Annotated in this window: 51 protein-coding genes and 1 tRNA gene; 43 read left to right on the top strand and 9 right to left on the bottom strand. The window is 35.4% G+C overall.

Going from position 1 to position 51,407, the window contains the following annotated elements; all coding sequences use genetic code 11:
• Positions 1-261: 261 nt before the first annotated feature.
• Complete coding sequence (locus ACTQZM_RS05320; protein WP_441653112.1) at positions 262-1,182, bottom strand: MurR/RpiR family transcriptional regulator; 921 nt, start codon at positions 1,180-1,182, stop codon at positions 262-264.
• Positions 1,183-1,354: 172 nt separating this feature from the next.
• Between ACTQZM_RS05320 and ACTQZM_RS05325 the strand changes: the two genes are divergently transcribed.
• The gene (locus ACTQZM_RS05325; protein WP_171301443.1) at positions 1,355-2,782 is read left to right on the top strand and encodes a 6-phospho-beta-glucosidase; all 1,428 of its coding nucleotides are present in this window, start codon (positions 1,355-1,357) and stop codon (positions 2,780-2,782) included.
• Between the two features lie 86 nt (positions 2,783-2,868).
• Here the strand turns inward: ACTQZM_RS05325 and ACTQZM_RS05330 are convergent, their stop codons facing one another.
• Positions 2,869-4,221, bottom strand: a complete 1,353-nt coding sequence (locus ACTQZM_RS05330; RefSeq protein ID WP_441653113.1) for an MATE family efflux transporter — start codon at positions 4,219-4,221, stop codon at positions 2,869-2,871.
• A gap of 90 nt (positions 4,222-4,311) precedes the next feature.
• Between ACTQZM_RS05330 and trxB the strand changes: the two genes are divergently transcribed.
• The 6 genes from trxB to ACTQZM_RS05360 all read left to right on the top strand — a co-directional run bounded on the left by trxB (position 4,312) and on the right by ACTQZM_RS05360 (position 11,497).
• On the top strand, positions 4,312-5,229 hold the full coding sequence (gene trxB / locus ACTQZM_RS05335) for a thioredoxin-disulfide reductase (protein ID WP_441653114.1): 918 nt from the start codon (positions 4,312-4,314) through the stop codon (positions 5,227-5,229).
• A 189-nt stretch (positions 5,230-5,418) separates the two neighbouring features.
• Positions 5,419-7,143, top strand: coding sequence for a phospho-sugar mutase (locus ACTQZM_RS05340; RefSeq protein ID WP_113784295.1), 1,725 nt, complete (start codon positions 5,419-5,421; stop codon positions 7,141-7,143).
• A gap of 165 nt (positions 7,144-7,308) precedes the next feature.
• On the top strand, positions 7,309-8,562 hold the full coding sequence (locus ACTQZM_RS05345) for a homoserine dehydrogenase (RefSeq protein ID WP_441653115.1): 1,254 nt from the start codon (positions 7,309-7,311) through the stop codon (positions 8,560-8,562).
• 21 nt (positions 8,563-8,583) lie between these two features.
• Positions 8,584-9,648 carry a threonine synthase gene (gene thrC / locus ACTQZM_RS05350; protein WP_087401634.1) on the top strand — a complete coding sequence of 355 codons (1,065 nt, stop codon included), beginning with the start codon at positions 8,584-8,586 and terminating at the stop codon, positions 9,646-9,648.
• Positions 9,645-10,514, top strand: coding sequence for a homoserine kinase (gene thrB, locus ACTQZM_RS05355; protein WP_113836943.1), 870 nt, complete (start codon positions 9,645-9,647; stop codon positions 10,512-10,514). Before thrC ends, thrB begins: the two co-directional genes overlap by 4 nt.
• A gap of 50 nt (positions 10,515-10,564) precedes the next feature.
• Positions 10,565-11,497 carry a homoserine O-succinyltransferase gene (locus tag ACTQZM_RS05360; protein WP_113826928.1) on the top strand — a complete coding sequence of 311 codons (933 nt, stop codon included), beginning with the start codon at positions 10,565-10,567 and terminating at the stop codon, positions 11,495-11,497.
• 46 nt (positions 11,498-11,543) lie between these two features.
• On the opposite strand, the gene ACTQZM_RS05365 is transcribed toward ACTQZM_RS05360, so the two are convergent.
• On the bottom strand, positions 11,544-12,410 hold the full coding sequence (locus ACTQZM_RS05365) for a pyruvate, water dikinase regulatory protein (RefSeq protein WP_441653116.1): 867 nt from the start codon (positions 12,408-12,410) through the stop codon (positions 11,544-11,546).
• 152 nt (positions 12,411-12,562) lie between these two features.
• On the opposite strand from ACTQZM_RS05365, the gene ACTQZM_RS05370 reads away from it, so the two are divergent.
• The 19 genes from ACTQZM_RS05370 (at position 12,563) to glyS (ending at position 30,776) form a co-directional block, all read left to right on the top strand.
• Positions 12,563-13,021, top strand: a complete 459-nt coding sequence (locus ACTQZM_RS05370) for a Fur family transcriptional regulator (RefSeq protein WP_441653117.1) — start codon at positions 12,563-12,565, stop codon at positions 13,019-13,021.
• Positions 13,022-13,165: 144 nt separating this feature from the next.
• Entirely contained in the window at positions 13,166-13,342 is a 177-nt protein-coding gene (gene rpsU / locus ACTQZM_RS05375) for a 30S ribosomal protein S21 (RefSeq protein WP_016251878.1), read from the top strand.
• Between the two features lie 29 nt (positions 13,343-13,371).
• On the top strand, positions 13,372-13,818 hold the full coding sequence (locus ACTQZM_RS05380; protein ID WP_113784302.1) for a GatB/YqeY domain-containing protein: 447 nt from the start codon (positions 13,372-13,374) through the stop codon (positions 13,816-13,818).
• 150 nt (positions 13,819-13,968) lie between these two features.
• Positions 13,969-14,925 (top strand): PhoH family protein, encoded by a 957-nt coding sequence (locus ACTQZM_RS05385; RefSeq protein ID WP_441653118.1) that lies wholly within the window; start codon positions 13,969-13,971, stop codon positions 14,923-14,925.
• Between the two features lie 33 nt (positions 14,926-14,958).
• Positions 14,959-17,160, top strand: a complete 2,202-nt coding sequence (locus tag ACTQZM_RS05390; RefSeq protein WP_441653119.1) for an HD family phosphohydrolase — start codon at positions 14,959-14,961, stop codon at positions 17,158-17,160.
• A complete protein-coding gene (ybeY, locus tag ACTQZM_RS05395; RefSeq protein WP_349277064.1) occupies positions 17,160-17,639 on the top strand; it encodes an rRNA maturation RNase YbeY in 480 nt (159 codons plus the stop codon). Before ACTQZM_RS05390 ends, ybeY begins: the two co-directional genes overlap by 1 nt.
• Positions 17,623-18,033, top strand: a complete 411-nt coding sequence (locus ACTQZM_RS05400) for a diacylglycerol kinase family protein (RefSeq protein ID WP_441653120.1) — start codon at positions 17,623-17,625, stop codon at positions 18,031-18,033. The genes ybeY and ACTQZM_RS05400 overlap by 17 nt, the downstream gene beginning before the upstream one ends.
• 18 nt (positions 18,034-18,051) lie before the next feature.
• Positions 18,052-18,951: a GTPase Era gene (gene era, locus ACTQZM_RS05405; protein WP_248624785.1), complete on the top strand. Its 900-nt coding sequence runs from the start codon at positions 18,052-18,054 to the stop codon at positions 18,949-18,951.
• Positions 18,952-18,963: 12 nt separating this feature from the next.
• Positions 18,964-19,761 (top strand): DNA repair protein RecO, encoded by a 798-nt coding sequence (gene recO, locus ACTQZM_RS05410; protein WP_441653121.1) that lies wholly within the window; start codon positions 18,964-18,966, stop codon positions 19,759-19,761.
• A gap of 125 nt (positions 19,762-19,886) precedes the next feature.
• Entirely contained in the window at positions 19,887-21,425 is a 1,539-nt protein-coding gene (hisG, locus tag ACTQZM_RS05415) for an ATP phosphoribosyltransferase (RefSeq protein ID WP_441653122.1), read from the top strand.
• Complete coding sequence (hisD, locus tag ACTQZM_RS05420) at positions 21,425-22,693, top strand: histidinol dehydrogenase (RefSeq protein WP_441653140.1); 1,269 nt, start codon at positions 21,425-21,427, stop codon at positions 22,691-22,693. The genes hisG and hisD overlap by 1 nt, the downstream gene beginning before the upstream one ends.
• Before the next feature lies 1 nt (position 22,694).
• A complete protein-coding gene (gene hisC, locus ACTQZM_RS05425; protein ID WP_441653123.1) occupies positions 22,695-23,750 on the top strand; it encodes a histidinol-phosphate transaminase in 1,056 nt (351 codons plus the stop codon).
• Positions 23,751-24,344: an imidazoleglycerol-phosphate dehydratase HisB gene (gene hisB / locus ACTQZM_RS05430; RefSeq protein WP_441653124.1), complete on the top strand. Its 594-nt coding sequence runs from the start codon at positions 23,751-23,753 to the stop codon at positions 24,342-24,344.
• 15 nt (positions 24,345-24,359) lie between these two features.
• Complete coding sequence (gene hisH / locus ACTQZM_RS05435; RefSeq protein WP_441653125.1) at positions 24,360-24,983, top strand: imidazole glycerol phosphate synthase subunit HisH; 624 nt, start codon at positions 24,360-24,362, stop codon at positions 24,981-24,983.
• Positions 24,980-25,696: a 1-(5-phosphoribosyl)-5-[(5-phosphoribosylamino)methylideneamino]imidazole-4-carboxamide isomerase gene (hisA, locus tag ACTQZM_RS05440; RefSeq protein WP_441653126.1), complete on the top strand. Its 717-nt coding sequence runs from the start codon at positions 24,980-24,982 to the stop codon at positions 25,694-25,696. The genes hisH and hisA overlap by 4 nt, the downstream gene beginning before the upstream one ends.
• Positions 25,693-26,451, top strand: a complete 759-nt coding sequence (hisF, locus tag ACTQZM_RS05445) for an imidazole glycerol phosphate synthase subunit HisF (RefSeq protein WP_441653127.1) — start codon at positions 25,693-25,695, stop codon at positions 26,449-26,451. The genes hisA and hisF overlap by 4 nt, the downstream gene beginning before the upstream one ends.
• Before the next feature lie 12 nt (positions 26,452-26,463).
• On the top strand, positions 26,464-27,102 hold the full coding sequence (gene hisIE, locus ACTQZM_RS05450) for a bifunctional phosphoribosyl-AMP cyclohydrolase/phosphoribosyl-ATP diphosphatase HisIE (protein WP_441590067.1): 639 nt from the start codon (positions 26,464-26,466) through the stop codon (positions 27,100-27,102).
• Positions 27,103-27,796: 694 nt separating this feature from the next.
• Positions 27,797-28,705 carry a glycine--tRNA ligase subunit alpha gene (gene glyQ, locus ACTQZM_RS05455; RefSeq protein WP_016251894.1) on the top strand — a complete coding sequence of 303 codons (909 nt, stop codon included), beginning with the start codon at positions 27,797-27,799 and terminating at the stop codon, positions 28,703-28,705.
• 4 nt (positions 28,706-28,709) lie between these two features.
• Entirely contained in the window at positions 28,710-30,776 is a 2,067-nt protein-coding gene (gene glyS / locus ACTQZM_RS05460) for a glycine--tRNA ligase subunit beta (RefSeq protein ID WP_441653128.1), read from the top strand.
• 45 nt (positions 30,777-30,821) lie between these two features.
• Here the strand turns inward: glyS and ACTQZM_RS05465 are convergent, their stop codons facing one another.
• From ACTQZM_RS05465 to ACTQZM_RS05480, 4 genes are all read right to left on the bottom strand, one after another.
• Positions 30,822-31,502, bottom strand: a complete 681-nt coding sequence (locus tag ACTQZM_RS05465; RefSeq protein ID WP_441653129.1) for a metal-dependent hydrolase — start codon at positions 31,500-31,502, stop codon at positions 30,822-30,824.
• Positions 31,503-31,567: 65 nt separating this feature from the next.
• The gene (locus tag ACTQZM_RS05470) at positions 31,568-32,515 is read right to left on the bottom strand and encodes an AEC family transporter (RefSeq protein WP_441653130.1); all 948 of its coding nucleotides are present in this window, start codon (positions 32,513-32,515) and stop codon (positions 31,568-31,570) included.
• A gap of 100 nt (positions 32,516-32,615) precedes the next feature.
• Complete coding sequence (gene yidC / locus ACTQZM_RS05475) at positions 32,616-33,578, bottom strand: membrane protein insertase YidC (protein WP_441653131.1); 963 nt, start codon at positions 33,576-33,578, stop codon at positions 32,616-32,618.
• 85 nt (positions 33,579-33,663) lie between these two features.
• The gene (locus tag ACTQZM_RS05480; RefSeq protein ID WP_243180332.1) at positions 33,664-33,951 is read right to left on the bottom strand and encodes an acylphosphatase; all 288 of its coding nucleotides are present in this window, start codon (positions 33,949-33,951) and stop codon (positions 33,664-33,666) included.
• A 99-nt stretch (positions 33,952-34,050) separates the two neighbouring features.
• Here ACTQZM_RS05480 and ACTQZM_RS05485 point away from each other — a divergent pair, with 99 nt between their 5' ends.
• The 3 genes from ACTQZM_RS05485 to ACTQZM_RS05495 all read left to right on the top strand — a co-directional run bounded on the left by ACTQZM_RS05485 (position 34,051) and on the right by ACTQZM_RS05495 (position 36,223).
• On the top strand, positions 34,051-34,818 hold the full coding sequence (locus ACTQZM_RS05485) for a TrmH family RNA methyltransferase (RefSeq protein ID WP_441653132.1): 768 nt from the start codon (positions 34,051-34,053) through the stop codon (positions 34,816-34,818).
• A gap of 89 nt (positions 34,819-34,907) precedes the next feature.
• Complete coding sequence (locus ACTQZM_RS05490) at positions 34,908-35,402, top strand: hydrolase (RefSeq protein WP_113784320.1); 495 nt, start codon at positions 34,908-34,910, stop codon at positions 35,400-35,402.
• 128 nt (positions 35,403-35,530) lie between these two features.
• On the top strand, positions 35,531-36,223 hold the full coding sequence (locus ACTQZM_RS05495; protein ID WP_441653133.1) for a DUF5105 domain-containing protein: 693 nt from the start codon (positions 35,531-35,533) through the stop codon (positions 36,221-36,223).
• 65 nt (positions 36,224-36,288) lie between these two features.
• Here the strand turns inward: ACTQZM_RS05495 and ACTQZM_RS05500 are convergent, their stop codons facing one another.
• Positions 36,289-37,620 (bottom strand): serine hydrolase, encoded by a 1,332-nt coding sequence (locus ACTQZM_RS05500; protein WP_441653134.1) that lies wholly within the window; start codon positions 37,618-37,620, stop codon positions 36,289-36,291.
• Positions 37,621-37,750: 130 nt separating this feature from the next.
• Here ACTQZM_RS05500 and ACTQZM_RS05505 point away from each other — a divergent pair, with 130 nt between their 5' ends.
• The gene (locus ACTQZM_RS05505; protein ID WP_441653136.1) at positions 37,751-38,875 is read left to right on the top strand and encodes a DEAD/DEAH box helicase; all 1,125 of its coding nucleotides are present in this window, start codon (positions 37,751-37,753) and stop codon (positions 38,873-38,875) included.
• A 41-nt stretch (positions 38,876-38,916) separates the two neighbouring features.
• On the opposite strand, the gene ACTQZM_RS05510 is transcribed toward ACTQZM_RS05505, so the two are convergent.
• Positions 38,917-38,990 (bottom strand) — tRNA-Arg (locus ACTQZM_RS05510).
• A gap of 377 nt (positions 38,991-39,367) precedes the next feature.
• Between ACTQZM_RS05510 and ACTQZM_RS05515 the strand changes: the two genes are divergently transcribed.
• The 13 genes from ACTQZM_RS05515 (at position 39,368) to ACTQZM_RS05575 (ending at position 51,225) form a co-directional block, all read left to right on the top strand.
• Positions 39,368-39,568, top strand: coding sequence for a cold-shock protein (locus ACTQZM_RS05515; RefSeq protein ID WP_248624753.1), 201 nt, complete (start codon positions 39,368-39,370; stop codon positions 39,566-39,568).
• A gap of 129 nt (positions 39,569-39,697) precedes the next feature.
• Positions 39,698-42,238: an exonuclease domain-containing protein gene (locus ACTQZM_RS05520; RefSeq protein WP_441653137.1), complete on the top strand. Its 2,541-nt coding sequence runs from the start codon at positions 39,698-39,700 to the stop codon at positions 42,236-42,238.
• A gap of 96 nt (positions 42,239-42,334) precedes the next feature.
• Positions 42,335-42,817 carry a cell wall elongation regulator TseB-like domain-containing protein gene (locus tag ACTQZM_RS05525; RefSeq protein WP_248624749.1) on the top strand — a complete coding sequence of 161 codons (483 nt, stop codon included), beginning with the start codon at positions 42,335-42,337 and terminating at the stop codon, positions 42,815-42,817.
• A gap of 44 nt (positions 42,818-42,861) precedes the next feature.
• Positions 42,862-44,046, top strand: a complete 1,185-nt coding sequence (locus ACTQZM_RS05530) for a pyridoxal phosphate-dependent aminotransferase (protein WP_441653138.1) — start codon at positions 42,862-42,864, stop codon at positions 44,044-44,046.
• Between the two features lie 46 nt (positions 44,047-44,092).
• Positions 44,093-45,391 carry an asparagine--tRNA ligase gene (gene asnS / locus ACTQZM_RS05535; RefSeq protein WP_113784327.1) on the top strand — a complete coding sequence of 433 codons (1,299 nt, stop codon included), beginning with the start codon at positions 44,093-44,095 and terminating at the stop codon, positions 45,389-45,391.
• A 141-nt stretch (positions 45,392-45,532) separates the two neighbouring features.
• Complete coding sequence (locus ACTQZM_RS05540) at positions 45,533-45,964, top strand: GtrA family protein (RefSeq protein ID WP_113784328.1); 432 nt, start codon at positions 45,533-45,535, stop codon at positions 45,962-45,964.
• A gap of 135 nt (positions 45,965-46,099) precedes the next feature.
• Positions 46,100-47,233 carry an endolytic transglycosylase MltG gene (gene mltG, locus ACTQZM_RS05545; RefSeq protein WP_441653141.1) on the top strand — a complete coding sequence of 378 codons (1,134 nt, stop codon included), beginning with the start codon at positions 46,100-46,102 and terminating at the stop codon, positions 47,231-47,233.
• 33 nt (positions 47,234-47,266) lie between these two features.
• Positions 47,267-47,740, top strand: coding sequence for a transcription elongation factor GreA (gene greA / locus ACTQZM_RS05550; protein ID WP_016251912.1), 474 nt, complete (start codon positions 47,267-47,269; stop codon positions 47,738-47,740).
• A gap of 63 nt (positions 47,741-47,803) precedes the next feature.
• Entirely contained in the window at positions 47,804-48,538 is a 735-nt protein-coding gene (liaF, locus tag ACTQZM_RS05555; RefSeq protein ID WP_441653139.1) for a cell wall-active antibiotics response protein, read from the top strand.
• The gene (locus ACTQZM_RS05560; protein ID WP_349277102.1) at positions 48,535-49,611 is read left to right on the top strand and encodes a sensor histidine kinase; all 1,077 of its coding nucleotides are present in this window, start codon (positions 48,535-48,537) and stop codon (positions 49,609-49,611) included. The genes liaF and ACTQZM_RS05560 overlap by 4 nt, the downstream gene beginning before the upstream one ends.
• Positions 49,608-50,237 carry a response regulator transcription factor gene (locus ACTQZM_RS05565; RefSeq protein ID WP_016251915.1) on the top strand — a complete coding sequence of 210 codons (630 nt, stop codon included), beginning with the start codon at positions 49,608-49,610 and terminating at the stop codon, positions 50,235-50,237. Before ACTQZM_RS05560 ends, ACTQZM_RS05565 begins: the two co-directional genes overlap by 4 nt.
• Before the next feature lie 19 nt (positions 50,238-50,256).
• Positions 50,257-50,922: a potassium channel family protein gene (locus tag ACTQZM_RS05570; protein ID WP_016251916.1), complete on the top strand. Its 666-nt coding sequence runs from the start codon at positions 50,257-50,259 to the stop codon at positions 50,920-50,922.
• 12 nt (positions 50,923-50,934) lie between these two features.
• On the top strand, positions 50,935-51,225 hold the full coding sequence (locus tag ACTQZM_RS05575; protein ID WP_113784333.1) for a HesB/YadR/YfhF family protein: 291 nt from the start codon (positions 50,935-50,937) through the stop codon (positions 51,223-51,225).
• Positions 51,226-51,407: the final 182 nt, after the last annotated feature.

Here is a 51,407-nt window from a genome sequence, read left to right on the forward strand (position 1 = left end):
AATGTAGAAGAAAAACTGCTTAAAACCTTTCCTCAATCGCCCACACATTGTAACAGATGGCTTTAACAGCTATGCAAGGGCTACGCAAGTGGACAAGTCCACCCTTGCACAGCTCCAGCCACCTGTTAGTACATAAGCATCGATTGAAGAAAGAAAATAAAAAAAGAGAGAAAGCATTCATAAAATAACTTTCTCTCCAATTGACTTAATTGCCAACAACACTACTTGACAAAGAGCCAATAGCTTGTGGTAGTCGCTTTTTTAATTCGGTCTGAAGGAATCTTGAATTTGATAATGAATTTTTTGTTTTTCTTCTTGCATAATATTTGAGCTGCTTTGACGCGTATCAATCATTTCGCCCATTTCGAGTACATGATTTAAGTTTTGCTGATAATTGATTGAAAAATATAAACTATATAAGATATCCAATAAATAGGAGATAGAAGTATTAATTGTGAAACTAGCAATTTTCGAATAAAGTTTTTCTCGCGTCGTTAAAAAGAGGGTACAGTCGCTATGCCTAGACAATTGATTATCCCCGATACTGGTCAACGCAATGATAGGCGTATTTTTCTTTTTGAGCATTTTGGCGATATTAATGCTGGCTGAATTTTCCCCTGTATAAGAAATTAAGATAGCACAGGTATCCGGACCAGTGTTGTAGGCTTGATATAGCGTTTCACCGATTACATCCGACATTTCTACCGGACAATTCAATCGCTGCATTTTGAGCATAAAATCTTTAGCCACCATTAAGTTGCCACTGCTACCAAAGATTTTAATCTGTTTGGCATTTTTTAAAAGCTTTTTGGCTGTTTTTAATTTTTGCGGTGTCAGTAATTCAAAAGAGTCCATCAAGGTGGCACTTTCTAATTGAGCAATATTACTAGCAATTAACATTTCGTTGTCATTGGCTGAAAAAGGAAGATTGGGATCGATTTGTTGAAACCGGGCATTTAGATATTGTTGTTCTTCTTTAAATGCCTGACGTAAACTGAGCCAACCATCAAATTCTAATTTTTTGGCTAAACGAATAAAGGTAGAAGGATGGACATATAATTGATTGGCTAGCTGTGAGATGGCATATTGATCCAGGTCAAAAGGGTGTTCTTGCATGAATTGAATAATATTTTGTTCAGCAGGTGATAATTTGACCTGTTTCATTTTTTCGGATAATAACATAACTTCCTCCTTTGTTTTTCATAAGTCTATTTTAAATGATATTTACAAAAAATGCACGATTGAAAACGTATTTTGTAAATATTATTGCAGATTTTATGAATTTAGTTGTAGTTTTATTTACAAATAGGATAATAAGATTGTAAATATTATGATGAAGAAAGTAGGAATATCAATGGGATTTAGAAAAGATTTCTTATGGGGTGGCGCAACGGCTGCGAATCAATGTGAAGGAGGATACAACGAAGGTGGACGTGGATTAGCAAATGTCGATGTTGTACCAATTGGGCCAGATCGTTTTCCGGTCATCACAGGGCAAATGAAGATGTTTGATTTTGATGATCAACATTTTTATCCGGCTAAAGTGGCAATTGACATGTATCATCGCTATAAAGAAGATATTGCTTTATTTGCTGAAATGGGATTTAAAGTTTATCGTTTATCTATCGCATGGAGCCGCATTTTTCCAAAAGGGGACGAATTAGAACCAAATGAAGAGGGCTTGCAATATTACGAAGATTTATTTAAAGAATGTCAAAAATACGGGATTGAACCTTTAGTCACCATTACGCACTTTGATTGCCCAATGCATTTGATTAAAGAATATGGCGCATGGCGAAATCGTAAATTAGTTGAATTTTATGAACGCTTATGTACTGTTATCTTTAATCGCTATAAAGGCTTAGTAAAATACTGGTTAACATTTAACGAAATTAATATGATTTTACATGCACCATTTATGGGAGCTGGACTTTATTTTGAAGAAGGCGATAATCAAGAGCAAGTCAAGTACCAAGCGGCTCACCATGAATTAGTCGCTTCAGCCATTGCAACCAAGATTGCACATGAAGTTGATCCAGAAAATAAAGTAGGATGTATGTTAGCTGCAGGAGCGTATTATCCATATACTTGTAAACCTGAAGATGTTTGGGAATCTCGTAAATCTGATCGTGAAAATTACTTCTTTATTGATGTGCAAGCAAGAGGTAAATATCCAAATTATGTTCTTAAAGAATTAGAACGTAAAGGCATTAAGATTGAAATGCAGCCAGGTGATGAAGAATTATTACAAGCACATACGGTTGATTTCGTTTCATTCTCTTATTATTCAACACGTGTAGCAACTTCTGATAAATTAGAAGAAACACAAGGAAATATCTTTGCTTCAGTTAAGAATCCATATCTGAAAGCAAGTGAATGGGGATGGCAAATCGACCCATTAGGATTGCGCACGACTATGAATGATATTTATGACCGTTATCAAAAACCATTATTTATCGTTGAAAATGGTTTAGGGGCGGTTGATACACCTGATGAAAATGGCTATGTTGAAGATGATTATCGAATTGATTATTTAGCTAAACATATTCAAGCGATGAAAGATGCCGTTGAAATTGATGGTGTTGATTTATTAGGTTACACGACATGGGGTTGTATCGACTTAGTTTCTGCTGGTACTGGGGAAATGAAAAAACGTTACGGCTTTATCTATGTGGATCGTGATAATGAAGGAAACGGTACATTAAAACGTACGAAGAAGAAATCCTTTGACTGGTACAAAAAAGTGATTGCATCCAATGGTGAAGACTTAAGTAATGAATAATATAAAAAGGAGCGGCTCTGATGTGACCCCCAAAAGTCTAACTTTTGGGGGTCACATCACTCGTTAATTGGGCTGCTCCTTTATTTTTATGTATTGATGATCGATTTTTTACGCCAAGTTCCATGACGCCAACGATGAATCATTAATATTGCGCGCAAAGATTCGTCTATCGCATAAGCAATCCAAACACCTACTAAACCAAAATTTACCACGATAGCTAGCAAATAGGAAAATGGTAAACTGATTAGCCATAGGACGGTCAGACTACAAAACAGTGGAAACTTGACATCACCACTAGCATTTAGCGAGCCGACTAGTGTCATATTGACGGCACGTGCTGCTTCAAGAACAATTTCAACTAAAAAGACCCAACGTGCAATATCGATAATTTCTTGATTATTGGTAAAGATATGCATAATTGGCTGAATGAAAAGAAAAGTAATGACACAAATCAAAGTAGAGATTGCGACATTTTGCCATGTTGAACGCATGCCACGTTGATAAGCACGATCAAATTCTTGCGCTCCTACACGTCGACCGATAATAATCTGATTACCCTGACTTAAAGCCGCTGCTGTTAAAAAGACGAATTGCGTAATAGCAGCAACATAGGATTTAGCAATTAAGACATTTGCCCCTAAAGAAGCAACTATCATCGTAACCACTACTTGTGCCCCTTGATAGGAAACTGATTCACCAGAAGAAGGTAAGCCCAATTTTAATATTTGTTTTAGTTTAGCGATAGAAATCTTATGGATACGTGAAGAAAATAGCTCATAACCCACATATTTTTTTAGTAAGCGATGCGCGACATTAAAAGCAATAAAATTACTGAATAATGCTGAAAAAGCCAAACCTTCAACGCCAAGATGTGGTAGTCCAAATGGCGAAAATAGGGCAAGATAATTTCCGATAACTGCTAAAAAACTAGCAGACATTGGAATTAACAGTGCTTGTTTGGTGTATCCATGTGTTCTCAAGCTTGCTACCATTATGGCATTGACAGCTGCGATAAATACACCACCACCATAAATCTTTGCATAAGGTAGACCAATTTGAATGACTTCAGCAGGTAAATTCATAAATCCTAACAATTTTTCAGGAAAAAAATAAAAACAAATGCTTAGAATTAATCCAATCGCTAATCCAGCAAAAATAGCAGTATTGATGATTTCGGGAATTTCTCGATTCTTTTTAGCGCCAATAAATTGGGCAATCATAATTTGTGTACCAATTGTGACAAATCCATAAATGTAGACAGATAAACTTAATAATTGGTTGGTAGCCCCTACACTGGCAACGGCAACTTCATTGAATTGTGAAATCATCCAGACATTAATATTTCCAATAATAACAACCATTAATAATTCCACGAATATTGGCCAACTTAGAAAGATTAATTCACGGTCCGAAGCATGAAAATTCATTTTACTTGTCAAAATATTTTCCCTCCTTTATAGTGGAGATAGTTTCTTATAAACGAATAAGATTATACTACTATATATTAGAAAGTAAAGGGGTTTCTTTAAATGAAATACGATTGTATAATTATTGGTGCAGGACCGGCTGGTATGACGGCTGCTTTATATGCTGCACGTGCAAACCTTAAAACATTATTATTGGAAAGAGGAATTCCTGGAGGACAAATGAACAACACTGCCGAGGTGGAAAATTATCCAGGTTTTGATTCAATTTTAGGTCCTGATTTAGCCTTAAAAATGTATGATGGTATCAATCAATTTGGTGTTGAACACGGCTATGGTAATGTAGTAGAAGTAAAAGATCACAAGGATTATAAGGAAGTTATCACTGATGATGCAACTTATGAAGCCAAAGTTGTGATCATTGCAACTGGTTGTGAGCATCGAAATTTAGAAGTTCCTGGAGAAGCAGAATATTCTGGTCGTGGGGTTTCTTATTGTGCAGTATGTGATGGGGCATTTTTCCGAAATAAAAAATTAATTGTTGTTGGTGGTGGTGATTCTGCAGTTGAAGAAGCCATTTATTTAACCCAATTTGCGGATGAAGTGAAGATTGTTCACCGTAGAGATGCTTTGCGTGCTCAAAAAATCATTCAAGACCGTGCCTTTGCAAATGAAAAAATTTCATTTATTTGGGATAGTGTTGTTGAAGAAATTAAAGGTGATGATCAAAAAGTTACCGGTGTTCAAATCAAAAATGTTAAGACTGGTGAAACTTATGAAGAAGCTGCAGATGGCGTGTTCATTTATGTTGGATTAATTCCTTTAACACAAGCATTCACTTCTTTAGGGATTACCGATGATGCTGGTTGGATTGTAACTGATGAACGCATGCAAACGAAAATTCCAGGTATCTTAGCTTGTGGGGATGCGCGTCAAAAACACTTGCGACAAATTACCACTGCAGTTGGCGACGGCGGAATTGCGGGGCAACAAGCTTATCAATATATTGAAGAAAATAAATGACGATTAAAAATGAAACTTCTAGTTTATGATGCTAGAAGTTTTTTTGTTTTCAGAAATGATTTCTGAAAATATATAGCATTTTCATTTTTATAACATTTGCTTTTTGTCTGTTCATCTTTTTGTAATAATGTTATAATATTACCGAGAATTCCCTCTCGAAATCTTGAATCTTAAAAAGAGGTGTTTTGTATGTCTTGGGAACAAGTCTATGAACAATGGAAGAAAAAAGAGGATTTAGAAGCTCATTTAAGCGAACAATTAGCTGAGTTAGCAGACAATCCAAAAGAATTGGAAGATGCCTTTTACGCGCCTTTAGAATTTGGTACTGCCGGTATGCGTGGAATCTTAGGACCTGGGATTAACCGTATGAATATTTATACTGTCCGTCAAGCAACAGAAGGTCTCGCAAGATTTATGAACACACAAGACCCTGAAACGCGTAATCGTGGGGTAGCTATTTCTTATGATTGCCGTCATTACTCTCCTGAATTTGCGATGGAAGCAGCAAAAACTTTAGCAAAACATGGTATCAAATCTTATGTCTTTGAAAGTTTACGTCCAACACCTGAACTTTCATTTGCAGTACGTTACTTAAAAACCTTTACTGGTATCATGATTACTGCTTCACATAATCCAGCAAATTATAATGGATATAAAGTATATGGTGAAGACGGTGGACAAATGCCACCACAAGATGCAGATGCAGTAACAAAATTTGTTCGTGAAGTAGAAGATCCACTTGAAGTAGTTGTTTTATCAGAAGAAGAAGCAAAACACAGTGGTTTGATTAATATTATTGGTGAAGAAGTTGATAATGCTTATCTAAAAGAGGTAAGTAAAGTAACTATCAATCATGAATTGGTAGCTGAAATGGGTAAAGAATTAAAACTAGTTTTCACACCATTACATGGTACTGGTAAGATGCTAGGTGAAAAAGCCTTGAAACAAGCTGGCTTTGAAAAATTTGTCATCGAACCTTCACAAGCTGTTGCTGACCCTAACTTTAGTACAGTTAAATCACCAAATCCTGAAGAACATTCTGCCTTTGAATATGCAATGAAACTAGGGAAAAAAGAAGATGCCGACTTATTGATCGCGACTGACCCTGATGCCGATCGACTAGGTGCAGCTGTTAGAATGCCAAATGGCGAATATCAAGTGTTGACTGGTAATCAAATTGGCGCGATTATGACTCAATATATTTTAACTGCTCATAAAAATGCAGGTACATTAAAAGAAAATGCGGCTATTGTGAAGTCAATCGTATCAAGTGAATTACCTGCAGCGATTGCTAAGAGCTTTGGTGTGACGACATTTAATGTATTAACTGGTTTCAAATTTATTGCTGAAAAGATTCAGTTGTTTGAAGATACTGGGTCAAATACCTTTATGTTTGGATTTGAAGAAAGTTATGGCTATCTTGTAAAATCATTTGTACGTGATAAAGATGCCATTCAAGCCTTAGTGTTATTAGCAGAAGTAGCGGCCTTTTATAAGAAGCAAGGTAAGACATTATATGATGCCTTACAAGAGATTTTTGCTGAATTTGGTTACTATGCAGAAAAAACCATCTCTGTGACTATGAGTGGTTTAGAAGGTGCTGCTAAGATTAAAGCGTTGATGGCTACTTTCCGTGAAAAGGCACCAACTCATTTTGCTGATGTTGCGGTTGAAGTAACAGAAGATTTCCAAGCATTAACAAAAACACATGTCGATGGTACGGTTGAAAAATTAACTACTCCGCCATCTAATGTATTGAAATATATTTTGGCTGATGAAAGCTGGATTGCTGTACGTCCATCTGGTACTGAACCTAAGATTAAATTCTATATTGGGGTTAAAGCAGAATCTAGTGAAGCAGCAGCCCAAAAAATTAAAGATTTACAAGCAGCTATTGAAGAATTGACTGCATAATCTTTGACTGAAAGACTCATCTATCATAGGTGGGTCTTTTTTTTATACATTTTATAGCAACTTGCCTCAAAATAGACTATTGCTTTCCTTGTCAAATTTTGATAGACTAGAATAAAAAATTATGAGAAATACATGAATAAATTCTAATTCAAGTAAGGAGCAATTATGGATAAGACGTTAAATGTTGGCTTACTAGGCTTAGGTGTCGTGGGTGGCGGTGTCGTTGAAGTGCTAGCTAGGCAACAAGAAAAAATACAAAAGGAAACTGGTGTCAAGATTCAGATTACCAAATGTTTAGTCCGTGTGGGTGAAGATAAATCACAAATAGCCCAAAAATATGGCTTTCAATTAGTAACAGACATTAATGAAATAATGAGCGATTCAACGATTGATGTCGTAGTAGAATTGATTGGTAAGGTTCATCCAGCAAAAGAATTTATTACGCAAGCACTTAATAGTAAAAAACATGTTGTAACTGCGAATAAAGACTTAATTGCCCAACATGGTGTGGAATTAAATGAATGTGCTGCAACAAATCAAGTCTCTTTGTTCTATGAAGCAAGTGTAGCAGGCGGTATTCCTATTTTACGTACGATAACCAATAACTATTTAGCTGATGATATTACAAATGTACTAGGAATCGTGAATGGTACAACCAATTACATGTTAACAAAAATGCTTGAAGAAGGTCTGAGTTATGATGAGGCATTAAGTAAGGCACAAGCATTAGGATTTGCAGAATCAGACCCTACGAATGACGTTGATGGCATTGATGCTGCTTATAAGATGGTGATTCTTTCACAATTTGCCTATGGTATGGATGTTAGTATGGATGATTTAACGATTGAGGGGATTCGCCAAGTAACGCCTGATGATGTCTCTTTTGCACAAAAAGCTGGTTATGAAATTAAATTAATTGGTCGAAGCAAATATGTAAATGGCGCTATTGAGGTAAGTGTTGGACCATGTTTTGTGGCAAATGCGCATCCTTTAGCCTCGATAAAAAATGAATATAATGGTGTCTATATTGAAAGCACCGGTATTCATCGTTCTATGTTTTATGGACCAGGGGCGGGTGCTTTACCAACAGCGACAAGTGTAGTTTCTGATTTGGTAGCTATTGCCAATAATTGTCAAAAAAATTTACCGGCACCATTGTTTAATAATTATCACCGAAAAACACAATTATTGGATGACGCACATAGCATTGATTGTTACTATATGGATATCCAGACGACTCATTTAGAGAAAATAAAAGAAAAACTATCTGGATACACGATTTGTAACCAGCATGCGACAACTGATGCGTATCAGGTAATTCTTGAAAAAATTGCTAAAGATCAATTAAAAGAATTAGTGAATCAATTGATGGAAGATGCTGAAATGATACGTGTGATGAAAGTAATTGAAAATAATTAACCCTTGAGGAGGAAAATAAGAATGAATCGCTATGAAGGATTACTAAAACGATATAAGGAATATTTACCAATCACTGACAAAACGCCAATGATTTCTTTATGTGAAGGGAACACACCATTAATTCCCCTTCAAAATTTATCTAAAGAATTAGGAATTACACTATATGGAAAATATGAAGGTCTAAATCCAACCGGTTCCTTTAAAGACCGTGGTATGGTAATGGCAGTAGCAAAAGCCGTTGAAGAAGGAGCTAAAGCGATTGTTTGTGCTTCAACTGGTAATACGAGTGCTGCTGCGGCTGCATATGGTACACGTGCAGGTATCAAAGTGTATGTCGTGATTCCTGATGGTAAGATTGCGATGGGAAAACTTGCTCAAGCTATTGCATATGGTGCAGATATCATTTCCATTCCAGGTAACTTTGACGAAGCATTGAAGGCTGTTCGTGACATTGCTAAAACTGAAAAAGTGGCTTTAGTCAACTCGGTCAACCCATATCGGTTAGAAGGTCAAAAAACAGCGGCTTTTGAAATTTGTGAACAGTTAGGCTTTGCACCAGATGTCTTAGCTATTCCAGTGGGAAATGCAGGAAATATTTCTGCTTATTGGAAAGGATTTAAAGAATGGCATGAAGTTAAAGGCACTTCACTACCAAGAATGCATGGCTTTGAAGCACAAGGAGCAGCAGCAATCGTTCGAGATCAAGTGATTGAAAACCCTGAAACAATTGCAACTGCGATTCGAATTGGTAATCCAGCAAGTTGGCATCTTGCTACAGCGGCACGTGATGAATCGAATGGCTATATTGATGAAGTCACTGATGAAGAAATTCTAAATGCTTATAGAAAAGTTGCTGCGATGGATGGTGTATTTGTAGAACCAGGGTCAGCAGCATCATTAGCTGGTGTGATTAAACATGTAAAAGCAGGTAAAATTAAACCTGGTGAAACTGTAGTGACTGTCTTTACTGGAAATGGATTAAAAGACCCAGATACAGCAATTCATGAAGTACATGCTGATATTCATAAGATGGCAGATGTAGAGGAAATGCGTCTTCATATGCGTGCTGGGGTGGAAAAACTATGAAAATTCAGGTGCCTGCCACTTCTGCAAATTTAGGACCAGGATTTGATTCTTGTGGGATTGCCCTTGCAAAGTATTTGGTTATTGAGGTACTTAAGCCGCAAGAAAAATGGGAAATTGTCCACCATTTAGGTCCTGAGATTCCAAGTGATGAAAATAATTTATTGATTCAAACTGCCTTAAGTATTGCACCTTATCTTGTTCCTCATAAGTTAAAAATGATTTCTGATATTCCTTTAACCCGTGGCTTAGGTAGTAGTTCTTCAGTCATTATTGCAGGAATTGAATTGGCAAATCGGTTAGCCAATCTTAACTTATCTGAAGCAGAGAAGCTAAATATTGCGACTAAAATAGAAGGGCATCCAGATAATGTGGCTCCGGCGATTTACGGAGATTTTGTGGTTGCTTGTTATGATGAACAACAAGAACAAGTTTTATCAGTCAAACATTATTTTCCTGAATGTGATATTATTGCCTATATTCCAGAAAGCGAGTTAGCTACTAAACAATCGCGCAGTGTTTTACCTGAAACTTTTTCATTTAAAAATGCTGTAAAGGCAAGTGCTATTAGCAATGTGATGATTGGTGCGATTATTAATGGTAATCTTGATTTAGCTGGAGAATTGATGGGACGTGATTTATTCCATGAGCATTATCGGGAAAAATTAGTGCCTCATCTATCTACAATTCGTCAAATATGTCTGGAAGAAAATGCCTATGGTTGTTTCTTAAGTGGTGCTGGACCTACAGTATTAGTTCTTACACCACAGGAAAATAGTAGTCGTATTATGACACATTTACAATCAATGGACACCCATGCGCAAGTGGAATTATTATCTATTGATCGTGAAGGTGTTCAAGTGTACTAATCTTAACGGACTAATCAATTTGGTTAGTCCGTTTTTTAAGGGGGAGCAAAATGCCAATTAAGTTAACCAAAGGATTTCCAGCGGCTGAGCAATTGGCCAAAGAGGATATCTTTGCAATAGAATATCAAAGAGCGACTCACCAAGACATTCGGCCGCTAAAACTATTATTATTAAATTTAATGCCTAATAAAATAAAAACAGAATTACAATTTTTACGATTAATCAGTCAAAGTCCGCTACAAATTGATTTAGACTTTTTAAAGATGGCTACTCATGAGTCGAAAAATGTGAGTCCTAACCATTTAGATAAGTATTATTTGTCATTTACAGAAATTGAAGATTCTTGTTATGATGGGATGATTATCACCGGTGCGCCAGTTGAAAAAATGCCTTTTGAAGAGGTAGACTATTGGAATGAATTGACTCAAATCATGGAATGGAGTAAAGATCATGTAACTTCTGTCATACATATATGCTGGGGTGCACAGGCGGGATTATATTATCATTATGGGGTAGAAAAAACCTTATATGATAAAAAGCTTTTTGGTATATATCCTCAAGAATTATTGTTAAATCATCGCTTATTTCGTGGTTTTGATGATATATTTTATGGCCCGCAATCACGTTATACCGGAATTAATGAAGCACAGATTGATGAGAAACAACTTCGCATTGTAGCGGCGGATGAAGAAATCGGTGCAACCATTTTAATTTCTCAAGATGATCATGATATTTTTTTACTGGGCCATTTTGAATATGATACGGAATCGTTAAAAGAAGAATATTTGCGTGATCAAGAAAAAGGATTAGATACGGCACTACCAGTGAACTATTTTAAAAATGATCAAGTTGAGAATCGCATCTATAATTGTTGGCGAGGAAATGCCTATTTACTTTACCATAATTGGATGAATGATGTATATCAAATGACACCTTTTGAACTTTCCGAGATACCGAATGTGTTAGCACAGAGAAGAAAATAGCGAAAAATGAGCCTCAAACTTCCAGTGGGTTTGAGGCTTTATTAGGTTACATATATTGATTACCTTGAGAATCACTATCTGTAATAAAGTAGCTATGATCTTCAAGATTTAGTTCACTTAAAATCATTGACGCTGTTTCTTCGATAGATAAAGTAGCAACATTGATGACGACACAGCCTAATTTTTTATAAAGCTTATTGGCAAATTCTAATTCTTCTTTGATTTTGTCGATGTCTGAATAAGCAGTATCTGGATCAAGCCCATATGCGCGCATTCTTTCTTTACGAATACCATTTAATACAGCTGGATCATTTGTTAATCCAACAATTTTCTTTGGATCAACTTGCCATAGCTGTTCTGGAATTTGTGCTTGCGGAACGAGTGGTAGGTTCGCAACTTTCAAGTTTTTATTTGCTAAGAAAAGTGAAAGTGGGGTTTTTGAAGTTCTTGATACCCCTAGCAAAACGATATCGGCTTTTAGGAAACCTTTTGGATCTTTACCATCATCATATTTAACAGCAAATTCCATTGCTTTAATACGTTTAAAGTAATTTTTATTTAAATGATGAAGGGCACCAGGTTCTCCGGTAGGTTTGACACCTGTTCGTTTAGCCACTTCTTCAACTGGCGGTGTCAATACATTCATGCTGTATAGATTATTCTCTTCACAAAAATCTTGCGTCAATTGTACTAAATCTGGATTTATTATGGTGTATATAACCATCGCATTTAGTGACTTAGCATCGTTTAAGGCTAGATTTAAAGCCTCTTGATTTTGGATGAAAGTACGACGAATTAATTCAAAATCCACGGTTGGATATTGTGCCATAGTTGCTTGTGCTAATTTTGAAGCGGTTTCGCCGGCTGAATCTGAAATGACGAAGATGGTAATATTTTTATTGTTTTCGCTCATATGTTGACCTCTTTTCGCATATTTTTCTAAATTATATCATATTTTATAGTCGGAAAGTCAGTATTTTGTCAGAAAGTATTTATAATATTTGTTCGTCGAAATGCTTGAAAGAGTATGCTATAATAAGTTGATTAGAAATTGGGAGGATAAAAATGCAAAGTCAAGATGTGGTTCAAAAAGCACTAGCAGTTACAAAGGAAAATGGTTTAAAATACACGAAAAAACGAGAGGCATTAATTCGCTTTTTAGCAGATAAAAACCGCTATGTTTCCGCTCGTGAAGTACATGAATATATGAATGAATTATTCCCAGGTTTGAGTTATGATACCGTTTATCGTAATTTACATGATTTTTCGGAATTGGGAATTTTTGAAGAAACTGATTTTAATGCTGAAATGAAGTTTAGGTTACATTGTTCATTAATGGGTGCCGACCATCACCATCATCATTTTATATGCAAATATTGTGGTAAAACAAAAGAATTGAAAATGTGTCCGATGGATTTCTTTAAAGAGCAACTAGCTGGTTGTAAAATTGAAGGCCATCGTTTTGAAATATACGGCATGTGCGAAGAATGTAGTAAAAACCAATCAATACAGACTGAAAATTAGTCGTAAAAAGTGATTGAATCTTTCTAAATTCACTTGACATTGGTTTGGAACTTAGCTATAATTCCAAAAGGACAATGTTTTTTTAAGAAAGTAAATTTCGATAACAAAAACGGTTACTTTTTAAGCTCGGAGGGAGGGATTTACATGTCAAAAACAGTGGTTCGCAAAAATGAATCTCTTGACGATGCTCTTCGTCGCTTCAAACGTTCCGTGTCTAAAGCTGGTACTTTACAAGAATCTCGCAAACGTGAATTCTATGAAAAACCAAGTGTTCGACGCAAGAAAAAATCTGAAGCTGCTAGAAAACGTAAAAAATACTAATCTAGTAGTAAAGAAATGGAGCTGGTAGTGTGTCACTACTAAGTACTTTGAACGATGATATGAAGACGGCGATGAAAGCAAAAGATAAAGAAGCTTTACAAGTGATTCGCATGTTGAAAGCATCGATTCAAAATGAACAAATCAAGGCTGGCCATGAATTAAATGCAGATGAAGAACTTACTGTGTTGTCTCGTGAAATGAAACAACGACGTGATGCTCTTTCTGAATTTGTACAAGCAGGCCGTGAAGATTTAGTTGAAAAAGTTAAAGTTGAGATTGCAATTGTTGAAAAATATTTACCAAAACAATTAACCGAAGAAGAAATTCGCAAAATTGTTTCAGAAGCAATTGATAAAGTTCAAGCAACTTCTGCAAAAGAATTTGGTAAGGTTATGGGTGCTGTAATGCCTTTAGTCAAAGGAAAAGCAGACGGTAATCAAGTGAATGCAATTGTTAAAGAATTGCTAAATAAGTAATACTCAATGTCATTAACAGCTAGAATTACTCTAGCTGTTTTTTTATTTTATTAATATTTTTGAATAGGGAGTCCAATGGGGAATTATCGAAATTTTTTTTATTGTATGCTATAATTATGGATAATCATGAAGTGATTAGGAGGAGTTTGCTTGGTAGAGCGCAAAAAAACAGTAGATTTGAATTTTGATGACCAAATTGATTTGGGTTTACTCTATGGTACACATGACAAACATATGCAATTAATTGAGGAACAACTCCCTGTTATTATACGTACCCGTGGTGAAATGTTGCAAATTGAAGGGGAAGAATTAGCTGTCGATGAAGCAAAATTAGTGATTGATTCTTTGATTGAATTAATCCGCCGTGGTTTACCAATTCATACACCAGATGTTGTTACGGCGTTGAATATGCTTAGAAGAGGGAATCTTGATGAATTTATTCAACTATATGAACAAGAATTAATAAAAACACGTAAAGGTCAAGTTGTTCGGGTGAAAAACCGTGGGCAACATCATTATGTAGAAGCAGTGAAAAGCCATGATGTTGTTTTCGGTATTGGTCCAGCTGGTACAGGAAAGACGTTCTTGGCTGTTGTTTTGGCTGTATTAGCGCTAAAAAAGGGTGAAGTACAAAGAATTATCTTAACCCGTCCTGCTGTAGAAGCTGGAGAGAGTTTAGGTTTTTTACCTGGAGACTTAAAAGAAAAAGTGGATCCTTATCTACGTCCAGTTTATGATGCTTTACACCAAATTTTTGGCGTTGAACATACGACACGCTTAATTGAACGTGGAGTGATTGAAATCGCGCCATTAGCTTATATGCGTGGTAGAACATTAGATGATGCTTTTGTCATTTTAGACGAAGCTCAAAATACGACTATTTCGCAGATGAAGATGTTTTTAACACGTTTAGGTTTTCATTCAAAAATGATTATTAATGGTGATACTTCACAAATTGATTTACCACGTGGCGTTACAAGTGGACTACTTCATGCACAGAAGACACTTGCAAAAATTGATCAGATTCAATTTGTATATTTTGATGCAAGTGATGTGGTTCGTCATCCAATTGTTGCTCAGATTATTAAAGCGTATGAGCAAAAATAAATAGACAGATAATTTCTTTATGGAGGTGAGATAATGCTAGTTGAACCGTTTTGGAAAATATATCAAAAAATTGGGAAGTTCTTTTTACCACTTCTATTCTTACTATTCTTCATCTGCTCTTTTTTAGTGATTTTTACAAGTGTGAGGACAAAGAGTATCCATTATTATGAAGGACAGGTAGTGGAAGAAAGTATTCGAGCAAATAAAACCATTGAGAATACAGAGGCAACAAAAAAACGTAGACAAATTGCGGCTGAAGCAGTTACCCCTGAATATACATTTCAAGAAGATATTGCCAAACAACAATATCAATATGTCAATCGCTTGTTTGAATTGGTAAAAAAAGTTGAAAAAAATGCGCAAGGAAAGTATCAAGAAGCTTTAGAAAATCAAAAATCAGGGGATGTTGCACCTAGTATTTCAATTGCAGATGAGATAATTGATTTGAAGAAACAGTTTGAATCACTAGATGCCGATAGTTTAACTTTTTATCAAAATTTTGATGATACTTTTTATAAAGAGCTTTTTTCCACTTCAAATGAAGAGCTAAATGAAGTCCAATCCTTAAGTTTAAAATTTATTGATCAAGAATTTAAGAAGCAAATTAAAGAAGCGGATGTCACGGCAATTTTAAAAGAATTAAATCAGCAAGTGAATGAACTTAAAACAACGGATATTTCCAAAAATTTAGTGAAGACTATTTTATCTAAAGCAATTGTGCCTAACTCTTTTTTAAATGAGAAAAAAACAGAACAATTACGGCAAAAAGCGAGAGATGATGTCCAACCTGTGATGATTTATCAAGGGGAAATTATTGTACGCGAAGGTTCACAAATTGATGCCGCTGCGATGGAAAAATTAAAATTATTAGGTTTAACCAATCGACGTGGTTCAATTTTCCCAATGGTTGCCTTGATTTTGGTTATTATTTTACAGCTAATTGTGTTATATAGCATTACTTGTCAAGAAAAAGATTTAAAACGTCGCATTATCAAAATTGTTTTTTATCTGTTGATGATGTTTATTTCAATCGTTGTTATGAAGACCATTCAAGTGATTCAAGATGAGGCGATATCCTATTTATCACTCCTTTATCCAGCGATGTTTACCCCATTTGCTATCAATGTATTGCTTGAACGACGTCTAGCTATTGTCGCAGCTTTATTCCAAGTCATATTACTGAATTTCATTTTCTATGATGCGATTGGGACAAGTGTAGTAACCATTATTGTGATTGCTTATCTATTTGCCGGTTTAATGGGTACGCTGTTGAAACGACATAATCTATATAACCAAAGACTACAGGCGATGCTTTTAGCTTTAGGCTTTCCTTTCTTTATGAATGTGATTGTTGTTATCATGCAAGGAATGAGCTTTTCTGATACGAAAACCTATTTAACACTTATTTGTGGCTTTATTGGAAATGCTATTTCATTATTATTAATGGTTGGTTTATTCCCGTATATCGAGCTTTTAGTCTCTGATGATAGTATGATTGTACTAAATGAGCTAAGTAATCCAAATCATCCATTATTAAAACAACTCCTAGAAGAAGCGCCAGGTACGTATCATCACAGTATGATGGTAGCTAATTTGAGTGCTAATGCTGTGGCTGCGATTAATGGTCGTAGTTTGCTTACACGAGTTGCTTGTTACTATCATGATATTGGTAAGTTAAAACACGCCAATTTCTTTGTTGAAAATTTACCACATGGTGCAGAAAATCCCCATAATTTCTTACTCCCTGAAGACAGTAAGCAAATTATTTTTGGTCATGTCATTGATGGTGCTAAAATATTAGAACAATATCATATGCCACAAATGGTTATTGACATTTGTAACCAACACCATGGGACTACCTTGATGAAGTTTTTCTATGTGAAAGCCAAAGAACGTGATCCCCAAACCAAGGAAAGTGATTACCGTTATCCTGGTCCCAAGCCTCAGACTAAGGAGGCTGCCGTTGTAAGTATTGCCGATAGTTGTGAGGCGGCTGTCCGTGCGATGGATCATCCAAGTAATGAAAAGATTCAAAAATTTGTTCATCAATTAATTGAATCACGAATTTTAGATGGTCAATTGAACGAATCAGGTGTGACATTAAATGAATTAGCCATTATCGAAAAATCCATTGTGAATGGTTTATGCAGTACGTTCCACTCAAGAATTAAATATCCTAAAATGGAATCAGAAGCTAAAAGTATGAAAGAAGAACAAGAAAGAAGAGAGAACTAATGGAGATTACCTTTATTGATGAACAACATTTATTAACTGAGGAAAAAATAAATGAAATTGCTGATTTATTAGATTTCGCAGGTGATTATTTGAAGTTAAGTCCTGATACAGAAATGTCGGTAACCTTCATGAACAATGCAGAAATTAGAGAAATTAATCGTGATTATCGAAATAAAGATCAAGCGACAGATGTTATCAGTTTTGCTTTAGAAGATGAAGGAGAAGGCGAATTAGCTATCATTTTTGATGAAGAGGAAGCCTTTGATTTACCTAGAAACATTGGCGATATTATGATTTCTGTCGAGCGTGCAAAAGAGCAAGCAGAAGAATACGGTCATAGTTTTGATCGTGAATTAGGTTTTTTAGCAGTACATGGTTTTTTACATCTCAATGGTTATGATCATATGACCCCCGAAGATGAGAAAGAGATGTTTACTTTACAAGAGGATATTTTAACTGCCTATGGACTTAAAAGATAGAAAACCCAATGAAAAAAATATTTCAAAGAATAAGCATTTCATCTATTCATTAGACTTTGCGATTACTGGTTTAAAAACAGCCTTCAAGGATGAACGTAATTTTCGTTTTCATTGTTTTGCTTTAGTGGTTGTTTGTATTTTAGGCGTTGTAATGCGTTTGAGTGTCATTGAATGGATTTGGATTTTATTGAGTGCCACACTAGTGATTGTAATGGAACTGGTGAATACCTCTTTAGAAAATTTAGTTGATATGATAACCAATTACCATTTTCATCCTTTAGGTAAAAAAGTAAAGGATATGGGAGCGGGCCTAGTTTTAGTGCAAGCAATTTTTGCATTAATTGTTGGATTATTAATCTTTGGGCCAAAGTTTTATGATTTGATATTTCATTAATGAAGAAAGGAAGTTAGTATGACAATCGAAAAATCTGGCTTTGTGGCGATTGTTGGTCGACCAAATGTAGGAAAGTCTACCTTATTGAATCGCATTGTTGGTCAAAAAATTGCTATTATGAGTGATAAAGCCCAAACAACAAGAAATAAAATTCAAGGAGTGTACACAACCGATACGACACAAATTGTATTTATTGACACACCGGGAATTCATAAACCGAAACATCGTCTTGGTGATTATATGGTGGAAGCTGCTTATAGTGCCTTACATGAGGTCGAAGTGGTGCTATTCATGGTTGCTGCTGACCAAAAACGGGGCAAAGGCGATGATATGATTATTGAACGTTTGAAGAAATTAAGTGTTCCAGTTTATTTGGTCATTAATAAAATTGATAAAATTCATCCTAATGATTTATTAGAACAAATTGATGATTTTAAGGCGCAAATGGATTTTGCACAAATTATTCCAATTTCAGCAACACAAGGAAATAATTTTGAAACTTTAATGTCAGAATTAGAAAAAAGCATGCCAGCAGGGCCACAATATTTCCCAGAAGATCAAATTACCGATCATCCAGAATACTTTGTTGTATCTGAATTAATTCGTGAAAAAATATTACAACTTACTCGTGATGAAGTTCCGCATTCAGTAGCAGTGGTTATTGACTCTATGAAGCGTAAACCTGATGAAAAAGTACAAATTCAAGCAACGATTATTATTGAGCGCGACAGTCAAAAAGGCATTATTATCGGTAAAGGTGGCTCCATGTTGAAGAAAATTGGCACACAAGCTAGAAAAGATATTGAAAAACTGCTTGGAGATAAAGTCTACCTTGAATTATGGGTTAAAGTGCAGAAAGATTGGCGTGACAAGCAAGTTTATTTAACTGATTTTGGCTATCGAAAAGAAGATTATTAAGAGGGTGAAATAATGGCCTTAGCAGAGTCAAAAGGGCTGATTCTCTTTACAAAAAATCATCGTGAAAATGATATGTTGGTTAAAATTTTCACTGAATCGGCAGGCAAGCAGATGTTTTATGCTAAAGGAATCCAACGTAAAAACCAACCTTTAAAAGCAGCTGTTCAACCTTTTACTCAGGCAGTTTATATTGGAACCTTTAATAGTGAAAATCTTTCATTTTTGAACAGTGCTAAAGATATTCAACCATTTTTAAATATTCAACAAGATATCTTTTTGGCTGGTTATGCGACTTATTTATTAAATTTAGCCGATGCAGCTATAGAAGATCGTGTGTACGACCCGAATCTTTATCATTTTTTAGCCCAGTCGCTATTGTTTATTGATCAAGGCTATGATGCCGAAATTATTACAAATATTTTTGAAATCCAAATTTTACAACGTTTTGGGGTGCTGTTTGATTGGCAACATTGTGCGATTTGTGGAGAAAGTCATGGAAAGTATGTTTATTCAAGCAAATACCATGGACTATTATGTGAGAAACATCAATATCTAGATCCACGGCATTATCCAGCTGATTACAAGATGATACAACTTGTAAGAATTTTTTCGCAAATCCGTTATGAGCAAATTAATCAACTTGATTTAAAGCCTGAAACAAAACAGCGTTTGCGACAATTTATTGATTTTTTATACGATGAATATGTTGGGATTCATTTAAAAAGTAAAAAATTTATTGATCAGATGAAAAATTGGCAAGATATTTTAATCAAACCAGAAACGAACTCAGCAACAGAGTCAAATGAATAATGACTTTGTTGCTGAGTTTTTTTAGATTTTCAATATAAATGAAAATTATTGACTATTTATTCATTTAAGTTTAATATTATTTTAATAATCATATTCAAATTTTAATGAAAGATAGGAGTGAAAAGATGGAAGATTACTTTGGTTTTTTATCAATGGAAGAACAAAAATCGATTCAATTAAAGGCGCTTTTTAGTCGACATCATTTCCAGAATTATCGTTTGAGTGCCTTTGAAAGTTATGATTTATATGCTAAAAGTCGTGAGTTTGCAACCCCTCAATCGGTGATTACCTTTGTAGGGGCTAAAGGACAAGTAATGGCATTAAAACCAGATATCACTCTTTCTATCATTAAGAATACTGGAAATACCGAAGAGAAAAAAGTGTTTTACGATGAAGATGTTTATCGCCATGATTTTCATAATGAAGAATATTTGCGTATTCATCAATTAGGTATCGAACATATAGGTCGTTTAACGCACAATGATGAACGAGAAATTCTCAAATTAGCTTTGGAAAGTTTAAATATTTTAGGGACCAACCGGCTACATTTATCTCATCAAGCATTGGTCGATGAGTTACTTTCATGGTTTGCTGAAGAAAAGAGAACTGCAGTCATTCAAGCAATCAACCAAAAATCAGTACATGAACTTGAAAGCTATCGATGTGTAGAAAAATTATCGGAGCAACGTTGGCAATTATTAAAAGACTTACTATTCGCAACAACTGCTGACTTTGACAAAATGTATCAACTTTTTCAAACCTCTGCTAGTCAAAAAGCATTGGTGAAATTACAGGAATACTTATCTAATTTTGATTCAAATAATTGTTATGTTGATTTATCTATCGCAAGTTTAGAAACCTATTATAGTGGATTGATGTTTACGGGATATTTAAAAGATGTTGCCAAACCAGTTCTTTTAGGAGGACGATATGACCAATTATTAAAAAGCCAAGATATGAATCAATCGGGCATGGGATTTGCTATTTATTTAGATGAAGCCTTTTTATCTGAACGCCAGACAGCAAGTTTACCAATTGAAAATGAATATCTTAAAATAGCACTGCCCAAAGGACGAATGGCTCAAAAAGTGATTGAAATATTTGAAAAATCAGATTTATGTGCAAAAGATACATTGAAAGATAATCGTCAATTAATTTTTACGGATGAAGAACACAAATTACAATTTTATTTAGTGAAACCTAGTGATGTGGCCATTTATGTGGAGCATGGTGTGGCTGATATCGGGGTTGTAGGCAAAGATGTATTGCTGGAAAGTCAACCGGATGTACTAGAGCTACTAGATTTAAATTTTGGGAAATGTGTGTTAGCAATCGCTGGTTTTAAAGATTTTCAACAAGATTTTAATCGACCATTAAAAGTTGCTACTAAGTATGCGAATCAAACACGCGATTACTTTGCTTCAATTGGGCAGGCTGTAGAACTAATTGCCTTGCACGGGTCAATTGAAGTTGCACCATTACTTGGTTTAAGCGATGTCATCGTGGATATTGTTGAGACAGGGCGTACCTTAAAGGAAAATCATTTAGAAGTATTGAAGGTCATTGCTCACTCATCAGCTAGACTCGTTGCCAATCAAGCAGCTTATCGTTTCAAACAGGCACAAATGAATGAAATAATAAAAAAGGTGGCACAACAACTATGATGAAAGAATATGCAACAAATAAAAATGATTTATCACAAATTTTATCACGAAAATACGGCGAAAGTTTAGACGTCACGCAAAGTGTACTTGAGATTATTCAAAATGTGCAATCTAGAAAAGATGAGGCGCTTTTTGAATATACAGCTAAATTTGATCAAGCCCATTTAAAGCAATTAAAAGTAAGTCAAGAAGAGTTATCCACAGCTTATCAAGAGGTTTCTGATGAATTATTGTCTGTCATGAAGCTAGCGTGGCAACGTATTTTAGATTTCCATCAAAAGCAAAAACGTGAAGGCTTTGTTTCCACCAATAATGGAGAAGTCATGGGACAACGTATTTTACCCCTAGCTAAAGTCGGTGTTTATGTTCCAGGGGGGACTGCTAGTTATCCAAGTACCGTTTTAATGGATGTGGCACCGGCAAAAGTGGCTGGTGTAAAAGAAATTGTCTTAATTACGCCACCGAATAAAGAGGGCAAGGTGAATCCAGCAGTCTTAGTTGCGGCTGATATAGCAGGTGTCAATCAAATTTTTAAAGTGGGTGGTGCTCACGGGGTAGCGGCATTAGCTTACGGAACGCAGACTATTCCACGGGTAGACAAAATTGTTGGTCCTGGAAATATTTATGTGGCAACAGCTAAACGTTTAGTATACGGCCAAGTAGATATCGATATGATTGCCGGTCCTAGTGATGTCTTGATTATTGCTGATCAAAGCGCCAATCCTAAATGGCTAGCCGCTGATTTATTAGCCCAGGCTGAGCATGATGCTTTAGCGCAAGCCGTGTTGATAACGGATGATGAAAAATTACTTGAGCAGGTCAAACAAGAAGTGATCCAACAATTAGAAAAACTACCAAGAAAAGAAATTGCGCAAAAATCATTAGAAAATAATGGCAAATTAATCCTAGCTCAAGATTTACAAGAGGCTTGTCAAATTGCCAATAAAATCGCACCGGAACATCTAGAAATTGCAGTGGATCAACCGTTTGATTATCTAGGATTCATCCAAAATGCAGGAAGTATCTTTTTAGGACATTATACGCCAGAAGTTTTAGGAGATTATTTAGCTGGACCAAATCATACTTTGCCTACAGAAGGGACCGCTCGTTTTTACTCTGCATTAAGTGTCGATGATTTTGTTAAACGCAGTAGTTATCTGTATTTTTCTAAAGAGCATTTTGCTGAATTGAATCAACAAGTGCAAATTTTTGCCCAAGCAGAAGGATTACACGGCCATGCGAATTCGGCTAAAGTAAGGGAGGAATAAGATGCGTTTTTTACATTCAAAATATCAACATATTAAGCCTTATACGCCAGGAGAGCAATTAAACAATCCTGAGGTCATCAAGTTAAACACCAATGAAAATCCTTATCCTACACCAGCAAATGTAATTGAGGCGGCAACCACAGCGGCGGCGACTCTTTCTCGTTATAGTGATCCCACAGCTCGTGAAGTTATTGAACCCTTAGCTGCTCATTTTGGTGTGAAACCCGAAGAAGTTTTTGTCGGCAATGGAAGTGATGAAGTCCTTTCTTTATTGTTCCAGGGGTTTACTGAAGAAGGCATCAATTTTGTGGATTTAACTTATGGCTTTTATGAAGTTTATCGTCAATATTATCAATGTAAGGGTGAAACGATTCCTTTGCAAAAAGATTTTACTTTGAATTTAGCTGATTTTAATCAAACAAAAGGAACCATCATATTGGCAAATCCAAATGCACCAACTGGTTTAGTCACCCCTAAAGAAGACTTATTAGATTTTATTCAAAAGAATCCTGAGCGTTTAATTATTGTAGATGAGGCTTATGGAGACTTTGCCAATGAATCGATTATTAAAGAAGCGGTCAAGTATGAAAATGTCGTAGTTGTGGGCACATTTTCAAAATCACGACATATGGCTGGGGCACGTTTGGGGTTTGCGGTGGCCAATGCACAACGAATCAATGAACTCAATCGCTTAAAATTTAGTACTAATCCATACAATGTCAACAGCATGACGATTGCTTGTGGAAAGGCCAGTTTAGCCAATCAAGCGTATGTCGATGAATGTGTTCAAAAAGTGATTGCGACTAGAACTTGGATTTCTCAACAATTAACAGATTTAGGATTTGAAGTGTTGCCAAGTCATACGAATTTTATCTTTGTGCGTCATCCAAAGCTAGCAGGACAAGATTATTATCAACAATTAAAGGAAAAAAATATTTTGATTCGATGGTTTGATCAGGAACGTATTCGCGATTTTTGTCGGGTTTCGATTGGTACCGATGAAGAGATGACCAAGTTTTTACATGTAACTATCGATATTTTAGAAAGGGTGAACTAAATGAGAACAGCTGAGATTACACGTTATACGTCCGAAACAAAAATTCATTTGGTATTGAATCTAGATGGTACGGGTCAACATCAAATTGCGACCAAAGTAGGCTTTTTAGATCATATGTTAGAATTATTTACCCGTCATGGCAGATTTGATTTGGAATTAACTTGCGATGGGGATGTAGAGGTAGATAGTCATCACACAGTAGAAGATGTGGCGATTTGTTTAGGACGGGCTTTTTCAGAATGTTTGGCTGATCGTAAAGGAATATTTCGTTATGGCCAGATGGACTTACCAATGGATGAAGCTTTGGTCATTTGTGCTATTGATATTAGTGGCAGAGGAGTAGCTGTTGTCAATTTGGATATCCCCAGTGAAAAAATCGGTAGTCAATTTGATACGGAACTTGTGGAAGAATTTTTCATTGCGTTTGCTAGAGAGCTCGGCGCAAGTATTCATTTTCATCAATTGGCAGGCAAAAATAGTCACCATATTGTTGAAGCTTGTTACAAAGGATTTGGACGTGCGTTATCACAAGCAGTAGCAATCAATCCTGAAACAGCAGATGAAATTCCATCCACTAAAGGAACGATTTTATAAAAAGGGGGCTACAATTTGATTGGCATTATTGATTATGGTGTGGGCAATCTTTTTAGTATTCAACGTTCGCTAGATTACATAGGGGTTAAAAGTCTGATTACGAAAGATGCGAATCAGTTAAGTGCTTGTCAGCAAATAATATTACCTGGTGTCGGTGCTTTTGCTGATGCGAAGAAGCAATTAGATGAAGTAGCCTTATCCAGTGTTGTTTGTGAATTAGCGCAACAAGGGATGCCTCTTTTAGGAATTTGTTTAGGGATGCAGCTATTATTTGAAGAAAGTCATGAATTCGGGGTATATCCAGGTTTAGGGCTTATTCCAGGTAAAGTCGTCTCCTTAAAAGATGCTCTAAATGAACAAAATATTGATTTGAAAGTGCCGCATATTGGTTGGAATGCACTTGATATTCAAAAAAACAGTCCATTAACGGTCGATTTGAAACCGAAAGATCAAGTGTATTATGTGCATAGTTTTTATGCAGATTGTCCTAAAGAATATATTTTGGCAACGAGTGAATATGGGATTGAAGTGACGGGTATGGTACAAAATAAAAATATTTACGGTGCCCAATTCCATCCAGAAAAAAGTGGAGATGTCGGTTTGGCGATTTTAAAAGCATTTGCGGAGGTGAAGGCATGAAAGTATATCCAGCAATTGATGTATTGAATGAAAAAGTGGTGCGTTTATATCAAGGAGATTATGAGCAACAAACGATTTTTGGTGAGGACCCATTGAAGTTTGCGCAAGATTTTGAAAAGCAAGGAGCCAAATACTTACACTTAGTTGATTTAGATGGGGCAAAGGATGGGCAATCCAGACATTTTAATGTTGCTCAAAAAATAGCAGCTAATACGAATCTTTTTGTAGAACTAGGTGGTGGGATTCGCGATGAAAAGACAATAGAAGATTGCCTTGCTGCAGGTGTCAAACGGGTCATTTTAGGCACAATCGCCCAAAAAGATCCAGCCTTCACCAAAAAAATGTTAGCAAAGTATCAAGAGAAAATTGCCATTGGTGTCGATGCAAAAGAGGGCAAAGTGGCTGTTGAAGGCTGGCTTGAAACGACTGAAACGGATGCCTTTGAATTTTGTCAGCAGTTAGCAGATTGGCAGGCAAAAACCATTATTTTTACCGAAATATCACGCGATGGAACTGGTCAAGGATTAAATATTCCTCTGTATCAAAAATTATTAACAATTCCTGGTATAGAGTTTGTAGCATCAGGCGGAGTAGCTAGTATGGAAGATATCAAAGCTTTAAAAGAAATTGGCATGCATGGGGTGATTGTCGGTAAAGCACTCTATGATCAATCGTTGAAATTAAGCGATATTTTAAAGGAGGCTGAGGCATGATTTCAAAACGTATCATTCCATGTTTGGATGTCAAACATGGTCGTGTCGTGAAAGGTATTCAGTTTGCTTCTTTAAAGGATGTGAATGATCCCGTGACACTTGCCAAATTTTACAATGAGCAAGGTGCCGATGAACTAGTCTTTTATGATATCACTGCCTCTAGTGAAGAAAGAGAATTATTTACGGATATCCTGGAAAAAGTCGCTGAAAATGTTTTTATTCCATTAACGGTCGGTGGTGGGATAAATAGCTTAGATGATTTTGAGCGGGTGTTACGTTGTGGTGCTGATAAAGTAAGTGTGAATTCAGGAGCTTTAAAAAATCCTCAGCTTATTCGTAAGGCTGCTAAAAAATATGGCAGTCAATGTGTGGTACTGTCTGTTGATATCAAAAAAGTAGCTAATCAGTGGCATGTATTTGCAAAAGGTGGTAGAGAAGATACTGGCTTAGACGCTTTAGCTTGGATTGAGCAAGGTGTGCAATTAGGTTGCGGAGAGATTGTCGTCAATAGTATGGATACAGATGGTGTCAAGCAAGGTTTTGATATACCACTGCTAAAAGCGATTAGCGACTTAGTGGATGTACCGATTGTGGCTTCAGGTGGGGCTGGAAAAGTAGCAGATTTTGTTGAACTTTTCCAATTGCCTAAGATTGAAGCTGGATTAGCCGCTTCGATTTTCCATTATGGTGAAGTTAAAATTCCTGATCTTAAGCAGGCCTTACAACAAGCACAAATTCCAGTGAGAGAGGTGTAACCATTGTTAGAAATTGCAGATTTAAAATTTGATGAAAAAGGATTAATCCCAGTTGTAGTTCAAGACGTAGATAGTAAAAAAGTCTTAACCGTTGCTTATATGAATCAAGAAAGCCTTGCACTTACATTAAAAACAGGTTTGATGACGTATTATTCCCGTAGTCGTCAAGAACTTTGGAAAAAAGGCGAAACTAGTGGGAATTATCAACACCTTGTAAATTTAAAGGCCGATTGTGATCGCGATAGTCTCGTTGCAATAGTCAGTAAAGAAGGTCCTGCTTGTCATTTAAATACCGACAGTTGTTTTAACGATTATCTCTATTGTAAAGATGAAGCAGTGGAATTTAGTTTGGATGAACTAGCCAAATTAATTGCCACACGCCAAACAGAACCGAAAGAAGGGAGCTATACTTCCTATTTATTCGAAAAAGGCTTAGAAAAAATCTTGAAAAAAGTGGGTGAGGAGAGTACAGAAGTCATCATTGGGGCGATGAAAGAAGACAAAGCGGAAACTACTTTTGAATTAGCCGATTTAACTTATCATTTATTAGTTTTAATGATTAATCAAAAAATTTCCCTCCAAGATGTCCAAAAAGAATTAGCCAAACGTCATATTGTCGATCATAAGGTGAAGCAAGAAACCATGCAGTAAATTTTCGAAAACTATTGACAAACTAAAAGAAAAACGAGTAAACTGTAGATAAATTTAATACATGCGATGAACAATTAAAGAATAAAAATCCCTATGATAGCGAGTCTGGGAAGGTGCAAGCCAGATATATATTTTTATTTGCGGCGATTGGGAGCATAAATTTATTCAAATGAAGCTGCCGAATCTATTCGGAAGTAGGGTGGAACCGCGAAATAAGATTTTTCGTCCCTATAGTTACCAAAAACAAAGGTGACTATGGGGACTTTTTGCATCAAGGATGTGAGGCGACTCGATCAGCTACGAGCGGATAAGTTTGTCCAACACGTCGGGAAAGTCCGAGAAGTAAAGACTTTCCCAGACGGGGTGGCTTATACGCCGAAGTAGCTAGTCGCCGAACACAGATTGCATCAAGGATGTGAGCCGGGTCGTTTAGCTCCAAGCAAAAGGTTATCAATCAACTTGGTCAAATACGAGAAAATTCATGTGTTACCTACTGCTAAGAAAATCGGATGAAAGGAGATTTTCTTAAGCAGGAGGGTGAATTTTCCGAGTATTTAGTTGATTGATACCGAGAAAGCTAAGGTTTTCCGGAATGTCAGGAAAATCCTGTGTTTGGCGATTTCACTTGATGGTCTAACATCCGAATTTATCAAAAACCCATAGTCTACTAAATGTAAAGTAAAGGAGCATTTGCATGTCAAAATTAACTGTACAAGAAATGATTTTAACCTTGCAAAAATTCTGGTCAGACAATGGCTGTATGTTAATGCAAGCCTATGACACAGAAAAAGGAGCCGGAACCATGAGCCCTTATACATTTTTAAGAGCAATCGGGCCAGAACCCTGGAATGCGGCATATGTTGAACCATCTCGTCGCCCTGCTGATGGTCGTTATGGAGAAAACCCTAACCGTTTATACCAACACCATCAATTCCAAGTTGTTATGAAACCATCTCCTGAAAATATTCAAGAACTATATCTTGAAAGTTTGAAACTATTAGGAATTGATCCATTAGCGCATGATATCCGTTTTGTGGAAGATAACTGGGAAAACCCTTCAATGGGCTGTGCAGGTCTTGGTTGGGAAGTTTGGTTAGACGGTATGGAAATTACGCAATTTACATATTTCCAACAAGTAGGGGGCCTAGCTTGTCATCCGGTAACTGCTGAAATTACTTATGGTTTGGAACGTCTTGCTTCATACATTCAAGAAGTTGAGAGTGTTTATGATTTAGAGTGGACCAATGGTGTAAAATATGGTGAAATTTTCCGTCATCCTGAATATGAACATTCTAAATACTCTTTTGAACTAAGTGACCAAGAATTATTACTTTCTAACTTTAATCATTTTGAAGCTGAAGCCAAACGCTGTATTGAAGAAAACTTAGTACATCCAGCTTATGATTATATTTTAAAATGTTCACATAATTTCAACTTACTAGATGCCCGTGGTGCGGTATCAGTAACTGAACGTGCAGGCTATTTAGCACGTATTCGTAATATGGCTAGAGAAGTAGCGAAACGTTTTGTGGAAGAACGTAAAAAATTAGGTTTCCCATTATTATCACGTGAAGAAGCCCAAAAATATTTAGATGAGGAGTAAGAGAATGGCTAAGAATTTTTTATTAGAAATTGGTTTAGAAGAAATGCCGGCACATGTAGTTTTGCCAAGTATGAATCAATTAAAAGAAAAGTGTGAAAAGTTTTTAAATGAACAACATCTAGAATTTCAAACAATTAAAGCCTATTCTACCCCTCGACGTTTGGCTTTAGTTGTAGAAGGACTAGCAGAAAAACAAGCAGATATTCATGAAGAAGTAAAAGGACCTGCGAAGAAAATAGCTTTAGATAATGAAGGAAACTGGAGCAAAGCAGCACAAGGTTTTGTTCGTGGACAAGGCTTAACAACGGACGATATTACCTTTAAAGAATTAAAAGGTGTAGAATATGTTTATGTCGAAAAACATATTGCAGGTAAACCAACCACAGAAGTCTTAAAAGAATTACCACAAGTGATTCAAAGTTTGACTTTCCCAGTGACGATGCATTGGAATAAATATGATTTTGAATATATTCGCCCAATTCATTGGTTAGTCGCTTTGTTTGGTGAAGAAGTGGTTGATTTCAGTATTTTAGATGTTCAAACGGGTCGTAAAAGTCGTGGTCATCGTTTCTTAGGTCATGAAACAACCTTTAATCATGCGGATGAATATCTAGAAAAATTGGCTGCTGAATTTGTGATTGCGGATCAAGTGCAACGTCAAGCAATGATTGAAGAACAAATCGCACAAATCGCTCAAGAAAATAATTATCAAGTGAATCTTGATCCTGAATTATTAGAAGAAGTAGTCAACCTTGTCGAATACCCAACAGCTTTTGTGGGTGATTTTGATGAAAAATATTTAGCTGTACCAAAAGAAGTCTTAATTACTTCAATGAAAGAACATCAACGCTACTTTGATGTAATGAATCAAGCTGGCGAATTATTACCTCACTTTATCTCCGTTCGTAACGGAAATAGTGAACATCTAGAAAATGTGATCAAAGGAAATCAAAAAGTATTAACTGCCCGTTTAGAAGACGCGGAATTCTTCTATGCTGAAGACCAAAAATTAACCATTGATTTCTGTGTCAATAAACTAAAAAATGTAGCGTTCCATGAAAAGATTGGTAGCATCTATGAAAAAATGCAACGTGTAACTAAAATTAGTGAACTTTTAGCGAAAACATATGGTTTAGATGCTCAACAAACAGCTGATTTAGCCCGCGCGAGTCAAATTTATAAGTTTGATTTAGTGACCAATATGGTTGGCGAATTCCCTGAACTACAAGGAATCATGGGTGAAAAATATGCTTTATTACAAGGTGAAAATAAAGCTGTCAGCCAAGCGATTCGTGAACACTACTTACCAATTTCAAGTACTGGTGAAATTCCTGAAACTCAAGTGGGGGCTTTATTAGCCATTGCCGATAAGTTGGATTCTATCGTGACTTTCTTTGCGGCTGGTATGGTGCCAAGTGGTTCCAATGATCCATATGCATTGCGTCGCCAAGCTTACGGTATTGTACGTATTGTATTAGAAAATCAAATGAGCTTCCCATTAGCAAGTCTTTTATCAGAGGTGAAAGCTTTATTAAATCCAATGGTTGAAACATATGGATTTGATTTAAATAATATCGATGTTGAAGTATTAGATTTCTTTGCGGCACGTATGAAACAATACTTATCATTAGCAGAAATTCGCTATGATATTATTGATGCAGCCTTACAAGCAACCCAAGAAGATTTAGCTGCTCAATATTTAACTGCGCAGTTGATTCAAGAACATAGTCAAACAGAAAGCTTTAAACCAGCGATGGAAGCTTTGACTCGTGTAGTGAACTTAGCGAAAAAAGCAGATACCATTGTGGAAGTGGATGAAGCATTGTTTGAAAGTGATGTTGAACGTGAATTTGCAAATCAAGTGCAAACAACCTTGGCAAGTCTTTCAGATGATTTGAAAGAAAATTATCAAGCTTTAGTAGCACTCGAACCAGTGATTGTGAAGTACTTTGAAGATACCATGATTATGGCTGAAGATGAAGCACTTCGCAATAATCGTTTGAGTTTATTAAAACAATTAGCACAATCCATTGAGAAATTAGCAAAATTAGATGTCTTAGTGACAAAATAAAGATAATAGGCTAGCTTGCAATCTCGCAAACTAGCCTATTTTTTCTTATATTTCATACATTTCGCCAAATGGTAAAACAATTCCTTTAGCATTCGTTAATAAATCAATAAATTTTTGTGGATCTTGTTTAATCACTGGAAAAGTATTGTAGTGGATCGGTAAGACCGTTTTGGCTTGAATACGTTTGGCGCATCTTGCGGCTTGTTTTGGTCCCATGGTGTAATTATCGCCTATAGGTAAGCAAGCAAAATCAATCTCATAATCTTCCCCTAATAAATCCATTTCCATAAATTCGGCGGTATCACCTGCATGATAGAAAGTTTTCCCATCTGCTTCGATGATGATGCCAGCCGGGTTACCAAGATAATGGACTTGTCCTTCGTATCCTAAACTAGAAGTATGTAGCGCATGCGTCATTGTGACACGACCAAACGGAAAATCAAAACCACCGCCAATATTCATGCCGTGTACTTTCTGCCCTAAATTAGCAAAGAAGTTGGCGATTTCCGCGACTGCAATAATTGTCGGTTGTTGATGCTTGATTAAATCAAAGACACCGGCGACATGATCTGCGTGACCATGCGTTAAAATAATATAATCAACTTTTAAATGATTGGCTTGCCACATTTCTGGTAGATTGGCATCAATATAAGGATCAATGATGATTTTAGTGCCATCTACTAATTCTAAATAAATCGTGGAATGTCCTAAATGTGCAATTTTCATTTTCTTCACCTCAAAGTGTTTTTCTTTTATTATATTCCCAAATTACTTTATTTCGCAAATTTGACTTAAATATACTGCATGATAAACAAGAGAACAGGAATGAAAAATAAATAGACAAAAACGGATAAACTCATCGTGGTTGCCGCAAAAATTTCATCTGCATGATAACTTCTAGCTAAAATAGGGACTGAGTTTTGAACGGGCATACTTGATTGCACCATAAAGACTAGCATCATTAAATGTGGGACAGGTATGAATTGAGCCAACACATAAACAATGATTGGTGAAAGAATAAATCGTCCAAACAAGACCAATAAGGCTTCTTTAGTCAGCCTTAAGTTAGCAATTCCTTGATAATACAACATGATACCAATTGCTAACATCGAAAGCGGGGTAGTTAAATTTCCTAAATGATTGCCCAATGTTTGAAGGCTATTAGGAACTGACCAATTGAGAAATACCCAAAAAATCCCAATCATAAAACCAAGTAAAGCAGGAGTAAATAGTTTTTTTAGGAAAATGAGCGGATGAAAGGACAGGGTGGCTTGATCGCGAATCGCACTATCCTTGGCAATTTCGAAAACGCCAATTGTCCAGAAAAAACTCGTATTGACAATGTAGTAGAGCAAGACATAGGGAACAGCTTTTTCACCAAAGATAGCCAAATTAATCGGCAAGCCAATAAAAATCGTATTCGAGCAAGTAAACATGGTTGAAAAAGTACCGTGATGTTTTTTAGGTAACTTGAATAAGTGAATGATTGCTTTACTAATAAAAAAAGTGAAAAACATCGAAACAATTGGAATAAGTGTACCTGAAATTAAGGTTAGAAATTCTTCTTTGGTAAAGTTTGCGGTAATATTTAAAAACATACTGCAAGGAAGTCCTAAGTTTAAAACCATTTTCGAAAAGGTATCTGCTGTCTCGTTGCTAAACCATTGACGATAAGAGAAAAAATAACCTAAAAACATTAAGACAAAAATCACTAGGATATTAAGATAAGATTGTAACATCGAAAGCCTCCTTTGCTATGATTTTAGCACGGATGGGTGGAAAGAAAAACAATAGATATAAAAAAACTGCCAGTAAAAATTCTTACTGACAGTATATTGATTATTTACGGCGATTTTGTTTACCAGCATTGCGACCACCATTTTTATTCGCTTTAGGTGATTGATTTTTCACTGGTGGGCGATAAGTACTAGCTGCTTTAGTTGAAGCTTTCTTTTCGCCATCTAAACTATAATCTTTCGAAACGACAATTTTTGGTGGATGTAATTTCATTTCTTCAGCAATTTTAGCTTTCAAACGTGGACGCATAATGATATTGGTAATGACTGTTTGGATGCAGGCAACAACCCCACCAACTGCCCAATAAAGTGCGACCCCAGCAGGTGAACTGAAGGAGAAGAAAATCATCATAATAGGTGACATGTACATCATCATTTGCATCTGTTTCTTTTGATCTTCTGGAATATTAAACATGCTTAAATAACTTTGTAATAGATATAACGCACCTGTAATAATAACCAAAGCAAAACTTGTTTTTCCAAGATTGATGCCATAGAATGTTGCACTTGAAATACCCGGAGTATAACGAGCAGTTGCAAAAAGGGCAGCGAAAATAGGCATTTGAATTAAGATTGGCAGACATCCTGCACCAAAGCTTCCAAACATGCTTGTGCCATTTTCGGAATAAATTCGTTGCATATCACGTTGAGCTTTTTGTTGTTGCTCAATGGTCGTTGCTTCTTTCATTTTTGCTTGGATAATATCAAGCTGAGGTTTTAAAAATTGCATTTTTTCAGATTGAACCATCATTTTATGGGATTGATAAATATTTAAAGGTAAAATAATCAATCGAACAATGATAGTGATAAAGATAATCGCCCAACCATAGTTCCAATGCCAATTATCAACCATGTATTGGATGCAGTTACCTAATGGGACAACTAAAAAGCGATAAATCCAGCCATTAGGATCTGGGTTTCCGTGTTTGTCCATTTTCACACAACCAGATAAGAAAAAGATGAGTGAAAGTAAACTCGCACTATAAAGGTATTTTTTTAATTTCATTTGTTTCTTCCTTTGCAATTAATTTACACAAGAAATACTATACTAAATTTAGACTTGAATTTCAATTGTACAAGTGAGAAATTCCTCAATAGGTCACTTTAAATTTTGTATAATCTGGAATGGTTGGATCTTTTTCAATTTGAAATTTATCTACTCTACCATAGGGTGCTGGAGAAGCTTTGACTCTTTCAATGAAGAGTGACATATCTTGATAATTACCAACGGCTTCAATGGTTACTGATCCGTCCATTTCATTTTTGACGGTACCATTGATTCCTAATTCATCCGCTAAAATTTTGGTCATGTAGCGAAATCCAACCCCTTGGACCACACCAGCGACATTCATCCGATATTTTACGACTGCTTGTGACATTGAATCACCTTCTTTAATTTTTTCAATTCTATTATATCAAAAAAATGCTAGAAAACTATGGTATAATATGGAACAGAACTTAATAATTTGAGGTGGACAATGAAGGAAATCTTATCAACCAAAAATGAATTAATAAAAAAAGTGGCTAAATTACATCGTCGTAAAGAACGTCAAAAAGAACATTTATATATTATGGAAGGTTTTCATTTGATTGAGGAGGCCTATCAAAATGGTGCAAAGATGAAATATATTTTTGTCACCCATAAAGCTTATCAACAATATCTCGCATTTTTTGAACCGTTAAGCGAACAGGTTATTCTTGTGAGTGAAGAAATTATCGACAAACTCTCTGATTTACCTACGCCTCAAGGAATCATTGCCGTTGTAGAAATGAGCAAAACTGACTTAGATATACATCAAGGAAAGTGGTTATTGCTTGATTATGTGCAAGATCCAGGTAATGTAGGGACCATGATCAGAACAGCCGATGCCGCAGGATTTGATGGTGTCATATTAGGTGAAGGATGTGCCGATGTATATGCTACGAAGACACTACGCAGCATGCAAGGGAGTCAATTTCATTTAAAAGTTATCCAAGCTGATTTGTCCCAAGTGATTCAGCAATTAAAAGCAGCGCAGGTGAAAGTTTACGCTACTGAATTAAATAAAGAAGCTAAACAATATCAAGAGTTACCTTATCATGAAAATGTGGCGATTATCATGGGAAATGAGGGGCAAGGGGTTCGTTCAGAAATTTTAAAATTAGCGGATGAAAGTGTCTATATTCCTATTTATGGTCAAGCGGAATCATTGAATGTTGGTGTTGCTGCAGGAATTATGATGTATGGCTTGATTCGGAAAAAGTAAATAAAATCTTAAGAACGCTGAAAATCGATTTCAATTAGGTTGTTTAGTGGTATACTTTTCTCAGATTTTATTTAAGGTGGCAAGAATGAATGACAAATAAATGGAAGTATGATTTAGAGTATTTATCTTATGTTGGTGATTTATTGGCAACAGAAGAAGTACAAAAATTAGCTGAATTCACGCAACATTTTCACTCTACTAGATTAGATCATTCCATTAGCGTATCCTATTATAGTTATAAGATCACTAAGAAGTTTGGTTGGAATGCCAAGGCAACTGCTAGAGCGGGTGTGTTACATGATTTATTCTTTTATGATTGGCGTACAACTAAATTTGATGAGGGAACGCATGCTTATATGCATCCTAGAATCGCTGTAAAAAATGCTGAAAAAATCACTGAATTATCAGATTTAGAAAAAGATATTATCATTAAGCATATGTGGGGAGCAACCATTGCACCGCCTAGATATAAAGAAGGATATGTTGTGACGATGGTAGACAAATATTGTGCGGTAAAAGAAGCATTGTTCCCTTTGATTCAAAAATTAAAATTTAGAACACGACGTCAAAGTGTGAGTGCTTAAACCATACTGTTTGACATTGAAAAGCTTGGCATGCCAGGCTTTTTTTATTGCAGTCACTTTCTATCCCTAGAAATATATGTTCAGCTTGCGTATAATAAAATTAACTAGTACGAATTGGAGGAATGGATATGAAAAAATGGCTGATATTATTGTTAGGTTTATTTATTTTAGGTGGGTGTGGGAAGTCTAGCCAGCCTCTTTCTGAAAAACAGGCGGCTAAGCTTTTTGTAGAAAGTGTCATTTATAATCAATCACAAAAATCATTTGAAGAAAATTTTGTTGATGGAAGTGCTATTGTAAAAGAAATGGAACACTCAAAAGATGGGGAATTCTCCAAAGCTTTGGTGGCACAAATGAGTCAGGCTGCGGCGATGTCTAATGAGCAAGCTGAAAAATTAACTGATTCTTTAAAACAGGCGTTGAAGACAAAAACTTCCTACAAGATTAAAAATATTAAGTCTCAAAAAGATAATCATTATCGGGTGACTTATGAAATTTATGGGGTTGATTTTATTGGGGCAGTAGGCAAAGCTTTAAAAGTTAGTTTTGAGAAAATTGCCAATGATCCAACATATGCGGATAATGAAGAAAAAGCTCAGGAACTTTTATTTAACGCAATGAATGAAGAAATTAAAAAGGCGCAAAAAATAAAAGATCCAGTTGAAGTAAAAATAGACTTGGTTCAAAAAGATGGCAAGTGGGATATCCCATCTTCACAAGAAAAAAATATTCAGTCTTTAATCACAGCCTTTTGGGTAGGCTTTAGTGATGAAAAGGATGTAGCCACAGCTTTAAGCCAGGCTGTTGCAGACTTATATTAAAAAATAGAAACGAATATCTAAGCAAGATTAACACTTGAGATATTCGTTTCTTTTATTGTTCCATCTTAAAATAGGCTTTGAAAGAATTGCTTTGTATGCATCCACGCGTTTTGTGCGATATTTTTTACTTGGCGCAACCACAAGACAAAGAAATTTTCTTTTTCTACAGCATTTGCAGTTACTATTTTAATTTGACTTTCTGGTGTTTGGGAGTCTGGTAAGTAGCCGTAGTTGTCAGTTGGATTATTAATTATTAAGGTACCGATTTCTCTATGCATTTGTACGGGTGCTTGAATGGATTGAACTTCTAATTGTTCTTCATATTTAAGCTGAGTGCTATCAAATTGTACGGGTACCCATAATTTATATGGATCATTAACTTTTAAACTTACAGAAGCTTGTTTCCCATCTATAACAGCCAGCTTTGATTGAATCGCATTCGTTAAATCTGTAGCTGATAAAGTGATTTCTTGCCATTGATTTAAGGCGTAATCCATTAATTTGCTTGTTTCGACAAAACGAGCATTACTATCGTTGGCTTGATTATTGGCATGTAGGACCACGGTGATGACTTCGCGGCTATTTTGTCGAATAACGCCAACAAAGCAGGCACCGGCTAAATCGGTCGTTCCGGTTTTTAAGCCGATAACTCCTTCTTTTTGAAGTGGTAAACCTGGCAATAATTGATTCCAGTTTTGCATGATACTAGGTTGTGCGGTGTTTTCGCCGAAGCTTTCTTGCACGGTACTTGTAATATTCAGTACCTCAGGATAGTCTTCAATAAAATGTTTGGCAATGATAGCTACATCTTGAGCCGACATTTCATTTTCTTCATCATCACCGGTACCAGGATATCTAAAATCTCCGAGGTCGCGATTATTTAAACCAGAAACTGAAATGATTTTTGCATCTGTTATGCCTAAACTTTCCGCCTTTTGTCGCATCAGATTGACAAATTGCTCTTGGCTGCCGGCGACTTTTTCCCCTAAGGCCATAACCGCGGCATTGGCTGATTGAATTAAACTAGCATGGATGAGCGATTCAACAGTATAAGCTTGATTGGCTACCAGTGCGACATTGGACAAATCAGGTTTGGTACTTAATTCAGCTAGCTGAGGGGAAATAACTACTTGGTCTAGCAAATCTAATTCTTCATTTTTGATTTTGTCATATACAACATATATGCTTAGGACCTTGGTAATAGAGGCAATCGGCATAGGTGTTGTACTATCTTGTGCATAGAAGATTTTTCCTGTATCAGCATCTACAGCAATTGCCGCTTTGGCATCGATGGAGAAATTATTTTGTGTTTCATCGGCCCAAAGAGGAGCTGTTGAAAAGAAGCAGAACAATAGTGTCATTGCGATGAAATAAAGTGGTTTGATGGCTTTTTTCAAAGGATACCCTCCTTAAATTTTCTAAAGTTGAGTGTATCAAACAAAAAGATTTTTATCAAGAGCATCAAAGGCTTAGAAAACATACTTTCTTGTGTTATAATTTAGCTATCAAATGATTTAGGAGGAAGAAATGGAGATAAATCAACTGCCTGAGACTTGGCAAGCAAGATGGCAATCTGAAAAGTTTCAAACACCAACCAAAATTCAAGAAAAAGTATTTGAACCCATTAAAGAAGGACAATCAATTGTAGGCGTTTCACCGACTGGATCAGGCAAAACCATCGCCTACTTACTACCGACAATGTTAAATATTTCTGCTAATCAAGGCGTACAACTTGTTGTGATTACTGCGACTCAGGAATTAGCTATGCAAGTAACAGAGGTAGCACGTCCTTGGGCAAAAGATTTAGGCTTAAAAGTACAAAGTTTGATTGGTGGAGCAAATATCAAACGTCAAATTGAAAAGTTAAAGCAAAGACCAGAAATTGTTGTTGGCACTGCAGGTCGTATCAATGAATTAAATCAACAAAAGAAATTAAAATTACATCAAGTCAAAACATTGATACTAGATGAAGCTGACCAACTATTGAAAAGCAATCAAGAAAGTGCTTTATTAAGTCCCATCTTAAAAGCAATGGATAATCAAGTACAAGTACTCGCATTTTCAGCAAGTGGCACGCAACTTCCAGAACAATTTCAGCAAATGTACCGATTAAAATTGACTTTAATTGATGTTACAAGTGAAGATACAAGTAAAGGTGAAATCACGCACGGTTATGTTATTTGGTCAAAACGTAATCGCTTAGACTTTTTACGTCGTTTAGGTAATATTGATCAGCTTTCAGCCTTAGTTTTTTTCAATCGTTTAAGTGAATTAGGGGTTATGGAAGATAAGCTTTTATATCATCATATCCCAGTTGCTTCTTTAGCTTCTGATCAGAGTGCCCAATTACGCAAAATTGCCCTTCATGCTTTTTCAAATCATCAAGCTAAATTATTATTGTGCACGGATATTGCTACTCGGGGGCTAGATATTGATGACTTATCTTTAGTTGTAAATATGGATTTTGTTTATGATGAAAAAACCTATTTACATCGTTCAGGACGTGTAGGACGCATGGGGAGAAAGGGTCTAGTGTTAACGCTATTAGAAGAACGTGAAGTAAAAGAATTTCAGAAATTTTTAGCTAAACAGCATTTAGTAGCAAAAGAGTACTTTTTATATGCTGGCCAATTAAGCAATCATAAAAAATAAAAAAAAGCTGCTTTAGATTTCTCTCAAAAGCAGCTTTTTAACGTCCACGGGCGGAATTGAACCGCCGACCTTACGCTTAGGAGGCGTGCGCTCTATCCTACTGAGCTACGCGGACTAATTTTAACCAATCGTTATTTTACAATCATTAAGACAGATTTGCAAGCGACATTTTTGAAAAAATGTATCAAATGTTTGATATTATAACGGAGCCTGAGTAGCTAATAATAAATGAACAACATACATTTTCAACTAAAATAAGCAGAAAAATTCGGTATAAAATTAAAAAATGTCTAAGTTAACTTGGAAAAGTGTAAAATTTTTCAAAAAAATCCTATCATTTTAGTCTAAAGTGTGTTACTATGTAGAGGTAGTTTTTGTAACGGTGATTTATGGTAGTTCGTTTCAATATAAATAAACATCTTCCACAAGTTTCCCAAAACAATGAATTGCAATATTAATGGATGTGTTAGATACACAAGGAGGATTTTATTTATGCAAACAGGTACAGTGAAATGGTTTAATGCTGAAAAAGGTTTTGGCTTCATTACAGGTGAAGATGGTAAAGATGTATTTGTACATTTTTCAGCTATCCAAAGTGATGGCTACAAAACTTTAGAAGAAGGTCAAAGTGTTACTTTTGATGTTGAAGAAGGACAACGTGGCCCTCAAGCAACAAATGTTGTGAAAGCTTAATCGTTAATAATAATGGCCAAGATCTACTAGCAAACTTGTTAGTAGGTCTTTTTTATTTTGTTTTTATTGCGAAAATTCGTTATACTGTTTCTTGGAAAAATAGAAATTAAATGGAAAGAAGGTGCTGAATTGTCAACGATTTATGCTGTTGTTGATTTAGAAACTACGGGGACAGATGTATTGAAAGATCAAATTATTCAATTCGCTTGTACCTTGGTTCAGGATAATCAGATTTTACATACTTTTTCAACCGACATTAATCCAGGTTTTGCTGTTCCAAAAAATATTCAGCATTTAACCGGATTAACCAATCGTCGTTTAGTAAAAGCACCTTATTTTGAAGATGTTGCCTTGATGATTGAAAATATTTTGCAAGATACAGTTTTTGTTGCACACAATGTTCACTTTGATTATCAGTTTTTGTCAAATACATTTGTGAAATATGGATATGAAGCGTTAACGATACCGGCGATAGATACTGTGGATTTAGCACAAATCTTTTTACCAGTGCAGTCAAGTTATCGTTTGAATGATCTAGTGACAAACCTAGGTATTAGCCATGAAAATCCTCATCAAGCAGATAGTGATGCAAAGGTAACAGCAGAATTATTTTTATATCTAGGACAAATAATTGAAGATTTACCTATCAAGACTTTGACACAAATTTGTCAAAGATGCGATTTACTAAGTATGCAGACGGGAGACTTTATAAAGAAATGTCAGGAATTAAGGCAGTTACAGGGAAAATTAGCTACTAAGACAGATGATTTAGAATTGGTAGAAGATATTTGGGTGAAAAAATCTCGCGTTCATCCTACAAAAAGTCATCATTTAGCTAGTTATCCAAAAACAAAGAAGGCTAAAGAAAAAATTCTTGGTAAAAGCTTGAGTAATGAACAAGCTAAATTAATGAATCTCATCTATCAGAATCGCTATTCCTTAAAAAAAGAACAATTAGCAGAAGAAGTTACCATTGACGTTAATCGCGAGTTGTCACATCCAGAAAATATTTTCTTGCCACTTAGTTACTTTACTCCAGATGATTTTCCAGTTATTTTAGGTTATGAATCGGATATCTGGTGGCAAAATTGGCAAAAGGTGACAAGCGAATCTATATATAGCCGATTACACTATATTCATTACTATCCTGATGATCAATATATTGATTTACATCAATTTTCCCAGATGTTAAGTCAAATCCCTGACCAAAAATTCACTTCTATTTTACAAATGATGATTTTAGTTTGGTTAACGCAGACGGATACTGGATCATTAGTTGAATTAGGACTTTATCAACAGTCACACAGTTTTTTTCAACAAGTGAATTGTCAATCAGTAGACTTAAATCCTGATTCATATTATTTAAAACGCCGTGCACTGGAAATGCAATGCGCGCAGGTCGTTTTATTTCGTCAAAAAGATGTTTTGCTCGCTAATTTTGATGAAGTGTTTCAAGATTTTGCTTATCGTCAAGTGATATTCGAAGAGGTGCAATATTTGTTGCCATTACAAAAATTTAATCATCGACGTGTAGATATCCAAAACTTGCAAAAATTAATCAATCAAGTGTTAAAAGCAAAAAAACATCCAGCAATAGCCAGTATCTTATCATTAATAAACGACTTTCAAAGGCAAGTGTTTGATCAATGGGTATCACTTGTGTCTGTCAAACTTATTAATGAAAGTGAATTTGTAGCCTTGCCTCAAAGTTTTCAGCGTCAAATCAATCAATTGCTGAATTATTATGAGGAATTTATTGCATACATTTCATCTTCAAATAATCAAGAAATTGACCATGAGATTATAAACATTGTACAGCAGTTTCAATTATTACTTGCGTGGTTTGGAGATTTTCAAGAAACAACCGTGCATACCTGGTTTTTAGAAAAAAATCATTTACTTTTTATTCGTTATGACTTCACAAATATGATAGATACGATTTCTACAGATGCAGCCAAAATCTTTATTGGAAATCATCTAAGCTTGCCGTACCAAAAAAATTATTTTGCAGAAAAATTGTCTTTAAACAATGTCAAAGTAAAGCAACTAAAAGAAAAAGAGCGTACTTTTTTGCCACGGATTGAAGTGGTCCAAAAAGGGATATCCATTCCAGAAGTAACCAATGAAGAATTTAGTCAGTATATTGCGAAAATTTTGATGCATGAAATTTTGAATCAACAAGGGTCGACGTTAGTACTTTTTAGTTCAAAAGAGGTTTTGCGTTATGTATATGAAGACTTGAGTGAAACGATAAATCAAGCAGGTATTGAGTTGTTTGCACTGGGTCAGAATACCAGCTTGTCAAAGATAAAAAAACGTTATGAAGAAAATGATAATCAATTTGTGTTTTTATTAAATCAATATCTAGATGATTCGTTTTTAGCTGATTTTCAATTTAAACGTGTAATATTGACCCGTTTACCTTTCCATAATCCTAGCGAGCCATTAACACTTGCTTATCAAAAGTATTTGGAAAATCTAGATATCGATGCGTTTCAACGTGAGGCTTTACCGACAGCTGGTATTCGTTTAGCGAGATGTTTAGATTTAGTAGCAAATCAACCCGAGGCGAAACTGCTGATATTAGATAAGCGGCTGATTTCGACAACTTACGGAAAGAAGCTACAAAAAATCTTACCGAAACCTTGGGAGTATGAGGCAAAGACTTAAAAATTAGTAAATTCCTATTTTTTTGTAAAACTTACGCAAAGAATCTGCTATAATAAAAACATTAGAATTAAAAGCCAGGTTAGGGGTGGGTAAAATTTGCATGATGAAGATGCACGTGAAAAACGTATCAATCAAATATTGATGATAGGTATATATATTATGCTGGGAGTTATCTTATTTACGAGCATATTTTACTTGAAAGCAACCAAGACCTATCGACACGCCAGAAATGAAGCAATCCAAATTGCAACACAGTATGGTAAATTAGATCAAGTTGATGACTTTTATTGGTTCAATCGTAAAAAAACTTATTTCTCAGTGGGTGGAAAAGATGCAAAAGGTGACGAAAAATATGTCATCATTGCGCAAAAAGGTGGCAAAGTACAAGTGGTGAATCAAAAAGATGGTTATAATGAAGATGAAATTCGCCAAGTCTTTGCAAAAGTCCATCCAAATCAAACGATATTAAAAGCCACTCTTGGTTTTTACAACAAACACATTGTATGGGAAATCGTTTCTAAACAAAATCAGTATTATTTTTTTGACTTTAAATCTGGTCAAGCAATTGAAAATATTTAAGGTTAATGAATTGTTGAAGACAGAATATAAAAAGGATGAGGAAAATGAAATTATCAACAAAGGTTCAAAATTTAGCGCCGTCAGTAACTTTGCAAGCGGCAGCAAGAGCAAAAGAATTAAAAGCACAAGGTCTAGATGTTCTAAGTTTAACAGTTGGTCAGCCTGATTTTGTCACACCTAAAAATATTGAAGAGGCTGCCATTGCTGCGATTCAATCAGGTGAGGCTAGTTTTTACACACAATCAGCAGGTATTCCTGAACTACGGCAAGCAATCGTCACTTACATGAAGGAAAACTATGGCTTGGATTATACAGTCAATCAAACAATTGTAACCGATGGCGCAAAGTTTGCATTATACTTACTTTTCCAAACGATTTTGGATGAAGGGGATGAAGTCATTATTCCGGTTCCTTATTGGGTAAGTTATGCGGAACAAGTACGTTTGGCTTCTGGTGTCCCTGTTTTTGCCAAGACGGATGAAGAAAAAGGCTTTAAAGTTACTGTTGAGCACTTGGATGAAGTCTTGACTAAACGTACAAAAGCGATTATCATTAATTCGCCTTCTAATCCAACTGGAATGATTTATTCAAAAGAAGAATTATTAGCGATTGGACAATGGGCGGTTAAAAATAAAGTATTAATTGTTGCAGACGATATCTATGGCCGCTTGATTTATGGTGATAATCAATTCACTTCCATGGCGATGTTGACACCAGAAATCCGTCAAAATACCATTGTGATTAATGGGGTATCGAAAACATATGCCATGACGGGTTGGCGTATTGGTTTTGCTGTAGGGGATGAAGAAATCATACAAGGAATGATTCGACTAGCTAGTCAATCAACAAGTAATCCAACAGCGGTTAGTCAATATGCTGCTGTTGAGGCTTTAACTGGCAGTCAAGCGTTCGTAGAAGAGATGCGTTTGGTTTTTGAAGAAAGATTAAACCGTTTATATCCATTATTGTGTGAAATTCCAGGCTTTAAAGTCCAAAAACCACAAGCAGCCTTTTATTTCTTCGTTAATATCAGTGAAACTCTACAAAAATGTGGTTATCAAGAAGCTACTAGTTTTGTAGAAGATTTATTAAACGAAGCCCATGTTGCGGTTGTGACGGGGGCTGGATTTGGAATGGATCAATATATTCGGATTAGTTATGCAACAGACTGGGATACATTAGAAAAAAGTGCACAACGTATCAAAGCATTTGTTGAAAGTAAAATGTAATAGATGCGTTAATATATAATTGTTAGTATAGATTGGAGAGACTCTCGTGAAACAAATTCAAATTGTTGATTCAAAAGAGCACGTTGGGGAAGTTGTTAAGATTGGTGCTTGGGTAGCTAATAAACGCTCAAGTGGTAAAATTGCTTTCTTACAACTTAGAGACGGAACTGCTTATTTTCAAGGAGTAGTAGTTAAAAGTGAAGTGCCTGAAGAAGTATTTCAATTAGCAAAAGGACTAAATCAGGAAACTTCTGTCTGGGTTATTGGTGAAATTAGAGAAGATTCTCGTTCTAAATTTGGTTATGAAATAGGGATTACAGATATTGAAGTGATTGGAGAAAGCCATGAATATCCAATTACACCGAAAGAACACGGAACTGACTTTTTAATGGATCACCGTCATTTATGGCTTCGTTCTTCTAGACAACATGCCATTATGCAAATCCGTAACGAAATTATTCGTGCTTCTTATGAATTTTTCAATAATCATGGTTTTGTGAAAGTAGACCCACCAATTTTAACAGGTTCTGCACCTGAAGGAACGACAGACTTGTTTGAAACCAACTACTTTGATCATAAAGCCTATCTATCTCAATCAGGTCAGCTATATATGGAAGCTGCAGCAATGGCGATGGGAAAAGTCTTCTCATTTGGCCCAACTTTCCGTGCTGAAAAATCAAAAACACGTCGTCATTTGATTGAATTCTGGATGATTGAACCAGAAATGGCCTTTATGCATCAAGAAGAAAGTTTAGAGATTCAAGAACAATATGTCGCATACTTAGTACAAAATGTTTTAGATCATTGTGACTATGCTTTACATGTTTTAGGTCGTGATCGTAGCGTATTAGAAAAATATACCAAACTACCATATGCACGTATTAGCTATGATGAAGCGATTGAACGATTACAAGCAAATGGGTTTGATGACATCAAGTGGGGCGATGATTTTGGTTCACCACATGAAACCTTTATCGCAAATTCATTTGAACAACCAGTATTTATCATGAACTACCCTAAAGCAATTAAACCATTCTATATGAAACCACATCCAACTCGTGATGATGTTGTTGTGTGTGCCGATTTAATTGCGCCAGAAGGTTATGGTGAAATTATTGGTGGTTCAGAAAGAGCGACGGATTACGATTACTTGTTAGAACAAATTCGTCAAGCGGGCTTGAATGAAGACGAATATTCATGGTATCTAGATTTACGTAAATATGGAACCGTGCCACATTCAGGCTTTGGTTTAGGTTTAGAACGTACAGTTACTTGGATTGCCGGGATTGATCATGTGCGTGAAGCTATTCCATTCCCTCGTTTATTAAATCGTATTTATCCATAAATGACCACTTACCGACTTACACGATGTAGGTCGGTTTTTTTGAGTCATGAATACGGAAAAATTAAAACTTTCTAAATTATGATTGCCTTTTCTTTATTCATTCGCTACAATAGTCTGGTACGAATAAAATGGAGTTTTGATATGACTTATACAAAAAAAATAAAGCAATATCTAGAAGAAAAAAATCTTTGGGAAGTTTTTTCTTATCTTTTCTTTGGTGGATGTACCTTTGTTGTCAACTTTATTACCTATTTCTTATTCAAAGATTTATTACATTTTAACTATATTATTGCTAATTTAATTGCTTGGATACTTTCAGTACTTTTTGCCTATATTACGAATAAGCTATATGTTTTTGAATCTAGAGGAAAAACCTTAGCACAAAATTTAAAAGAATTATTTTTATTTTTTGCTGCACGTATTCTAACGTTAGGCTTTGATATGGGGTCATTATCTTTTTGTTTAGAAGTGTTAAAGACAAGTGATTTTATTGCAAAATTTGTTTCTCAGTTTATTGTGATTTTATCAAATTATATCTTTAGTAAACTGATTATTTTTAAAAAATCAAAATAGGTTTTAAAATCAAAATCTATCGTGTATAATAAAACAAGTTAAGTATATGAAGGAGGCGTAGATTTGAATTCAACAAATCAACCAGAAAAGCCGACGTCTAACAATCCATCTACGAATCATAAAAATCGCTCGCAGATGAGTAGAACTTCTGCAACTGCTCGTGCGAAACAGAAAAAGGAACGACGAATGAATCGACGAAATACAGAAGATCGCATCGTAAATAAAATAGTTACGATTGTTGTTGTTGTATTAGTCTTGATTATTTCTATTTTAGGATTTACTATTTTTCGCTATGTTCAATCCAGTCTTAATCCACTAGATCCACAAAATAATAAAAAGATAGAAATTACTATTCCAACTGGTTCCTCCAATAAGCAAATTGGAGAAATTTTAGAAAAAGGTCATATTATTAAGAGTGGACTAGTTTTTAATTACTATACTAAGTTTAACAATTTAACTGGTTTTCAAGCTGGAACTTATAAATTAAGTCCAAGTATGACGCTTGATGGGATTAGTAAGAAGTTACAAGGTGGCAATGGTTTAAGTGTGGCCGATGTGAAGTTGACGATTCCTGAAGGTTTTACAATTGAACAAATAGCAGATAAGTTGGCGGATAAAACCAAATTAGATAAAAAAGAATTTCTCGCTTTGATGAAAGATGATCAGTTCTTCCAAGAGATGCAAGCCAAATATCCTAAATTATTAGAATCTGCGGCAAATGCTACGGATGTTCGCTATCGTTTAGAGGGCTATTTATTCCCAGCAACTTATGATTATCTCAATAAAATGACCTTGAAAGATTTAGTGACACAAATGATTGCCAAGACAGATGCGGTCATGCAAAATTATTATGATACTATTGCGGCAAAAAATATGACGGTTCAACAAGTGCTAACCTTAGCTTCTTTAGTTGAAAAAGAAGGAGTTAGTGATGTGGATCGTAAAAATATTGCCCAAGTATTTTATAATCGTCTAGCACAAAATATGCCATTACAATCAGATATTTCTGTGCTTTATGCATTGAACGAAACGAAAGAAACTGTTACAATTAAGGACACTCAAACTGATTCACCATATAATTTATATTTGAATACAGGATATGGACCTGGACCATTTAATAATCCAGGAGAAAAGGCCATTCAAGCAGTCTTAAATCCAATTCAAAATGATTATCTATACTTTGTGGCCGATGTGAAAACAGGCCAAGTATATTTTGCTAAAACATTAGAAGAACACAATGCTTTAGTGGAAAAATATGTGAATCAATAATATCCAATGATGTATGATAAAGGAGAATTATAGATGGTAGAAAAAGTATATCCAATGACACAAGAAGGAAAAGAAAAATTAGAACGTGAATTAGAAGAATTAAAAACTGTAAAACGCGGTGAAATTATTGAACGTATTAAAATTGCGCGTAGTTTTGGTGACTTATCTGAAAACTCTGAGTATGAATCTGCTAAAGATGAACAAGCTTTTGTGGAAGGTCGAATCACCACATTAGAAAACATGATTCGTTTTGCACAGATTATTGATAACGATAATGTTGCTCAAGATGAAGTTTCAATTGGTAAAACGGTTGTCTTTAAAGAGTTGCCTGATGGAGAAGAAGAAGAGTACACTATTGTCGGAAGTGCTGAATCTGATCCTTTTGCTGGTAAAATTTCTAATGATTCACCTATTGCACAAGCTTTAATTGGTAAAAAAGTGAATGATGAAGTAAATATTTCAACACCAGGTGGCGACTTCTTGGTTAAAATTGTTTCTGTGAAATAGTAATGATTAAAGGGTACTATCGCTAGTCGATGGTACCTTTCTATATTATAAGGAGGGCTGCAGTTGAAACTTAGTGCCTGGCGTTTTTTCTTTATTGTCAATATTTTACTATTGATTCTTTCTATCTGGCAAATTGTGGAAGATTCTGGTTTGACTGTAATCTTAATTTTAGGAACTTTAAGCTTATTTTTACACTACCTACGTCGTAAAAAAGGAAAAAATACAAATTTGCTATTATGGTTGGGGATTGTTCTCATTTTTATCAGCCTGATTAATAGTTATGCTTTTTGGTTAATGTTAGTCTTTATTGTCTTATTTATCGGGATTAAAGGCTTTGAAATCATTGACCTGGATTATGGGAATCTATTGTTTTGGCGTAAAAAAAATATCATTATGGTCCAAACAAAAGAACCAAGTGAAGAAAAGGAATTTATCAGTAAAAAAAGCTACATTGGGACTCAAATGATTGGTAATGAAGTTTTTGAATTTGATGACATTAATTTAACGATTTTTGCCGGTGATTCAATTATTGATTTAGGAAATACGATTTTACCTAAGGGCAAAAATGTCATCGTATTACGCAAAGGCTTTGGTCGTACTCGGATTTTAGTACCGCATGGCATCCAAATTGATATTTTACATGAGGCATTCCGTGGTGAATTTCATTTCCAACAATATCATTATTCGCTAAATGCTGAAGAAGTAAAAATCCATGATATGAAATATGCTGAAAGTGAACGAAAGATTAAAATTATTTCTAATGTAATTATGGGTGATTTAGAGGTGATTCGCGTATGAATAAATCTAAAATTCTTCGCTGGGTTGCTTACCTTTCATTAACTTTCTTTTGGAGCTTCATTTTTGTTCTATTTGCTTATTTTTTTGCTCAAGGGAATAAGCAATGGATGTTAAGGATATTGTCTGCAAAGATATTATTTGTGCCTATTATTGTTTATATTGCTTTATTAGCCATTCTATTAGCAATCGCAATGTGTTTAATTTATTTTTTCAAGCAAAAAGGTTTATTAGACCCAATTGAACAACAAGTCAAAAAAATAAAGGAAGCACGTGTAGATGAATTTCAGTCGTTAGCTTTTAATAAGTTAACTAAAGTTGAAAATTATCATCAAAAAGAGATACTTGAGGGATTGAATGAAATCCAAAAGCAAATCCAGGCAATGACACTGGATTTACAGACAGAGCATCAAAAACAAGAATTGCTTGATGGCGAAAGTAAAGAGGAGATTCTTGAAAATGAACGTCATCGCTTAGCTAGAGAACTTCATGATTCTGTTTCTCAACAATTATTTGCTGCTATGATGATTATGTCTGCACTAAATGAAACAATTGAACAAGGAGCAAATACCACAGATTTTTCCAAACAAATCCAAATGGTAGCAAAGATATTATCAATGGCTCAGTCTGAGATGCGTGCTTTGTTATTACATTTAAGGCCGATTAATTTGGAAGGACGTAGCTTAAAACAAGGGATTGAACAATTATTAGTCGAGCTACAATCAAAAGTTGAATTGAAGATAATCTATGATGTGGAAGAAGTATCCATTCAACCATCTATTGAAAATGAGTTGTTCCGTGTAGTCCAAGAATTATTATCAAATACACTACGTCATGCTAAAGCTTCTGAACTTGAACTTTATTTAAATCAATCAGCGAAACAATTGGTTTTAAGGATACAAGATGATGGCGTTGGATTTGATACTTCCAAGAAAAAAGCAGGAAGTTACGGCTTGTTAAATGTGAAGGAGCGTATTTCAAGTGTGGGTGGTACGGTAAAAATTATTAGTATTTTAAATCAAGGTACAAGTATTGAAATAAAAATACCTTTAATTGATAATGGGGTGATGAAATGATAAAAGTATTATTAGTTGATGATCATGAGATGGTTCGTTTAGGTGTTTCTACGTATTTAAGTATTCAACCAGATATTGAAGTTGTCGGGGAAGCAAGCGATGGTCAAGAGGGGGTAGAAAAAGCCTTATCACTTCGTCCAGATGTTATTCTAATGGATTTAGTCATGGATAATATGGATGGTATTACCGCAACTAAAGAAATTTTAGCTCAGTGGCCTCAAGCAAAAATTCTCATCGTTACGAGCTATATAGATGATGAAAAAGTATTTCCAGCGATTCAAGCCGGAGCGAGTGGCTATTTATTAAAAACTTCTTCAGCGCAGGAAATTGCCGAAGCGGTTCGTAAAACGATTGTCGGCGAAAGGGTGATTGAAGAAGAAGTCAGTGAAAAAATTCAAAACCAAGATTATGCCAATCAATATTTTTTATATGAAGAGTTAACGAATCGGGAACGCGAAGTATTAGATTTGATTGCACAAGGTAAAAGTAATCAAGAAATCGCAGAAATACTGTTTATTACATTGAAAACTGTTAAAACACATGTGTCGAATATTTTGGCCAAATTGGGTGTGGAAGATCGCACACAAGCGGCAATCTATGCATTTAAACATGGATTGGTAAAGTAAGAAAGAAGGTATCATAAAGGTGAAACAAAATTATGCAATCATTGGGTTAGGTCGTTTTGGTGGCAGTATTTGTCGTACTTTGGTAGAATCAGGTCAAGAAGTTTTAGCCATCGATTCCAATGAAGAACGTGTGAATGAATATATGAATATCGCAACGCATGCAGTTGTAGGAAATGCGCAAGATGAAAGTACGTTGCGTTCTTTAGGGATTCGTAATTTTGACCATGTCATAGTTGCAATTGGTGAGGATATCCAAGCTAGTATTTTAGTGACATTAATGGTTAAAGAAATGGGCGTTCCCAATGTTTTGGCTAAAGCACAAAATGAATATCACGCTAAAGTACTAGAACGTGTGGGAGCTGATCGCGTGGTCCATCCTGAACGTGATATGGGGGTAAGAATTGCTCATAACTTAGTCTCAAGAAATATTTTAGACTTTATCGAGCTATCTGATGAGTTTTCATTGGCAGAAATTAAAGTATCTAATCCAAAATTCTTTAATAAATCCCTTATCGAAGTGAATTTCCGTCAACGATTTGGCTTAACGGTTGTTGCGATTCGTCGTGCAGATGGTCAAGTGGTTGTTTCGCCACCTGCTAATGAGATTGTCTGCGAAAATGATAATTTATTAGTAATTGGTAGTACTGTAAACGTTGATAATCTTGATGAAAAACTTAATGATTAGGAGGTTTTTTGGATGGAATTAACGATTTCACCAAAAGCACATGCATGGTTTAAAAAGGAGATCATCTTAAACCCAGGACAAGGTATCCGCTTTTTTGGAAAAGTATATGGGAGTACCCCGGTTCATGAAGGGTTTTCTGTTGGAATGAGTGTTGATACACCAAATCGTCCTTTGGTTCACGTCACTGTGGAGGATTTCAATTATTTCATTGAAGAAGATGATCAATGGTTTTTTGAAGGCTATCAGTTAGTCGTGAATTATGATGAAAAATTAGATGAGCCATCCTACGAGTTTATCAATTAAAAAAATAGTTTCTATTCCTCTTTTTTAGAAGAATAGAAACTATTTTTATTTCAACTTCATTTTGGTTTCATCGTAAGCGTCCAATAACAAGGTGTATCGCATCTATCTAGTCCTCCAGTTATACTGTATTCAAACAGAAGATTGGAGGTTTTTTATGATGAAACAACCCATTGTCCCTCTAG

The sequence above is a fragment of the Enterococcus cecorum genome (assembly GCF_052119425.1).
GTDB lineage: Bacteria > Bacillota > Bacilli > Lactobacillales > Enterococcaceae > Enterococcus_E > Enterococcus_E cecorum_C.

What these genes read in the sequence shown, in the direction of transcription:
- ACTQZM_RS05320 (WP_441653112.1), bottom strand. Translation starts at nt 1,182, where the DNA reads ATGTTATTATCCGAAAAAATGAAACAGGTCAAATTATCACCTGCTGAA.
- ACTQZM_RS05325 (WP_171301443.1), top strand. Translation starts at nt 1,355, where the DNA reads ATGGGATTTAGAAAAGATTTCTTATGGGGTGGCGCAACGGCTGCGAAT.
- trxB (WP_441653114.1), top strand. Translation starts at nt 4,312, where the DNA reads ATGAAATACGATTGTATAATTATTGGTGCAGGACCGGCTGGTATGACG.
- ACTQZM_RS05340 (WP_113784295.1), top strand. Translation starts at nt 5,419, where the DNA reads ATGTCTTGGGAACAAGTCTATGAACAATGGAAGAAAAAAGAGGATTTA.
- ACTQZM_RS05345 (WP_441653115.1), top strand. Translation starts at nt 7,309, where the DNA reads ATGGATAAGACGTTAAATGTTGGCTTACTAGGCTTAGGTGTCGTGGGT.
- thrC (WP_087401634.1), top strand. Translation starts at nt 8,584, where the DNA reads ATGAATCGCTATGAAGGATTACTAAAACGATATAAGGAATATTTACCA.
- thrB (WP_113836943.1), top strand. Translation starts at nt 9,645, where the DNA reads ATGAAAATTCAGGTGCCTGCCACTTCTGCAAATTTAGGACCAGGATTT.
- ACTQZM_RS05360 (WP_113826928.1), top strand. Translation starts at nt 10,565, where the DNA reads ATGCCAATTAAGTTAACCAAAGGATTTCCAGCGGCTGAGCAATTGGCC.
- ACTQZM_RS05365 (WP_441653116.1), bottom strand. Translation starts at nt 12,410, where the DNA reads ATGAGCGAAAACAATAAAAATATTACCATCTTCGTCATTTCAGATTCA.
- ACTQZM_RS05370 (WP_441653117.1), top strand. Translation starts at nt 12,563, where the DNA reads ATGCAAAGTCAAGATGTGGTTCAAAAAGCACTAGCAGTTACAAAGGAA.
- rpsU (WP_016251878.1), top strand. Translation starts at nt 13,166, where the DNA reads ATGTCAAAAACAGTGGTTCGCAAAAATGAATCTCTTGACGATGCTCTT.
- ACTQZM_RS05390 (WP_441653119.1), top strand. Translation starts at nt 14,959, where the DNA reads ATGCTAGTTGAACCGTTTTGGAAAATATATCAAAAAATTGGGAAGTTC.
- ybeY (WP_349277064.1), top strand. Translation starts at nt 17,160, where the DNA reads ATGGAGATTACCTTTATTGATGAACAACATTTATTAACTGAGGAAAAA.
- ACTQZM_RS05400 (WP_441653120.1), top strand. Translation starts at nt 17,623, where the DNA reads ATGGACTTAAAAGATAGAAAACCCAATGAAAAAAATATTTCAAAGAAT.
- era (WP_248624785.1), top strand. Translation starts at nt 18,052, where the DNA reads ATGACAATCGAAAAATCTGGCTTTGTGGCGATTGTTGGTCGACCAAAT.
- recO (WP_441653121.1), top strand. Translation starts at nt 18,964, where the DNA reads ATGGCCTTAGCAGAGTCAAAAGGGCTGATTCTCTTTACAAAAAATCAT.
- hisG (WP_441653122.1), top strand. Translation starts at nt 19,887, where the DNA reads ATGGAAGATTACTTTGGTTTTTTATCAATGGAAGAACAAAAATCGATT.
- hisD (WP_441653140.1), top strand. Translation starts at nt 21,425, where the DNA reads ATGAAAGAATATGCAACAAATAAAAATGATTTATCACAAATTTTATCA.
- hisC (WP_441653123.1), top strand. Translation starts at nt 22,695, where the DNA reads ATGCGTTTTTTACATTCAAAATATCAACATATTAAGCCTTATACGCCA.
- hisB (WP_441653124.1), top strand. Translation starts at nt 23,751, where the DNA reads ATGAGAACAGCTGAGATTACACGTTATACGTCCGAAACAAAAATTCAT.
- hisA (WP_441653126.1), top strand. Translation starts at nt 24,980, where the DNA reads ATGAAAGTATATCCAGCAATTGATGTATTGAATGAAAAAGTGGTGCGT.
- hisF (WP_441653127.1), top strand. Translation starts at nt 25,693, where the DNA reads ATGATTTCAAAACGTATCATTCCATGTTTGGATGTCAAACATGGTCGT.
- glyQ (WP_016251894.1), top strand. Translation starts at nt 27,797, where the DNA reads ATGTCAAAATTAACTGTACAAGAAATGATTTTAACCTTGCAAAAATTC.
- glyS (WP_441653128.1), top strand. Translation starts at nt 28,710, where the DNA reads ATGGCTAAGAATTTTTTATTAGAAATTGGTTTAGAAGAAATGCCGGCA.
- ACTQZM_RS05465 (WP_441653129.1), bottom strand. Translation starts at nt 31,502, where the DNA reads ATGAAAATTGCACATTTAGGACATTCCACGATTTATTTAGAATTAGTA.
- ACTQZM_RS05470 (WP_441653130.1), bottom strand. Translation starts at nt 32,515, where the DNA reads ATGTTACAATCTTATCTTAATATCCTAGTGATTTTTGTCTTAATGTTT.
- yidC (WP_441653131.1), bottom strand. Translation starts at nt 33,578, where the DNA reads ATGAAATTAAAAAAATACCTTTATAGTGCGAGTTTACTTTCACTCATC.
- ACTQZM_RS05480 (WP_243180332.1), bottom strand. Translation starts at nt 33,951, where the DNA reads ATGTCACAAGCAGTCGTAAAATATCGGATGAATGTCGCTGGTGTGGTC.
- ACTQZM_RS05485 (WP_441653132.1), top strand. Translation starts at nt 34,051, where the DNA reads ATGAAGGAAATCTTATCAACCAAAAATGAATTAATAAAAAAAGTGGCT.
- ACTQZM_RS05490 (WP_113784320.1), top strand. Translation starts at nt 34,908, where the DNA reads ATGACAAATAAATGGAAGTATGATTTAGAGTATTTATCTTATGTTGGT.
- ACTQZM_RS05495 (WP_441653133.1), top strand. Translation starts at nt 35,531, where the DNA reads ATGAAAAAATGGCTGATATTATTGTTAGGTTTATTTATTTTAGGTGGG.
- ACTQZM_RS05505 (WP_441653136.1), top strand. Translation starts at nt 37,751, where the DNA reads ATGGAGATAAATCAACTGCCTGAGACTTGGCAAGCAAGATGGCAATCT.
- ACTQZM_RS05515 (WP_248624753.1), top strand. Translation starts at nt 39,368, where the DNA reads ATGCAAACAGGTACAGTGAAATGGTTTAATGCTGAAAAAGGTTTTGGC.
- ACTQZM_RS05530 (WP_441653138.1), top strand. Translation starts at nt 42,862, where the DNA reads ATGAAATTATCAACAAAGGTTCAAAATTTAGCGCCGTCAGTAACTTTG.
- ACTQZM_RS05540 (WP_113784328.1), top strand. Translation starts at nt 45,533, where the DNA reads ATGACTTATACAAAAAAAATAAAGCAATATCTAGAAGAAAAAAATCTT.
- mltG (WP_441653141.1), top strand. Translation starts at nt 46,100, where the DNA reads ATGAGTAGAACTTCTGCAACTGCTCGTGCGAAACAGAAAAAGGAACGA.
- greA (WP_016251912.1), top strand. Translation starts at nt 47,267, where the DNA reads ATGGTAGAAAAAGTATATCCAATGACACAAGAAGGAAAAGAAAAATTA.
- ACTQZM_RS05560 (WP_349277102.1), top strand. Translation starts at nt 48,535, where the DNA reads ATGAATAAATCTAAAATTCTTCGCTGGGTTGCTTACCTTTCATTAACT.
- ACTQZM_RS05565 (WP_016251915.1), top strand. Translation starts at nt 49,608, where the DNA reads ATGATAAAAGTATTATTAGTTGATGATCATGAGATGGTTCGTTTAGGT.
- ACTQZM_RS05575 (WP_113784333.1), top strand. Translation starts at nt 50,935, where the DNA reads ATGGAATTAACGATTTCACCAAAAGCACATGCATGGTTTAAAAAGGAG.